This is a genomic window from Streptomyces sp. NPDC002671, assembly GCF_053592475.1.
Genome location: NZ_JBSFVU010000001.1, coordinates 525,318 through 582,988 on the forward strand (window position 1 = coordinate 525,318; position 57,671 = coordinate 582,988).

Genomic DNA, 57,671 nt, shown 5'->3' on the forward strand with positions numbered 1-57,671 from the left:
CTCGGCCGCGTCGACGACCTCCACGAGGCCGCCGTAGACGATCCCCGGATGCTCGCTGGCCAGCACCATCCGGACCAGCTCCTGGGGCTCGGCGAGCCCGCTGGCCTCGATGACGATGACGTCGATGCCGGCGACGGGCGCGGCGAGCCGCTCCAGGTAGACGTCGAGTTCGCTTGCGTCGACGGCGCAGCACAGGCAGCCGTTGCCGAGGGAGACGGTCGAGTCGCCGAGGGCGCCCGCGACCGCCATGGCGTCGATCTCGATGGCCCCGAAGTCGTTGACGATCGCCCCGATGCGGCTGCCTCCGCTGCGGTGCAGGAGGTGGTTGAGGAGCGTCGTCTTCCCGGAGCCGAGGAACCCGGCGATGACGACGACCGGGATCTGCTGTGGGGTGCGGCTGTTGCCCAACGGGCGCCCTCTCTTACGTGGACCTACGGCCGGACCAGGATAAGAGCGGCGCCCCGGGGCCGGCTCACGGCTGAGCCGGTACCGCCACCGGCGGCTCCGGTCCGACATAGCGGGCGACCGGGCGGATGATCTTCGAGTCCGCCGCCTGTTCCAGGATGTTGGCGCTCCAGCCGACCACCCGTGCCGCCGCGAAGGTCGGGGTGAACATCTCGCGGGGCAGCCCGCACAGTTCCATGACCACGCCGGCGTAGAACTCGACGTTCGTGTGCAGTTCGCGGCCGGGCTTCAGCTCGGCGAGGATCGCCTCGACCCGGCGTTCGACCTCGACCGCGAAGCCGACGCGCGGCCCGCCGAAGCCGAGGGCGATCTCGCGCAGCATGCGCGAACGGGGGTCCTCCGTGCGGTAGATGGCGTGTCCGAAGCCCATGATGCGGTCACCGGCGAGCACCCGCTGCCGTATCCAGGGGTCGATCCGGTCGGGCGTGCCGATCGCGTCCAGCGTGTCCAGCGCCCGGCTCGGCGCCCCTCCGTGCAGCGGCCCGGAGAGCGCGCCGACGGCACCGGTCAGGCAGGCCGCGACGTCGGCGCCGGTGGACGCGATGACGCGTGCGGTGAAGGTTGACGCATTGAATCCGTGATCAATGGTTGAGATCAGGTATTGCTCGACCGCACGGGCCCGCCGCGGGTCGGGTTCCTCGCCGGTGAGCATGTAGAGGTAGTTGGCCGCGTACGAGAGGTCCTCGCGCGGCTCGACGGGTTCGAGCCCCTGTCCGAGCCGGTACAGCGCGGTCAGCAGCGTGGGGACGGCCGCGCAGGCGGCGACGGTGTCGGCGCGGCGCCGATCGGCGTCGATGTCGTAGACCGGACGGAATCCCTGTGCGGCGCCGAGCAGGGAGAGGGCGGTGCGCAGCCCGGCCAGCGGTCCGGAGGTGCGGCTGGCGGCGGCGATCGCGGGCAGGGCGGCGCGGACGTCCGCGGGCAGCCGGCGCAGCGCCGCGGTCTCGGCTGTGAACGCGGCGCGGCGTTCCGCGTCGGGGAGCGCGCCGTGCACCAGGAGGTGCCAGACGTCCTCGAAGCCTCGGCTCCGCGCGAGTTCTACGGCGGAGTACTGACGGTAGTGGTAGAAGCCTTCGCGCCCCCGGACGTCACCGATCTCGGTGTCGGTGACGACGACGCCCGCGAGGCCGCGCGGGACGTCGACGAGCGGGTTCGCGGTCCTGTTGATGGACATGTTGTTCCTCCCTGGACTTGATCCGACTGTCCATGTTTGACTCATTGCGTGTCAATATTGATCCGATCAATATCAGTACATGCAGCCATCCAGGTGTGCAGAGACCGCTACGGTGACCCCCATGCGCGATCACGAACCCGCTTCCGGCCGTCCCGGGCGAAGGCTGACCACCAAGGAGACCGCTGAACTCCTCGGTGTGAAGCCCGAGACGGTGTACGCCTACGTCAGCCGTGGCCTGCTCGGCAGCAGGCGCGAACCCGGCGGCCGGGCCAGCACCTTCGACGTGCAGGAGGTGGAGGCCCTCGCCCGGCGCAACCGGCGTGAGGCCGCGGGGACTTCGGGCTCCGGCGGCGAGCTGTCCGTACGGACCCGCATCACGCTGATCGAGAAGGACCGCTACTACTACCGGGGCGTCGACGCCACCGAGCTGGCCGCCCGACACCCCTACGAAGAGGTCGCGGAGTGGCTGTGGACGGGCCGGCCGGCCCCCGGCGCGGCCTTCACAGCGCCCGCGGCCACCGTCAAGGCGGCCCGCCGCGCGGTGAACGCCCTGCCCGAGCACACCACGCCCACGGACCGGCTGCGGGTTGCGGCGATCGCCGCGGCGGCCGAGGACCCGTTGCGCTTCGACCTGTCCGAAGAGGCTGTGCTGGGCACGGCACGCACCCTGATCCCGACACTCGTGGCCGCGCTGCCGCCCGTCCGCCACGACCACAAGGACGAGGGCCCGCTCGCTCACCGCCTGTGGGGCCGGCTGACCGGCCGCCCCGCCGACGAGGCCTCCCTGCGCGTCCTGGACACCGCGCTCGCCCTGCTCGCCGACCACGACCTGGCCGTCTCCACGCTCGCGGTACGGGTCGCCGCCTCGGCCCGCGCGCACGCGTACGCGGCCGTCTCGGCCGGACTCGGGGTCCTGGAGGGCCCGCTGCACGGCGCGGCCAGCGGCCTGGCCCACCGGATGCTGCTGGACGTGCTCGACCAGGGCACCGCTGTCCCGGTGATCGCGGACGAGCTGCGCGCCGGCCGCCGGATCCCCGGGCTCGGCCACCGGCTCTACCCGGGCGAGGACCCGCGCGCACGGGTGCTGTTCGGCCTCCTGGAGCAGGTCCCGCACGCGGAGTCCGCCCTGCTCGCGGCCCGCGACATCGTCGCCACGACCGCCCGGCACACCCCGCTGCACGCCAACGTCGACCTGGCCCTGGCCGTGTTCACGGTCTCCTCCGGCATGCCCGCCACGGCCGGCGAGACGATCTTCGCCGTGGCGCGCACGGCGGGCTGGATCGCGCACGCCCTGGAGGAGTACGGCGAGCGCCCCCTGCGCATGCGCCCCAGCGGCCACTACGTCGGCCCGCGCCCCCCGCAGCCGCTCCCCGAGTAGGAAGCCGCCATTCCCGGACCGGGACACATGCTCCCGGACCAGGACACAGCACCGGCCGGAAGTCGCCCTGGGGAAAGTCAGGTTAGGCTCGCCTCTGTGAGTAGGTGCGCGACGGTCTCCCGGGGCTTCGACGAGCCCGTTTCCGGTACGGCGGCCACGGCGACGACGTGGCTGCTGTTGGAACAGCCCGGCCCCTGGGGTGCCAAGGCGCTCACTTCGAGCCACCTGGACCCGGCGCTGGGCCGCGCGCTGGAGGCCGCCGCGGAGGGCACCGGCGTGCGCATCGCACTCATCCGGCGCCCCGGACGCCACGCCGACCCGGGCACGCCCTCGGAACGCCACGTGTACGCGGCCCACACGGTCCCCGGGAACGTCTGGCTGCACGCCGCCACCACCCGGGATCCGGAGCGGCTGCTGGACCTCGACTTCGCCGCCCTCGGAGCGGGCGACCACCGTTCCTTCGGTGCGGCCCTCGACGGACGGCCGCACCGGGGCGACCCGCTGGCGCTGGTGTGCACCAACGGCAAGCGCGACCGCTGTTGCGCCCTCCTGGGCCGCCCCCTCGCCGCCGAGCTGTGCGCGTCCGGCGTGCGCGGCGTCTGGGAGGTCACCCATCTGGGTGGTCATCGGTTCGCGCCGACGGTGCTCGTCCTGCCGTACGGCTACGCCTACGGCCGCGCGGAGGCCCACACCATCAAGGAGGCCCTGCACGGCGTCCAGGAGGGGCGCGTGGTCGTCGAGGACTGCCGTGGGTGCTCCGCCTGGGACCGGCCCGGCCAGGCGGCCGAGCTGGCCGTCCGCTCGGCCGCGGGCGAGTACCGGGCGGGCGTGCTGAGCGTCGTCCGCACCGAGGGCGATGCCTCGCACCGGCAGGTCACCGTCGCCCACACCGACGGCCGCCGGTGGCGGGTCACCGTGGCGCAGGTCATGTCGCTGCCGCCACGCCCGGAGAGCTGCGGCGCGACGGTGCTCGGCGCTCCGGCGCACATGGACGTGGTGGCCGTACGCGAACTGCCGACGCGGACGACGGCACTGGCGAGCTGACACCGGGCGCGGCCGGGTTTCCCAAGAACTGGTCAAGAGATCCACGCCACACAGCCCTGGGGCATGTCCGCCCGCCCACGTACCGTCGTCGGCATGAGCCCCACTCCCCCCGCGCGCCGGCTGCGCCTCGGTCTGCCCCGGCGGGTGTTCTCCCAGGTACTGCTGATGCAGGTGGCGATCGCCGCGGGAGTCGCGGTGCTCGCCACCGGGCTGTTCCTGGCGCCGCTGAGCAGGCAGCTGGACCAGGAGGCGATGCGCCGCGCGCTGGCCATCGCGCAGACCACGGCCCAGGACCCGCAGATCGCCGAGGGCATCCAGCACACCCCGCCGACGAAGGACGGCCCGGTGCAGCGGGAGGCCGAGCGGATCCGGCACGCCACCCACGCGGAGTACATCGTGGTGCTGGACCCGGGATGGATCCGCTGGTCGCACCCCACCCCGAGCGAGATCGGCCACGAGGTCTCCACCGACCCCCACGACGCCCTGGAGGGCAAGGAGGTCATGGAGATCGACAACGGCACCCTGGGCCGCTCGGCGCGCGGCAAGGTGCCGCTGTACGACGCCGAGCACCGGATCATCGGGGCGGTCTCCGTCGGCATCGCCTACGACAGCGTGCGGGCGCGGCTGATCAGCGCCATCCCGGGGCTGTTCGCGTACGCCGGAGCCGCTCTCGCGGTGGGCGCGCTGGCGGCCTGGCTGATCTCCCGCAGGGTGCAGCGGCAGACCCGGGACCTGGCCTTCTCCGACATCTCGGCGCTGCTCGCGGAGCGCGAGGCGATGCTGCACGGCATCCGGGAGGGCGTGGTCGCGTTCGACCGCGCGGGCCGGATCCGCCTGCTCAACGACGAGGCCCGACGGCTGCTGGGCATCGGCGACGAGGCCGTGGGGCTGACCCCGGACGAGGGGCTGGGCCCGGGGCGTACGACGGACGTGCTGGCCGGGCGGGTCACCGGCACCGATCTGCTGACCGTGCGCGGGCAGCGGGTCCTGGTCGCCAACCGCATGCCCACGGACGACGGCGGCGCCGTGGCCACGCTGCGCGACCGCACCGAGCTGGAGCAGCTGGGCCGCGAACTCGACTCCACGCGCGGCCTGATCGACGCCCTGCGCGCCCAGGACCACGAGCACGCCAACCGCATGCACACCCTGCTCGGGCTGCTGGAGCTGGAGATGTACGACGACGCCGTCGAGTTCGTCGGCGAGGTGGTCGGCGACCACCGGGTCACCGCCGAGCAGGTCACGGAGAAGATCCAGGACCCGCTGCTGGCCGCCCTGCTGGTCGGCAAGGCGACCGTGGCGGCCGAGCGGGTCGTGGCGCTGTGGGTGTCGGAGCGCACCCGGCTGCCGGACCGGCTGATCGACCCGCGGGGGCTGGTCACGGTCGTCGGCAACCTCGTGGACAACGCGCTCGACGCGGTCGCCGGAACTCCGCACGCGCGCGTGGAGGTCGAATTGCGTACGGAGGGCCGCACGGTCGTCCTCAGGGTGCGCGACACCGGACCCGGGATCCCCGAGGACCAGCGGGAGCTGGTCTTCACGGAGGGGTGGTCCACCAAGAAGCCGCCCGCGCACGGCAAGCGGGGCATCGGGCTCTCGTTGGTGCGCCGGCTCGCCGAACGGCAGGGCGGGAGCGCGTCCGTGGGCGCCGCGGACGGCGGGGGCGCGGAGTTCACCGTCGTCCTGCCCGAGGCGCTGACCGACGCACTGACCGAGCCCGGACCGCAACCGGCGTCGGCCGGTGCCGCGCCTGCGGCCGTCGGCGAGGGGGAGGCGCGATGATCGAGGTCCTGGTCGTGGACGACGACACGCGGGTCGCCCGGGTCAACGCCGCCTACGTCGAGAAGGTGCCCGGCTTCCACGTGGCGGGCGAGGCGCACAACGCGGCCGAGGCACTGCGGCAGTTGGAGACGCTGCCGCGTCTCGACCTGGTCCTCATGGACCACTACCTGCCCGACGACACCGGTCTCGCCGTCGTCCGGGAGATGCGCCGGCGCGGCCACCAGACCGACGTGATCATGGTGACGGCGGCACGGGACGTGTCGACCGTCCAGGCCGCCATGCGGCACGGGGCCCTGCAGTACCTGGTGAAACCGTTCGCCTTCGCCGGGCTGCGTGCCAAGCTGGAGGCGTACGCGCAGCTGCGCCGCACCCTGGACGGCGGCGGTGAGGCCGAACAGGCCGAGGTGGACCGCATCTTCGGCGCCCTGTCCGCACCGTCGGAGCCGGGGCTGCCCAAGGGGCACTCCCCCACGACGGCCGGGCTGGTGCGCCAGGCGCTGATGACCGCGGAAGGGCCGCTGTCCGCCCAGGAGATCGCCGAGCGGACCGGGGTGAGCCGGCAGACCGCCCAGCGCTATCTGAAGCTCCTGGAGCGCACCGGAAGGGCCCGGCTGACCCTGAAATACGGCGACGCGGGCCGCCCGGAACACCGTTACGTGTGGGCGACCCGTGTCTGAGCGCGCTTCAGCGAGCGGTCACTTGGTGGCCTTGTCGACGAACTCGGTCGTGTACGTCTTGCTCAGGTCCACGTCGGCGTTCTTGATGTTGGGGTTGAACGCCTTGAGGACCTTCTCGACGGTCTCGGGGCCGCCCGCGGGCATCACGCCGTCCTTGGTGAACATCGGCAGCGTGCTCTTGATCGCCTCGGCGTAGAGCGCCTTGTCGCCCTGGGAGTAGTCGGCGGGCATCTTGGCCGCGATCTCGTCCGCGCTGTGGGTGGACATCCACGTGAGCGTCTTGACGAATGCATTGACCAGCTTCTGGACGGTCTCCTTGTGTCCGTTCACCCAGTCCGTCTGCATGTAAAGACTGGACGACGGGTACGGCCCGCCCAGCGCCGCCTGCGAACCCTCGGGGGTGCGCATGTCGAGGAGGACCTTGCCCGCCTTCTTGCTCAGGATCGTGGCGACGGTCGGGTCGGTCGTCATGCCGGCGTCAATCGCGCCCTTCTGGAGCGCCGAGATGAAGGTCGGTCCAGCCCCGACGGCGACCGGCGTGAACTCGCTGACGTTCACACCGTTCTTGACGGCGAGGTACTTGGTCAGGAAGTCGGTCGAGGCGCCCAGGCCCGTCACGCCCAGCTTCTTGCCCTTGAAGTCCTTGGGCGAGGTGATGTCGCCCGCCGCCTTGGTGGAGACGACCTCGACCTCTCCGGGGGCGTGCGAGAACTGCACGACGGACTCGACGGCTTTGCCCTTCGTCTGCAGGTCCAGCGTGTGGTCGTAGAAGCCGACGGCCCCCTGGACCTGCCCGGAGACGAGCGCGGTCTCGGCCTGGACGCCGGCCGGCTCGCTCAGCAGCTCCACGTCGAGACCCTCGGTGTCGAAGTAGCCGAGCCGCTGGGTGAGCATCGCGGGCAGGTAGATGACCTTGTCCAGGCCGCCGACCATGATCTTGACCTTCGTCCCCTTGCCGTCGCCCTTGCTGCCGGAGCCGGCGGAGGCGGTGCTCGCCGCGTCATTGGCACAGGCGGTGAGGGAAGAGAGGGCGAGCAGGCCGGCGGCGGCCAGGGTGGTGTATCTGACGGACTTGCGCATGGCGGTTCACGTCCTTGTGAGGGGGCGGTGCGGGAAAGGGGAGTGCAACGCGGGTGGATCGGGGGTGGATCGGGGGGCAGCTGTGGCTCAGCTGCCGGAACCCGACTGCTTCCAGCGGAAGATGCGGCGCTCGGCGAAGGTGAGCAGCCCTTCGGCGACGAGCGCGACGACGGCGAGGATGACCATCGCGGCGTACACACCGGCCGCGTTGAAGGTGCCCTGCGACTGCGCGACGAGCAGGCCGATGCCCTTGGTCGCGCCGATGTACTCGCCGACGATGGCGCCGATGAGGGCGAAGCCGAAGCTGACATGGAGGCTGGTGAAGATCCACGAGGTGGCCGACGGGATGACGACCTGGAGCGTCACCCTGCGGTCGCTCGCACCGAGGATCCGGGCGTTGGAGACCAGGTTGCGGTCGACTTCGCGGGCGCCCTGGAAGGCGTTGAAGAACACCGGGAAGAACACCAGCACGACGGCCGACGCGACCTTGGAGGCGGGGCCGAGTCCGAACCAGATCACGAAGATCGGGGCAAGGACGATCCTGGGTATTGAGTTGAGCACCTTGATGTATGGACCAAGGACGTCGGCGAGGAAGCTGATCCGCCCCAGGGCGATGCCGAACACGACACCGGCGACCACGCCGAGCACCCAGCCGAGGAGCGCCTCGTGGAGCGTGGCCCAGATCTGGTCGCCGAGGGAACCGAGCGCGGTGCCGTGCATCACCCAGGTCCAGATCTGGTCCCAGATCTTCGAGGGCATCGAGAAGTTGAACGGATCGATGACCTTGGCCCGGGACAGCCCCTCCCACAGGCCGAGGAAGGCGACCAGGAGCACGGCACGGGCGGCCGAGACGACGATCCTGCGTCTACGGGCGGCACGCGCGCGCGAGTACGTACGGTTCGTCTTGTTGCCGGGCTCGGTCATGGTCAGTGCGACCTGGGCCTCGGGCATGACCTCAGGCGACATGCGCGGCACCCCTCTCACGGGTGATGCGGACCTCTTCGCCGAGGGACTCCCAGATCTCGCGGTAGATCTCGATGAACCGCGGCTCCAGGCGCACCGACTCGACCTTGCGCGGGCGGGGCAGGTCGATGTCGAAGACCTGCTTGACGGTCGCGGGCCCGGCGGTCATCACGACGACCTTGTCGGCCAGCGCGATGGACTCCTCCAGGTCGTGGGTGACGAAGACGACGGAGGCGCCCGTCCCCTCCCACAGCTCCAGCAGCTCGTCCGACATCAGCGCCCGGGTCTGCACGTCGAGCGCCGAGAACGGCTCGTCCATCAGCAGGATCTCGGGGTCGTTGACGAACGTGGCGGCGAGGGCGACGCGCTTGCGCTGGCCGCCGGAGAGCTGGTGCGGGTAGCGGTCCTCGAAGGCGGCGAGGCCGACCCGGGCCAGCCACTCGCGGGCCTTCTGCTTGGCCTCCGCCTTGGGCACGCCCCGGAACCGCGGGCCGGCCATGACGTTGGACAGGACCGTCCGCCAAGGGAAGGTGGCGTCCTGCTGGAAGACGAAGCCGACCTTGTCGCCGACGCCGTCGACCGGCTCGCCGGCCACCAGCACCTCGCCCTCGGTGGGCTCCTCCAGGCCGCTGACCAGGGTCAGCGTGGTGGACTTCCCGCAGCCGGTCGGCCCCACGACGGCCACGAACTCGCCGCGCCGGACGGTGAGGTTCAGGCCACGCACGGCGGTGTGCAGAGCCCCGGACGGGGTCCTGAAGGTTTTGCTGGCGCCCCGTAGCTCGATGGCGGGGCTGGTGTCTGCGCTCATGGCCCGGGACGGTAGATGTGGCCCCCGCCACAGCAGCAGTCTTGTGAGCACTAGCCGTTCTTTTGCTCGCAAGCATCTGTTGTGCTCATTTTGCTCGCGCTACAACTGCGGAGCACGTAACACGGGCTTAACGCTCGTCGGCCTTGAAGGAGAGGCCCGATGATTGACGTCCTGGTGGTCGACGACGACTTCCGCGTCGCTGAGATAAACGCCAAGTACGTGGGAAAGGTTCCCGGCTTCCGGGTGACCGCCCGCGCGCACAGCGCTGGCCAGGCCCTGGCCGCCGTCGAACGCGGTGGCATCGACCTGGTGCTGCTCGACCACTACCTGCCGGACCAGACCGGTCTCGAACTCGTCCACCGCATGCGGGAGCAGGGCCACGGCACCGACGTCATCATGATCACGGCCGCGGGCGATGTGGCCACGGTGCAGCGGGCGATGCGCCTGGGCGCCCTGCATTACCTGGTCAAACCCTTCACCTTCGCCGCCCTGCGCAGTCGGCTGGACTCCTACGCGGCCCTGTGCCGGACGGTCGACCGGGTGGCCGGGCGCGGCCTGACCGGCCAGGAGCAGGTCGACCGGATCTTCGGCGCCCTGCGCACGGCCCCGGCGCCGCCCGCGCCGGGGCCGCCCAGCGGTCACTCGGAGCCCACGACGGACCTGATCTGCGGCGTCCTGCACCGCGCCGGCCAGCCGCTGTCCGCCCACGAGGTGGCCGTCCGGACGGGCCTGAGTCGCTCCACGGCCCAGCGCTACCTGCGCCACCTGGAACAGGCGGGCCGCCTCCGCCTCTCCCTGAAGTACGGCGACACCGGCCGCCCGGAGCACCGGTACGCCTGGGTGGCGCCCTAGGCGGTGCCTGCGCGGCGCTACGGCCGTGCGGGTGCCGTCGGCTACACGGCTCCCGCCCCGGTGAGTGACCGCACCTCGGTTTCCGCGTACTTGGCCTCGTCGGCGACCTCGTCCGAGGTGACCGTGCCCAGCCAGCCGGCGAGGAAGCCTAGCGGGATGGAGACGATGCCGGGGTTCTGCAAGGGGAAGTACTGGAAGTCGACGTCCGGGAACAGCGAGCCGGGGCTGCCGGACACCACCGGGGAGAGCAGCACCAGTCCCAGCGCCGGGATCAGCCCGCCGTACACGGCCCACACCGCGCCGCGCGTGGTGAAGCCGCGCCAGAAGAGCGAGTACAGCAGGACGGGCAGGTTCGCGGACGCGGCGACGGCGAAGGCGAGCCCGACCAGGAAGGCGACGTTGAGATCGCGGGCCAGCAGGCCGAGCGCGATCGCGACGACGCCGATACCGGCCGCCGCGATGCGGGCCACCGCCACCTCGCTGCGCGCCTTGGCGTGGCGGCGCCGCAGCGAGGCGTACAGGTCGTGGGCCACGGAGGCGGAGGAGGCGAGCGTGATCCCGGCGACGACCGCGAGGATGGTCGCGAAGGCCACGGCGGCGACGACGGCGAACAGAACCGTTCCACCGGTGGATCCGGCGCCGCCTCCCAGGTCGAGGGCGAGCAGCGGGACAGCGGTGTTCCCGGCCGCGTTCGAGCCGCGTACGGCCTCCGGTCCCACGAGCGCCGCCGCACCGAACCCGAGGACGATCGTCATCAGGTAGAAGCCGCCGATCAGCCCGATGGACCACACGGCCGAGCGCCGGGCCGCCTTCGCGGTCGGCACGGTGTAGAAGCGCGACAGGATGTGCGGCAGTCCCGCCGTGCCCAGCACGAGCGCGAGCCCCAGGCTGATGAAGTCGAAGCGTGCGGTCCAGCTCCCGCCGTACTTCAGCCCGGGCGCCAGGAACGCGTCCCCGTGCCCGCTGCGCCCCGCGGCCGTGACCAGCAGCCGGTCAACGTCCCCGTGGAACCGGACGAGGACGAGCACGGTCAGCACGATGGTCCCGCTGAGCAGCAGCACCGCCTTCACGATCTGGATCCACGTCGTGGCCCGCATCCCTCCCAACGTCACATAGATCACCATGAGTGCGCCGACCCCGACGACCGCCCAGGCCTGGGCCGCCCCGCCCGTCCGCCCCAGCAGCAGCGCCACCAGGCTGCCCGCGCCCACCATTTGCGCCACCAGATACAGAACGGACACGGTGACCGAGGAAGTTCCCGCCGCGATCCGCACCGGCCGCTCGCTCATCCGTGCCGCCACCACGTCGGCGAGGGTGAACCGCCCGCAGTTGCGTACCAGTTCGGCCACCAGGAACAGCACGACCAGCCAGGCCACGAGGAAGCCCACGACATACAGCATCCCGTCGTAGCCGTACAGCGCGATGAGCCCCGTGACACCGAGGAAGGAGGCGGCCGACATGTAGTCACCCGCGATGGCAAAACCATTCTCCATCGGGGAGAACAGCCGTCCGCCGGCGTAGAACTCCTCCGCCGAACCGTGCCGCCTGCGGCTGACCCAGGTCGTGATCCCCAGGGTGAGGGCCACGAACCCGCTGAACAGCACCAGGGCGAGTGTCTGATGGTGGCCGGTCACGAGGCGCCTCCCTGGACTCCGCGGGTCAGTTCCTGGGTGTCCCAGCGCAGCTCCAGGGCGGCCCGGTCCCGGCGCAGCCGCGCGTGCCGGGCGTAGGCCCACGTGAGCAGGAAGGTGGTGAGGAACTGCCCGAGCCCCGCGAGCATCCCCACATTCACCGCCCCGGCCACGGGCCTGGCCATGAGTCCGGGCGCGGCCGTCGCGGTGACCACGTAGCCCACGTACCAGACGAGGAAGGCGGCGACGCCCGGCACCACGAACCTCCGGTAGCGGCTGCGCACTTCCTGGAAGGCCGCGCTGCGCTGCACCTCGACGTACACGTCGCGGGCGCGTACGGCCGCTGCGTCCCGTTCCCCGCGCGCGGGCGGCACAACTGGGGCAGGAGCGCCGGTGCCGTCCAGCTCGCCCCAGCCTGAGGCCAGCGCGTCGTACCACGGGTCCTCGTACCTCGCCTCGTGAGGGCTCGCAGTGTGGTCTTCCTGGCGCTCGGCCGAACTCTCGGGACCGTCCCCGGCTCCGCGGGCACGGCCGTTGCTTGACTGCATGCCCAAGGATGGACAGACCGGGAAGATCCCCGACTCTTCTTCCCGCAGCTCTTCACCCCATCAGGTGACTCACCCCGCGGGTGGCCGCACCAGCCCCTTTCCGTAGGCGTAACGCACCGCCTGCGCCCGGTCCTTGAGGCCCGTCTTGGCGAACAGGTTGTTGATGTGTGTCTTCACGGTCGCGGTGGAGACGTGCAGCTTGCGGGCGATCTCCTGGTTGCTGAGACCCTCGGCGATCAGCACCAGGACCTCGGTCTCCCGCGCGGTCAGCCCGTCGGGCGACTCGGTGGCGGGCGGCCGGGGCTCGGGCTCCGACAGCCGTTCCAGCAGCCTGCGCTGGACACTCGGGGACAGTCCGGCCTCTCCCGACAGGACGCTCTCCACGGCGCGCACGATCTCCTCCCCGCTGGCGTCCTTCGTGAGGTATCCACGGGCTCCCGCGTGCAGCGCCGGGAACAGGGACTCGTCGTCCGCGAAGGTGGTGAGCACCACGACCTGGGTTCCGGGGTACCGCGCCCGGATCCGCCGGGTGGCCTCCACACCGTCGCAGCGGGGCATGCGCAGGTCCATCAGGACCACGTCCGGGGCGAGTTCCCCGACCAGCCGCACCGCCTCCTCGCCGTCTCCCGCAGCTCCCACGACCTCGACGCCGGGCAGCAGTCCGAGCAGCATGACGATGCCTTCCCGGACCACGGTCTGGTCGTCGGCGACCACCACGCGTGCGGGTTTCTTCTCCCCCTCCGGCTCCGTCATACGGGCACCTTCAACGTCACCATGAACCCTTCCTCGTCCGGTCCCGCGTCCAGCGAACCGCCCAGCAGTTCGGCCCGCTCCCGCATCCCCAGCAGACCGTACCCGCCGCCGGACCCGGCGAGTTCACCCGGCTGACCTCCGGAGTCCCTTACGTTCAGGGTCACTTCGTGCTCGCTGTAGTCGAGCCGCAGCCTGACCTTGGCGCCGTGGGCGTGCTTGCGGACGTTCGTCAGCGCCTCCTGTGCGACCCGGCGCACGGTCTGGGAGGCCTCGGCCGGCAGGGGTCTGCGCTCACCCGTGACGGTGACCTCGGCACCGTCGGCTCCGCTGACGAGTTCGGTCAGGAAGTCCTCCAGCGGCGTCAGTTCGCCGCGTAGCGCGGACAGTGCCTGCCTGGTCTCGGCGAGACCGTCGCGGGCCATGCCCCGGGCGGCCACGACCCGCTCCAGGATCTGCTCCCGGTCGGCGCCGCGCTCAATGAGCAGCCGGGCCGCCTCCAGGTGCACGAGCTGCGCCGAGAGGCTGTGGGCCAGCACGTCGTGGATCTCGCGGGCGATCCGCGCGCGTTCGGCCAGGGCCGCCGACTCCGCCTCGGCCACCCGCGCGGCCCGCTCCTGGGCGAGCAGCCGCTGCGCGTTGCCCCGGGCCTCCGCGTCCAGCCGCAGGACGTACCCGGCGAGGGCCATGCCCGCCACGGTGGCGGCGGTGGTCAGCCAGACGTCGTTGTTGGAGGCGGAGTACGAGGCCAGCGCCACCGACGTCACGGGCAGGGCAGCCGCGAGCGGCAGCCGCTCCAGGGCGGAGACTCCGCAGCCGCACCAGATCACCAGGGCCGGTCCCTTGAACCCCGTCGCCTGGGCCGCGACCGCGATGGCCAGCAGGACGGAGATGAGTATCAGGGAGGGCACCAGCCGGTGTTCATAGGTGGTGCGGAAGAAGGCCCAGGAGACGAGGGCGGCCAGCAGGACGCCCGCCGCGGCGGCGATCGCGCCCCAGGTGTCGACGTGGTTCTGGGTGAAGGCGCCCCAGAGCAGCAGCCCGAGCACGAGGAGCCGGACCGCCCAGGCGAGCATGCGCCGGGGCCGGGCCGTTCCCGCGCGGCCGAGCGCCTCTCTCGACGGCCAGCAGGTCCAGCGGTTCTCGGTCACACGTGCTCCTTCCGCGCCGACCGCGTGCCGTCACCGTACGCCGCTGCCGAACCGCTCACGGAGCCGGACGACCGGACCCGCCAGGCCAGGATCGCCGCACGGACCAGCAGGGTGCCGGCGAATCCGAGCGTCAGGGCGGAGGTGCCCTGGTGCACACCGAACGCGGTGCCGAGGACGAAGACACCGATGCGCAGGGCCATGCCGACGGCCCAGACGGTGAGGCTGGCCTTGGTGCCCTTGGTCCAGACGACGCCGTCCGCTTCCGTCCAGATGCGGGTGGTCCAGGCCCAGCCCGCGCCGGTCGCCAGACTGACCAGCAGCTCCACGGTGAGCAGCACGGCCGAGGCAGCACGGTGGTGGGCGTCGAGTATGCCGGGCTGACGCAAGGCGACGACCGCGAGAATCCCGGGCAGCAGCCACCAGCGCCGGCCGCTGGTGATCGCGCGGGCGCGGAACTGGCGGACGACCACCACGGCGACGACGGCCACCGTCGTCAACACGCTGACCAGCCCGTACATCAGAGCCTCCGTGAGCGGAAGGGAACGCCGGAAGCAAGTGCTCCCGACACCTTCGAAGCTACGGAAACGCGCAGGTCAGGGGATCGGATCCAGGGTGGACCACGGGTGGAACCATACGGCCCGTCGGCCTCCACCCACGGGTGGAGGGCCTGCCGACGCGTACGCCGGCAAGCCCTCCCGTCGGCCGAAGCCCGGCGCAGCGGCTACGCGTCGATCCGCGAGCGGTCCAGTGTCGCCGCCGAGCTGGAGATGAACTCCTTGCGGGGTGCCACGTCGTTGCCCATGAGCAGGTCGAAGACCTGTTCCGCGGCCTCCAGGTCGGAGAGGTTGATGCGGCGCAGGGTGCGGTGGCGCGGGTCCATCGTGGTCTCGGCCAGCTGGTCGGCGTCCATCTCGCCCAGACCCTTGTAGCGCTGGATGGAGTCCTTGTACCGGATGCCCTTGCTCTGGAACTCCATGAGCTTGTCACGCAGTTCGCGGTCCGAGTACGTGTAGACGTACTTGTCCTGGCCCTTCTTCGGCTGGACGATCTCGAGGCGGTGCAGCGGCGGCACCGCGGCGAAGACCCGGCCGGCCTCGACCATGGGCCGCATGTAGCGCTGGAACAACGTCAGGAGCAGGCAGCGGATGTGGGAGCCGTCCACATCGGCGTCGGTCATCATGATGATCTTGCCGTAGCGGGCCTGGTCGATGTCGAAGGTGCGGCCCGAGCCCGCTCCTATGACCTGGATGATCGCGCCGCACTCGGCGTTCTTGAGCATGTCGGTCACGGACGACCGCTGCACGTTGAGGATCTTGCCCCGGATCGGCAGCAGGGCCTGGAACTCGGAGTTCCGGGCCAGCTTGGCCGTACCGAGCGCGGAGTCGCCCTCGACGATGAACAGCTCGCTGCGGTCGACGTCGTCGCTGCGGCAGTCGGCAAGCTTGGCCGGCAGGGACGAGGACTCCAGGGCGGTCTTCCGCCGCTGGGCGTCCTTGTGCTGGCGGGCCGCGACACGCGTGCGGGCGGCGGCGACCACCTTCTCCATGATGACCCGGGCCTGGGCGGCGGCGTCCCGCTTGGTGGAGGTCAGGAACGCCTTCAGCTCCTTGGTGACCACGGTGTTCACGATGCGGCGGGCCGCCGAGGTGCCGAGAACCTCCTTGGTCTGGCCCTCGAACTGCGGCTCGGCCAGGCGCACGGTGACGACGGCCGTCAGGCCCTCCAGGGCGTCGTCCTTGACGATGTTGTCCTCGGCTACGCGCAGCAGCTTCTTGGCGCGCAGCACGTCGTTGAACACCCCCGTCACGGACTGCTCGAAGCCGGAGACGTGGGTGCCGCCCTTGGGGGTGGCGATGATGTTGACGAAGGACCGGAGGGTCGTGTCGTAGCCCGTGCCCCAGCGCAGCGCGATGTCCACGCCCAGCTCGCGGGTGACCTCGGTCGGGGTCATCTGGCCGTGCTCGTCCAGGACCGGGACGGTCTCCTTGAAGGTGCCCTTGCCCGCGAAGCGGAGGACGTCGCAGACCGGCTTGTCGTTCGCCAGGTACTCGCAGAACTCGCTGATGCCGCCGTCGAACCGGAAGGACTCCTCGCCCTTGCTGCCGCCCTCGCCGAGGCCGAACTCGTCGCGGACGACGATGGTCAGGCCCGGCACCAGGAACGCGGTCTGGCGAGCCCGCTGGTGCAGCGTCTCCAGGGTGAGCTTGGCGTCCTTCAGGAAGATCTGCCGGTCGGCCCAGTACCGCACGCGCGTGCCGGTGCGGGTCTTGGGGATCTTCTTGGTCTTGCGCATCCCGCTCTTGGCCTCGAACTTCGCGTCGGCGCCGTCCGCCGCGAAGGCGCCCGGCACGCCGCGCCGGAAGCTGATCGCATGCGTGTGTCCGCCGCGGTCCACCTCGACGTCGAGGCGCGCGGAGAGGGCGTTGACCACGGAGGCACCGACGCCGTGCAGGCCGCCGGAGGCGGCGTACGAGCCGCCACCGAACTTGCCGCCGGCGTGGAGCTTGGTCATGACGACCTCGACGCCGGACAGGCCGGTCTTGGGCTCCACGTCCACGGGGATGCCACGGCCGTTGTCCCGCACTTCCACGGAGCCGTCGTCGTGGAGGATCACGTCGATGTGGTCGCAGTAGCCGCCGAGGGCCTCGTCCACGGCGTTGTCGATGATCTCCCACAGGCAGTGCATGAGACCGCGGCTGTCGGTCGAGCCGATGTACATGCCCGGGCGCTTGCGCACGGCCTCAAGGCCCTCAAGGACGAGCAGGTGCCGCGCGGTGTAGTTGGAACCGTCCCGGTCTGCTCCTGCCAGCAGCGCTGTGGACGGCACGGACGTATCGGCGGTCACGCGGTTCGCTCCTCGCTGAATTTCAGGTGGCCCCCTTCTGGGTAAGGGGGGCGGCTTCGGTCGCCGCTCAGAGGGTACCGAGGCCTGGTAGAGCCGTTGTAACGCCACCCTCGTCGGGAAACTCAGACTAGTCCAGACTCGCATGCACGTTCGATCCCTCGATGGAGTGAAGTACACATCACGTTCCATTGGAGGCATGAACCATTTAGGCTCCGGGCACGTCCTCATGCACAACCGGCAACCCGGCCGGGAGGACCGAGACTGAAGACAGCGCGAAACCGTAAGCACACAAGAGACGCACTACGGCACATTCGCCGCCAACCGGCAGCAGACAGCCGCCTCGGAAGAAATTTTTCGAGGAAAGCCACGAGCGGGAACATTTTCTGGCTGGTTGGATGTTGACCCTGGTACGACAGCTCGTCGAGCTAGAGAAGAGGCGACGTGACTACTGTTCTGACCCCCGCGAGCCCGCTGACGGCCGCCGACCGCTGCGACCGCTGCGGCGCCCAGGCATACCTGCGCGTCGTCCTGGTGAGCGGCGGAGAACTGCTCTTCTGTGCCCACCACGGGCGCAAGTTCGAGCCGGAACTCAAGAAGATCGCCGCTGAGATACAGGACGAGACGGAGCGGCTGACCTCCGTTCCGAACTCCGTTTCCGAAGAAGAGCGCTGAATCTCGCACACCCGACGAGCCAGCCCCGGCACAGGCCGGAGCACGGGCGGTCGCTCCCTTGCAGGAGCGACCGCCCGTGCTCGTGTGCCCCCTGCGTAGCCCCTGTGTACCCCTGCGCCCCTCAGGAGCGCCTGAGGAGCCGCTGCGGCCCGCTCGCGGCCGGTTCCAGGGCACGTACGACCTCGGAGACCCGTGTGTAGACACCGGGGCTCCCGGGCCGCCCGCAGCCGCTCCCCCAGGACACCAGTCCGATCAGCCGTCCCCCGGCCACCAGAGGGCCGCCGCTGTCGCCCTGACAGGCGTCTGGTCCTCCGGCGGCCTCGCCGGCGCAGAGCATGGTGTCGGCGCGGTACGCGCCCTCCGGGCCGCCCGGGTAGGCACGGGCGCAGAGCTCGTCGCCCAGCACGTTCATGCGTGCCGCATGGAGCCGAAGCGCGTAGGCACCCCAGCCGGTCGTGTCACCCCACCCGGAGACCAGAGCCTCCGTCCCGGGCGCGTACGCCGCGTCCCCCGGCGCGGCCATGGTCACGACGGCGCTCTGCGGCAGCGGCTTGGCGAGCGTGAGGACGGCGAAGTCACCGGAGTTGGCCGTGGCGTCGTAGCGCGGGTTGACCCGGGCGTCCTGGACGGCGATCTCCTCGCCGTCGGCCGACAGCAGGTCCGTGCGGCCCGCGATGACCTTGAGGTCCCGCAGGCCGCTAGGCGGCGCTCCCAGGACGTCCTCGGCCAGACAGTGGGCCGCGGTGAGCACCGTGGTCCGCGCGATGGCCACGCCGCCGCAGAACTGCCCCGCCCGCGTACCCCCGAACCGGTCACGGCTGGCCAGCGCCACCGTCCACGGGGCCTGGGTGATGTCTATCGGAAACCCCCCGACCACCACACTGTCGGCGGCCACCGGAGCGGCGCCGGCCAGGGGTATGGCGGTCACTGCGGCCACCAGGGCCAGCGGCCGGATCAGCGTGCGGACTGCGGAACCACGCATACAGGACCTCACTCTCGGGCGGTGCTGGAACACCCAGAGTCATCCACGGCGCCGCCGCGCGCAGCACGAAGGCCCGGCCCCCGCGAGGGGAACCGGGCCTTCGGTGGCGTGGAGCCGCGACCTAGTCGAGGTAGTCGCGCAGCACCTGCGAACGCGACGGGTGGCGCAGCTTCGACATGGTCTTGGACTCGATCTGGCGGATGCGCTCACGCGTCACGCCGTACACCTTGCCGATCTCGTCCAGGGTCTTCGGCTGACCGTCGGTGAGGCCGAAGCGCATGGAGACGACGCCGGCCTCGCGCTCGGACAGGGTGTCCAGAACCGAGTGCAGCTGCTCCTGCAGAAGCGTGAAGCTGACGGCGTCGGCGGGAACGACGGCCTCGGAGTCCTCGATGAGGTCACCGAACTCGCTGTCGCCGTCCTCACCCAGCGGGGTGTGCAGCGAGATGGGCTCGCGGCCGTACTTCTGGACCTCGATGACCTTCTCCGGGGTCATGTCGAGCTCCTTGGCCAGCTCCTCCGGGGTGGGCTCGCGGCCCAGGTCCTGGAGCATCTGGCGCTGCACGCGCGCGAGCTTGTTGATGACCTCGACCATGTGCACCGGGATACGGATGGTGCGGGCCTGGTCGGCCATGGCGCGGGTGATCGCCTGACGGATCCACCAGGTGGCGTACGTGGAGAACTTGTAGCCCTTGGTGTAGTCGAACTTCTCGACCGCGCGGATCAGACCGAGGTTGCCCTCCTGGATGAGGTCCAGGAAGAGCATGCCGCGGCCGGTGTAGCGCTTGGCCAGCGAGACCACCAGACGGAGGTTGGCCTCCAGGAGGTGGTTCTTGGCGCGGCGGCCGTCCTCGGCGATGATCTCCAGCTCACGCTTCAGCTTCGGCGCGAGCTTGTCGGCGTTGGCCAGCTTGTCCTCGGCAAACAGACCCGCCTCGATGCGCTTGGCCAGCTCGACCTCCTGCTCGGCGTTGAGCAGGGGGACCTTGCCGATCTGCTTCAGGTAGTCCTTGACCGGGTCGGCGGTGGCACCCGCGGCGGCGACCTGCTGGGCGGGCGCGTCGTCCTCGTCCTCGTCGGACAGGACGAAGCCGGCGCTCTCGGCGCCCTCCGGCTCGTCGGCGGCCTTGGTGTCCTCGAGGACTTCTTCCTCGATGAGCTCGACGTCGTCCTTCTTGGCCGTGGTCTTCTTGGCGGCCGTCTTCTTCGCGACGGTCTTCTTCGCGACCGCCTTCTTGGCGGTCGTCTTCTTGGCCGCGGCCTTCCTGGCCGGTGCGGCTTCCTCGGCGGAATCGGCGGGGACGGAGGCGGCGGGCGCAGCCGGGGCGGACGTGGCGGCGGTGGCCTTACGGGTGGTCACCGTCTTCGCCGCGACCGTCTTGGTGGCGGTGCGCTTCGCCGGGCTCTTCGCTGCGACGCTCTTTCGGGTGCGCTTGGGCTCTGCGGCACTGACCATCAGCGTCACACCCTCTTCCTCAAGAATCTGGTTGAGGCTGCGCAGTACGTTCTTCCACTGAGTGGCCGGAATCTGGTCAGCTTCGAAGGCCCGACGCACATCGTCGCCGGCGATCTGCCCCTCAGCCTTTCCCCGCTCAATGAGCGCCATGACAGAGACGGACTCGGCGATCTCCGGCGGGAGCGTACGGGATGTGCTGGCCGACACGAACAACCTCTCGGAACGTTGGAAAACGGCTTCCGGCACCGTCCACTGCGGACAGGCGCCGACCACCGGCCTGGGGATTGGGCCGACGGCGCGGGCGGGGCCGGGGAGATCCACAGCGCCGTACATGGCGTCCGTATTCCCTCCGCGGCTGTCACCTCTTAGGTCATCGCGCTGTTTCCGCGAGCGTTACGCCCAATCTGCGTGGCCCGGGTCACACCCCGTAAGCGGCCAAAAACGGTCAGACACGGACGGAAGGCGACATCGAAGTGTCAACCCGGGCCGCTACGGCGACTTCGGCGACCTCGGCGGGCCGTTGCGGCGCCGGGCCCTGCCGGACCCTGTGTGATCCGGCAGGGCCCGGCGCCGCCACGGTAAGCCAGGAGGACACCGTGCGCCGACGACCGCCCCGCCGGCGGTGCGGGCCGGTGCTCGCCTCAATGTTCGCGCGGGGCGGGAACCACGCGCTCCACCTCGGGGTGGACGGTGAGCAGTTGCCGCATGGCGGACTCCGCCGCCGTACCGTCGCCGGTGCCGAGCGCGTCGACGATCCGCGCGTGCTGCGCGAGGGACGCTTCGTTCGGCCGGTCACAGCCCGTGACCGGGCCACCGGAGACCTGGAGGGCGGCCGACACGATGCCGGAGAGGTGCTCCAGCATGCGGTTGCCGGCGATCTGGATGAGCAGCGCGTGGAACTCGATGTCGGCGCGCGAGCAGGTCAGCGCGTCGCCCTGCGCCATGGCGTGGCTCATGATCTCGACCATGTCGCTGAGGCGCTGCTGCACCTCCTCGCGCCCGTGCCCGGCGGCGAGGCGGGCGGCGAGCGGCTCGATCGTCCAGCGCAGCTCGCTCAGCTCACGGCGCTGGTCGTCGCGCTGCGGCCCGAAGGCCCGCCACTCGATGATGTCCGGGTCGAGGAGGTTCCAGTCGCTGACGGGACGCACGCGCGTGCCGACGTTGGGGCGGGCGCTGACGAGGCCCTTGGCCTCCAGGACACGGAGGGACTCGCGGACGACGGTGCGCGAGACCTCGAAGCGCTGGCCGATCTCCTCGGGCACCAGCGGGCGGTCCGCGCCCAGGTCGCCGGAGACGATCATCTGCCCCAGCTGCTGGACGAGTTGGCCGTGCAGTCCGCGTCCGCGGCTGCCTGCGGCGCGCCGGCCGACGCGGCCCAGTTCGGGGTCCGCCCCTTCCCAGGCGGGCGGTCCGACGCGGTCGGCCACCGGGGCGTCCGCGTAGGGGTAACGGTCGAGTTCGCCCGGGCCGACCAGACCTGAGTCTGTGGAGCGGGCGGCGGTCATCATGGTGTGCGCAAGGGTACTCACGGATCCTTTGTCGGCGCCGCCTTCAACTCCCTTGAGGTCTTTGGTGAAAAGCACACGAAAGGGTGATCGCTCACCCCGTCGCAATTGACGCCTTATCGGAAAGAAATGGGCTTTAACCGGGGAGTTGTGCGCACGGCAGGACCGGAACCGTGCGGACGGTCGTCATCGGAACCTGGTTCGGAGCGCCGTGAGCAGATACGCGCACAGCAGTGCCGTGAGCGACAACGCCAGTGCACCGCCCACGGGTTGAGCGACGACCCGGGCTACGCCGAGCAGGTAGCGCTCGCCTCCGAAGGGCCACTGCAGCAGGAACACCTCCCTCATCCGCGCCGGGAATCCGGCCACCGTCCGCGCGGCAGGACCCTGCAGCGCCTTGTACAGGAGGGGTACGACGAGGACGGGTGCGGCCAGCACGGCGGCGAGCCCTGCCGTGGTGGACCGGAAGACACCGGCCGCGAGGACCCCGGACCATGCGCAGCCGACCATCAGCCCGAACCAACTCGCGCTCAGCGAAAGCCAGTCCGCGGGAACTAGTGTCAGCTCCCGTCCGTAGACGAGATAGAGCATTTCGGCGTCGCAGCCCACGGTGAGGAAGGCCAGCATCACGGCGGTGGCACCGGCGACGAGGAGTTTCGCGGTCAGCAGCCCCAGCCGGCGGGGCACGGTGCCGCGGTCCGCCGCCAGGGCGGGGTGGCGGAACTCGTCCCCGAAGGCCAGCGCACCGAGCAGTCCCGCCGCGAGCGCCGAGGGCGGCAGCGGCATCTGTCGCGGCCACGCCGCGAACAGCCGCGCCTGCGGGGTGTGGCCGATCCGGGCCAGGAGTACGGCGGTGAGCGCGGACACCACCAGCACGGCCCCGCAGGTGAGGAAGCCGACGCCGATGCCGGTGGCGCGCCGGAGTTCGTAGCGCAGAGGGCGCAGGGGGCTGCGGGCGGGGCGGACGGAGATGGGGGGCGGGAGAGCGGACAGGGTGTCGAGGGAACGGACCTCGTCGGGGGGCGCGGAGCGGTCGGGCCGCGGCCGGCGGCTGCCTGGGTCCCGGGCACCGGGAATGCCCGCTGTGGGAGTTCTCGTGGTGTCGGCGTGCGCCTCCGGGGCGAGGGAGACCTTGGTGCGTCCGGCGTCCAGGGTGGCCGCGGCGTCGGCGGACCCGACGCCGTCGGCATGCGCGAGCGCCTCGGCGGGGACAGGGTCGCCACCGTCGTCCGAGCCGTCCATGGCAGCGGAGTCGGCAACCTCGGAGGCCACGCCGTCGACTCCCTCGGTCGCGACGGCCGGCGTCTGGCCGCCCTCCGCCGGAGTGGCATCAGCGGCCTTGGCCGGATCCGGCCCGCGCTGGTGTCCGACGGCTTCCCCGGGCGATGCCGGTTCATCGTCGGAGACATGGGAACTCTGCGGCGACGCGCGACCGGGCGCGGCCGACATCTGGCCCGTCTCGGAGGGGCTCGGTGCGGCCTCTGGATCGGGCTCGGGTGACGAAGAGTCAGGCGACGCCGCCGGGGTCTGCGGAGCACCCCACTGCGCCGACGGCGAACCCGGCACCGCTGATGCGTGATCCGACGGCGCGGAGCCCGGCACGGGCTGGGTCTGGCTGGTCCCGAAGGGGCTCGCTGCGGACTGCTCGGGCCCGGCCGGCAGCGGCTCGCCCTCGGGACACCCGTCGCCGCCGGGGTCCGGTTCGGCGTCCGGCCCCATGTCGCCCACTTCGTCTGCCAGTTGATGGATGAGGATGCCGTGGCGGTACGCCGTCTCGCCGACGTCGGCGGTCGTCGTGCCGTACACGGAGAGGCGGTTGCCGTCCTCCCGTACGACTTCGACGGAGCGTTGGGCGGTGCGGGCCTCCTTGGTGAGCAGGGCCGCGAGGCGCGTGGCATGGGGGCTGCGGACGGCCACGCGCGGGCGCAGCCGGGTGCGGGCGAACCGCCGTGCCTCCTGGTCGGCGACGGTCCGGCCGTCGTCAAGGGTGACGACGTGGTCGGCGGCGCGCGCGGCCTCCTTGGAATCGGCGGTCGTGAAGAGCACCGTGCCGCCCTGGGCGGCGTGGGCCCGCAGCATGCCGTGCAGCCAAGCCGCCTCGCGGGCGGAGAGGCCGTGGGCGGGCTCGTCGAGGACGAGGGTGTGCGGGTCGGGCAGCAACGCGCAGGCCAGGCCCAGCCGGCGGTCCATGCCACGGGACAGTGTGCCGAGGCGCTCCTCGCGCAGGCTGACGAGGCCGACCACTTCGAGAACCTCGTCGGCCCGCCGGGCCGGAACCCCCGCCGCCGCGCTCAGCATGCGCAGGTGGCCGCGGACGGAGCGGGCTGGATGCCCGGGAACATCGCCGAGGAGCACGCCGACCTCCCGCGACGGGTGGGCGATCCGGTGCAGGGGCCGCCCCCTGAAGTACGTGATGCCGCGGCCCTGTTGGAGTTCGAGCATCAGTCTGAGCACCGTCGTCTTGCCCGCGCCCTGGCTTCCGAGGAGCACGGTGATTTGGCCGGCGCGCGCTTCGAAGGAGACGTCGTCCACGGCAGGCGGATGCGCCTTGCGGGGGTTGCTGGTCAGTCCGAAGGCCTGGATCACCTGCAGAAAGATAGCGCGTAATGTCCGGTTTTTTATGTATCACACCCTTTATCACAAAGATGTGCCTCAGACCTCCGGGCGCAGCATCGGCGGGTTGAGCAGGGTGGCACCGCCCGCCCGGAAGAGCTGCGCCGGCCGGCCGCCCTGACGGGTGGTCGTACCGCCCGTGGGGACGAGGAATCCGGGTGTCCCGGTGACCTTGCGGTGGAAGTTGCGCGGGTCGAGAGCCACGCCCCACACCGCCTCGTAGACCCGGCGCAGCTCACCCACGGTGAACTCGGGCGGGCAGAAGGCGGTGGCCAGCGAGGAGTACTCGATCTTGGACCGGGCCCGTTCGACGCCGTCCGCGAGGATCTGGGCGTGATCGAAGGCGAGGGGCGCGACGGGCTCGCCGTCACGGCCGTAGCCGCCCTGCTGGAGCAGTTCCTCGACCGGAGCCCAGCGGGCGTTGCTCGCGTCACCGCCCGCGCGGGGTGCGGGCAGGTCGGGGGCGAGGACGAGGTGAGCCACGCTGACCACGCGCATCCGCGGGTCCCGCTTGGGGTCGCCGTAGGTGGCCAGCTGTTCGAGATGGGCGCCGTTGTCCTGGGCCGGGGTCGCGGGATCGTGGACGCACAGCCCGGTCTCCTCCACCAGTTCCCGTGCCGCCGCCTGGGACAGGTCCTCGTCGGCCCGCACGAAGCCGCCGGGCAGTGCCCAGCGCCCCTGGAAGGGGGGCTCGCCCCTGCGCACCGCCAGCGCACACAGGGCATGGCGGCGTACGGTCAGCACGACCAGGTCCACGGTGACGGCGAAGGGCGGAAAGGCTGACGGGTCGTAGGGCATGCCGCGATCATAGTCGTCTGCCTGACGATAAACACCTCCTTCCTCGGTCACGCTCCCAATCGCAGATCGTCCGCCGCTTCCTCGACCATGGCCAGTCCCAGGCGGCTGATCCGCACCGTGAAGGGGACGCCCGAGATCCTCAGTCCGGTCAGGCCGAGCTCGCCGAGGGGCACGCTCCACGCCGGGCGCAGGGTGACCGTGCGGGCGGGGACGTCGGATGCCGGCGAGCGCGGTGAGCAGCAGGACGCGGAGGCCGCCGCGGTGGCGGCCGGCCGGCAGGCAGCCGGGTGCGGAAGGGGAACGGTCCCGGCGGAGCGCTGCTCTCCGGCGAACATCTCGGCAGCCGGTACCCGGAGTATTCCGCCGCCTCCAGCAGGCCCCGCAGCAGGCCGCCCGCCTCTCTCGCGGCCCGCGGCGCACAGTCCGGCGACGGCGACCGCGGTCGTGGACCCGTACGGCCCCGGTCCGGTGACCGAAGAGGCTGTGTCCCGCCTCCTTGGCCCCAGGCAGTCGCAGGGGGCGCAGGGCCGCGTTGCGGAAGGCGATGTGTTCGGTGCCGTCGGCATGGCGGGTGCGCTCGACGAGACGTCGGGGTCGGGGCCCGTCCCGGGGGAGGCGCTCAGCGTCCCCACGAAGCGGGCCCGGTCGGCCCCGGTCATCCCAGCCCGCACCGCCAGCGGTTCGCGTCCGGCCACGCAGACCTGACACCGTGACGACAGGGCCTAGGGAGCGACGCGCGCGGGCGGGTGCCCGGGGGGGCGGAGAAGGCGGAGTCGGCTGCTGATGCATGGGGTCGCTTGCGACCGACGGGACAAGGTCGTACGGCGGCACGGCCCATGCAGGCGTTCCGGCGCTCAGGTGAAAGGAAGGGGGCTCGTCGGGGTCACGCCTCGCTTCGGGGAAGCCGACCGAATCGCGGTCGGTCGGAGTGCGTCCGCCTCGGGTGCCTACTGGCCGCCCCCGGGCACGGTGTTGCCGGCCGTACCGTCGTCCGCGCCTGCCGCACGCCTGCGCGCGCCGCCTTTCCTCGCAGTGCCGCCTGTCCCCTCACCGCCGGGCCGCGAGTGGCCCGCCGCCGACGGCCGGGGGTGGGAGCCGCCCGACCGTCGCCGTCCGCCCTCGGTGGACCGCACGCGGCGACGGCGCCGGGAGCCGTCGTCCGGTCCCGGGGGTTCGACCCGCGCCGGTCCCCCGCGTTCCGCCCGCAGGCAGCGGCGGATCGCCTCGGGATCGAGCCCTTCGTTGCAAGCCTGATGGAGCAGTCGGGCGAAGAGGTAGTCGGGGTCCGCGCCCAGCGCCATCGCCAGGGCCTCCCGGGCCTCCAGTTCGTCCCCGGTCGACCAGGCGACCCAGCCCGCCAGGGTCAGCGGGGCGGCGGCGTGTTCCCCGTACGGCCCCACGCAGCGGCGAGCCAGGGCGCGCCAGAGCCGCAGGGCCGGGCCCGCCTCGTCGCCCTCCATCCACGCCGCCGCGCGGTCACGGGTCGTACGGTCCTGGAGCCCGAGGATCAGCGTGGCCGCCTCGTCGTGTCCGAGCAGGCCGTCGTCGCGCAGGTCCGCCGGGTGCGTACCGCACACCGGGGCTGCCGCGGCGAACCGGTGGATGATCCGCCCGGCGAGGTCGAGGGTCCGCTCCGCCACCTCCGCGCGGGTCGCGTCGTCCAGGATGCGCGGCACCAGGGCCAGGCCGGCCGCGTCGAGGGCGACCTCCTGCTCCAGGGCGGCCCGGGTCTCCCAGGGCAGCAGTCTGGCCCGCAACTCCCGCAGGGTGCCCCGTACTTGGATACCGGCGTAGGTGGCCGCCGCTGCCAGTACCGAGGTGCCGGGCAAGCCCATCGGTGAGCCGGCCTCGGGGCAGCAGTCCGCGGTCGGGCAGCAGTACGACCAGAAGCGGCCGTCCGAGATGCAGAGTGCCTCGATCACCGGCACATCGAGTTCGCCGCACTCGGTGCGCAGCAGGTGGGCGAGCGGCTGGAGCCGGCGCATGACGTCCGTGCCCGACTCCCCCGGTCCCGGTTCCCGGCAGACGTAGGCCACGATCTGCTCGGGCCGGGCACCTCGGCGCTCGCTGCCAGTGATCAGGCCGCGGACCAGCTGGCTCGCCGCGGCCTTCCAGTCCTCCTCGCCGGCGGGGATCCCGAGCCGGGCCCGGCCGCCGAACCTGCCCCGCCCTCCCCGGTCGTGGAGGGCGACCAGCACCATGCTGTCCTCGGGGCGGTAGCCGAGCAGATAGGGCAGGGCGTCGGCCAGCTCGGCCGGGGTGCGCAGGGTGACCGGGGTGGAGTGTCCCGCGATGTCGCCGTTTTCGGAGGGTCCTGTCGTTTCGCTGTGATTCGTCATGCACGGACGATCTCGCGGATCACGAGATTCCGCTTTGGCCTGTGGATAACTCGGACCAGGGACACGCCAAGAACGGGCCCCGCATACCGGGACGTGCCGCCGCCGTTCAGCGCGCGACCGGGACGCGGCTCAGCTTTTCGGGGTCGCGGATGGCGCGTACCGCGGTGATGCGGGGGCGGTCGCCGCGCAGATCGATGTCCGTGGTGACCACGGCGAAGACGCCTGCGCGGCGGAGCCGCGCAGCGGGACGCGCGGGGTCTTCGCGTGCCCGTTGCCGTCCGCCCACATCGTCACGTCGGAGGCCAGTACCGCCATGAGCGCCTCCACGTCGCCGTCGAGACAGGCGGCGATGAGGTTCAGCCCGCGGCGGCGAGCACCAGCGGGAGAACCTGCCCGCTGCCTGCCCGGCGAAGCAGACGGGCAGCGACCGCGAGCGTCCATCCGGAGTCGGTGTAGTCGTCCACGAGCAGGACGGGGCCGGGCGTACGCTCCAGCGCACCGGCCAGCTCCTCGCCGACGGCGAAGGCCCCGGACAACGTCCGCAGGCGTTGGGCGGAGTTGCTGCGGCGCGCCGCGTGCGCACCGTCCGGCCCGGTGTACGTCAGGGTGCCCAGGAAGGGGAGGCGGCCGACGGCCGCGATGCCCCGGGCGAGGGAGCCGACCAGTTCCGGACGGGCCAGGGACGGTACGGCGACGACTCCCGCCGGCCGGGCGGAGGCGTCCGGGACGTTCGCTGCCCAGCCGCCCGGTGAGCGCGCCCAGTCGGCGAGGACGGCGACCGCGGCCTCGAGCACCGCGTCGGGGACCGGCCCGTCGGCCGCGTTCTCGGCCAGCAGCGGGCGCAGGCGGTTTCCCCAGCCGATGTCCGACAGCCGGCCCAGGGCGCGCCCGGTGGCACACTGCTCGCCGGCCGGGATGCGGCCCTTGAGGTCGATGCCGAGCGCGGGCATCCCCGTGGGCCACATGCGGCGCGGCTCGACCTCGACGCCCGGGCGGTCCAGTTCCTTCGCCGCCCCCGTCAGCGCCTCGGCCGACACGGACGAACCGATCCACGGGCCCGCGCAGTTGTCGCACCGGCCGCACGGGACCGCGCCGTCGTCGTCCAGCTGCTGCCGCAGGAACTCCATCCGGCACCGGGACGTGCTCATGTAGTCGCGCATGGCCTCCTGCTCGGCGGCCCGCTGCCGCGCCACCCAGGCGTACCGCTCGGTGTCGTACCGCCAGGGCTGCCCAGTACTCTCCCAGCCGCCCTTGACCCGCCGCACGGCGCCGTCCACGTCGAGCACCTTGAGCATGGCCTCCAGCCGCGTGCGCCGCAGGTCCACCGCCGCCTCCAGGGCCGGCACGGACAGCGGGCGTCCCGCCCCGGCGAGGGCCGAGAGGGTCTGGCGCACCTGTTCCTCGGGCGGGAAGGCCGTGTCGGCGAAGTAGCGCCAGATGGCCTCGTCCTCCTTGCCCGGCAGCATCAGGACGTCGGCGTGCTCCACCCCGCGGCCCGCGCGGCCCACCTGCTGGTAGTAGGCGATCGGCGAGGACGGCGAGCCGAGATGGACCACGAAGCCCAGGTCCGGCTTGTCGAAGCCCATGCCGAGCGCGGACGTCGCGACCAGCGCCTTGACCCGGTTGGCCAGCAGATCCTCCTCGGCCTGCAGCCGGTCGGCGTTCTCCGTGCGGCCCGTGTAGGAGGCCACCGGGAAGCCGCGCTGGCGCAGGAAGGCGGTGGCCTCCTCGGCCGCGGCCACCGTCAGCGTGTAGATGATCCCGGACCCCGGCAGCTCGTCCAGGTGCTCGGCCAGCCAGGCCAGCCGGTGCGCGGCGTCCGGCAGCTGGACCACCCCCAGCCGCAGGCTCTCCCGCTCCAGCGTGCCGCGCAGCACCAGGGCCTCGCCGGCGCCGGTCCCCAGTTGCTCGGCCACGTCCGCGGTCACCCGCGCGTTGGCGGTCGCCGTGGTGGCCAGCACCGGAACGCCGGGGGCCAGTTCGGCGAGCATCGAGCGCAGCCGGCGGTAGTCGGGGCGGAAGTCGTGGCCCCAGTCGGAGATGCAGTGTGCCTCGTCGACCACGAGCAGACCGGTCGTGGCCGCGAGCCTGGGCAGCATGTTCTCGCGGAAGTCGACGGAATTGAGACGCTCCGGGCTGACGAGGAGGACGTCGGTCTCGCCGCGGTCGACCTCCTCGTGGATCGCGTCCCACTCCTCCGGGTTGGCCGAGTTGATGGTCCGCGCCCGGATGCCGGCCCGGGCAGCCGACTCGACCTGGTTGCGCATCAACGCCAGCAGCGGCGAGACGATCACCGTCGGGCCCGCGCCGCGCCGCCGCAGCAGAGCGGTGGCGACGAAGTACACCGCCGACTTGCCCCAGCCCGTGCGCTGCACCACCAGCGCGCGCCGCCGCTCCTCCACCAGTGCGGCCACCGCCCGCCACTGGTCCTCCCGCAGCCGCGCGGAACCCTCCGGAACGCCGACCAGCTCGGCGAGGACGGCATCGGCTTCGGCGCGCAGTTCCGGGGTGTCCATGCCCCCATGCAACCCGATTCCGAGGGCCGACGGCCAGTTCACTCAGCGTGACGACCGAGCCCGCGTCGCCGACGGCTCAGGGGTCAACCGCCGACTCTCAGGGTAGGGATATAAGCCACGCACCATCAGATAGCTGCCGGTGGCCCCAATTGCTCGTTGCCGCATTCCAGTTCGACAGGAAGAATTGAGGTCCGCTCCCCGCACGGCTCGTCCGCGGTCCGGCTGGGCTCTGCTGCGGTGCGCGGCCCCCCGAATCCGACCCCGCCCGCGATGTGGGCGCGTAGCCGAAGGGAGAACCGTGACCTTCGGATTCGCCTCGTCCTCGGCGGCCTCGTTGTCGACGTCCGCGTCCGCTGCTTCCGCCAGCCGCCTGCTCGAGCCCGCGGAGTGGGCCGCCGCCGGAATCCCGCTGCTGCGCAACCCCCGTGAGGTCGTCAGCGGGCTGCACGCCCGCCATCGCCCCGGGCCGTCCACCGTGATCGTGGCCGTCCTCGATCCGGAGGAACGGCTGTGCGCGAGTGCCTCGTTCACCCGCCGTTCCGCCCCGGCCGACGGCTGGATGTTCCGCAACGCGCTGCTGGCTCAACTGCGCCGGGTCATCCCGCACGACCTGCGCCGCCGCACTCCGGTGCGTACCGCCGTACTGCTGTACTGCCGGGAGGGCGACGGGCGTTGGACGGAGGAGGACGGCGCCTGGATGTGGGGGCTGCGCGACGCCTGCACGCTGCACGGGCTGCGCTGCGGGGCGTACATCACGCTGACCCATGAGGGGTGGCAGGTGCTCGGCGAGGGGCGTGGCGGACGGCGGCCGAACGCCCACTCGGAGCCGGAGCCTTTCGCCATGACGGAGGCCCCGCCGCTGCCGCCGCGCACCGGTGGCCCGGTCTCGGAGGTCCTGCGCCGCGCGGCGGCTCGCTGAAGAGCGCACTCCGGGGGCCGACGGCAGGTGCGCCCGGGAGCCTGCCGGAAGGCCGCCCCGTGCTGGGAACGGCCACCGTCAGTCAACCGGGCATGCCACGCCGGACATGCCAAAAGCCGCACCGAACCGATGCCGTCGGCGCGGCTCCTTCACCCCGGTGCCCCGGAGTGCCGGACGCGGCTCAGACGCCGGCGCCCAGCACCGAGTTGATCTGCTGCGGGTCGCCGCAGACGATCAGGAGGGCACCGGCCCGCTCGTGGGCCAGCGGAAGGGCACCGGCGGCAGCGGAGGCGGGACCGCCGTTGACGGCCACGACGACCACGGGCCGGGTCGCGGCGCGGGAGGCGATGGTGACGTCCGTGTAGAAGACGTCGTCGCCGGCGTCGTGCTGCGACCAGTAGGCGGCCTCGCCGAAGGACAGCTCGTGTTCGGCCCACGGATGCTGGGCACCCGTGGTGATCACGAGGACGTCGCCGGGGGCGCGGCCCGACTCCAGCAGGAGGTCCACGGCCTCCTCGGCGGCGTCGAGGGCGCCCTCGGCCGAGGCCGGGATCAGCTGGATCTGCGGGGTCGCCGCGGCCGGAGCGGACGGACCTGGAGTGACCGGAGCGGTATCACGCGGGGTGCGCTGCACCGGCGGCGTGGGCCGCGGGGGGCCCGGACGACCGGGGCGGGACGGAGCCGCGGGACGGGGGCCGGGTACGGGGCGGGGGGTCGGCGCGGTACGGCCACTGGCCGGAGCGACGCGGGGACCCTGGGCACTCTCGTGAATCTGAGGCTCCTCGGGAATGAGAGGCATGAGCTGATTTTTATCAAACATTGGAGCGGTGCGGATCACCGGGTGGCACATCAGTGCGAGCGGAAACGTCAGAAATCGAAGCCGAGCTGGCCCTCGATTACCGGAACGCTTCCGTCCGCCCCGCTGCGGACCTTCTTGAGGTGCCGCCACTGGGGCAGCGCATCAAGATACGCCCACGACAGTCGGTGGTACGGGGTGGGGCCCCGTTCCTCCAGTGCGGCCTTGTGCACGGGCGACGGATACCCGGCGTTGTCCGCAAACCCGAAGTCTGCATGGTCGACGCCTAGTTCGGCCATCATTTTGTCGCGCTGGACCTTGGCGATCACCGACGCCGCCGCGACGGCGATGCACGAGCGGTCGCCCTTGATCACCGTACGCACCTTCCAGGGGGCACCGAGGTAGTCGTGCTTCCCGTCGAGGATGACGGCGTCGGGGCGGACCGGCAGAGCGTCCAGAGCACGGACCGCGGCGAGCCGCAGGGCGGCCGTCATCCCCAGGTCGTCGATCTCCTCCGGGGAGGCGTGCCCCAGCGCGTAGGCCGTCACCCACGCCCGCAGGACCTCGGCCAGTTCCGTACGGCGCTTGACGGTCAGCAGCTTGGAATCGGTCAGCCCCTCGGGCGGGCGGCGGAGTCCGGTGACCGCGGCACAGACGGTGACGGGGCCGGCCCAGGCGCCGCGCCCCACCTCGTCGACACCGGCAATGACCTTCGCTCCGGTCGTGGCCCGCAGGGAGCGCTCGACGGTATGGGTAGGCGGTTCGTACGGCATGGCGCCCTTAGCGTACGCCGCCGGGATCCTCGTCCGACACTCCGGTTGCCGCCGATCGATCATCGCCTCGGGATCCCGATCGGGGCCTGTGCAAGATCACATTTGTGAACCCCTGCATGCACCACTGTCAGACGCCCGCGGGCACCCAGTCGGGCAGTCCCTCGGTCCGTTCCGCCCACTCGGTGGGCGGCACCCCGGCCTTGCCGGCAGCGAGGACGCCGCCGACGATCGCACACGTCGTGTCCACGTCGCCGCCCACCTGGGCGGTCGTCCAGAACGCCGTCTCGTAGTCACCGAGGGCGCGCGCGGCGGACCACAGGGCGAAGGGGACGGTGTCATGGGCGGTCGTACGGCGGCCACAGCCCAGGACGGCCGCCACGGTGCCCGCGTCGCCGTAGTCGAGCATGTCCCGGGCCCGGCGCAGCCCCTGGCCCACGGCGCTCTTCGGCACGAGGGCGACGACGCCGTCGAGGAGGGCCTCCGGGCTGGGCGGGCCGTCCGGCGAGCCGACCAGGGCCGCGGCGGCGGCGACGGCCATGGCTCCGACCACGGCCTCGCGGTGCTGGTGCGTGGGGTAGGCGGAGATCTCCGCCTGGTGGGTCGCCTGTTCCGGATCGTCCGCGTACCAGGCGCCCAGGGGCGCGATGCGCATCGCCGCGCCGTTGCCCCAGGAGCCCTGCCCGTTGAAGAGCCCGGCGGCCAGCTCGCGCCAGTCGCCGCCCTCCCGGACCAGGCGCAGCAGCCGGTTGACGGCGGGGCCGTAGCCCCGGTCGAAGTCGTGGTGCTCGGCGAAGGAGCGGGCCAGCGCGTCCTGGTCGATGCGGTGGTGGGCGGCGAGGACGGCCACGACGGAGCAGGCCATCTCGGTGTCGTCGGTCCACTGCCAGGGGCCGTCAGGCAGCCCGCGTCGCTTCAGCAGGGGGTAGTTCACCGGAACGAAGAACTGCGAGCCCAGCGCGTCCCCCACCGCTAGTCCGCGCAGGCTGGCCAGGGCGCGGTTCAGGCGCCCGAGAGAAGAGGAATCAGCGGTCATCGCCCTCCCACTCTATCCGGTGACCTAGTACGCCAGCGGTTCCCGCCAGCGATCGAAAGGCTTGTCCAGTGCATACTTCCCGTCCTCTCCGAGAACGAGCATCCGCAGCTCCGCGTTCCCGGGGTTCGACAGGGACTCGAATTCCGCGACCGACCAGTGGAACCAGCGCATGCAGAACAGCCGCATCGCGAGCCCGTGCGTCACCAGGAGCACGTTCGGCGGATGGTCGGGAGCCTCGAAGCTGCGGTACAGGCTCTCCAGGAAGCCGCCGACCCGGTCGTACACGTCGGCCCCGGACTCCCCCTGCGGGAAGCGGAAGAAGAAGTGCCCGTAGGCGTCCCGGTAGGCCTTCTGCAGGCGGACGTCGTCGCGCTCCTGCCAGTTCCCCCAGTCCTGCTCGCGCAGCCTCGGCTCCTCCCGCACCCGTATGAGGTCGGGGTCGAGCTGGAAGGCGCGCAGGGTCTCGTGCGTGCGACGGTACGGGGAGACGTACACGCTCACGCTCTCGCGACCGAAGAGCTCCCGGAGCTCCTTGCCGGTCTCCTCCGCCTGCTGCCAGCCGCGCTCGGTCAGGGCGAGTGCGTGGTCGGGTTCGCGTTCGTACACGGAGTCGTCGATGTTCCCGGTCGACTCGCCGTGCCGGACAAGGACGATGCGCCGTGGTCGTGCCATGCCGCAACCCTAGGTCGAGCGAGCGGCGGGAGAGCACTCGAAAGGGCCCTGTACGGCACAGGTCACACGTGGCGCGCGCCTCAGACCGTCCAGGACGGCTCCAGCTCCACGATGTCGCCCGAGAGGGCGGCCACGTCCGCCTCGGTCTGGGCGCGCAGGGCCAGGCGCTCCACGCGCTCGGTGCGGTACTTGCCGTGTTCAGCGGCCGACCGCCACATGGACAGAACCAGGAACTCCTGCTCGGGCGCCTCGGCGAACATGCCGCGGATCATGCCGGGCGAACCGGCCATCGCCGGGTTCCAGACCTTCTCCTGCATGAGCGTGAAGTGCTCGACGCGCTCCTCGTGGATCCGGCACAGGGCCACGCGGATCAGGTCGGTGTCGGTGAAGCGGGGCTCGAAGCCGGTCTTCACGTCGAAGCGGTACTCGAACAGCTTGGCCTGGAGGTCCTTGAACGTGCCGGACTGGGCCGCCGCGAGCCGGTCGTGGGAGCGGGCCATGAAGGAGTCGTAGAAGGCGCGGCTCTCCCAGAAGGCGAAGATGTGCGCCACTCCGGGCCGCTGACGGCTCCAGCCGCCGCCCTGTCCCCGAAACCCCGGCTCCCCCAGAAGCCCCGCCCATTTCCGCTGCCCCCGCTCGAAACCGCGGCGGTCCACCACGGTGCAGCGAATCCACTTGACCAGCACCGCGCCATCGTAAGGCCACCGGGCGTGGCACCGGTCACGCTCCGGCGGAGATCACCCGCGCATGCGCCCCCGCGCGCATGGCACGATGGGCAAGGAGCCCTGACTTCTGGGGAGTTGGGGAGCAGGCAATCTCAAAGGGGGAAGGGGAGGCGCGGTGAGCGACTTCAGCAAGGGGTTCGGCAAGATCGAGGTCGGGCTCCAGTGGGATCCCAGTCCGGCCGGCGAGCCACCCACCGATCTCGACATCGTCGCGGCGACGTTCACGGTGGACGACCCCTACGGCACGCCCGCCTACGTGGTGCACTTCGACAGCCGTTCGCCGGACGGCACGATCTTCCTGAACCGCGACAGCACGGACGGCAAGGGCTTCGGCTGGGACGAGGTCATGATGCTCGAACTCGACCGTCTGGACACCCGGTACGCGCGCGTGGTGGTGGGAGTCGCCATCCAGCAGCGTCCCGACCACAAGACGTTCTCCGAGGTACTGAATCCGGCCATGCGTGTCCGCAAGGACCGCTACACCGTGCTCGCCGAGGACGACTTCGCGTCGGTCCCCGAGGCGACGGCGGCGACGATCGCCACGTTCGCGCGGGACGAGTCCGGAGCGTGGAACTTCCAGGCCGGGGTCCACGGCTTCGACGAGGACCCGGTGGCCTTCACCCGGATCATGGGCCGGGCCCACCAGCCCTGACCCGGACGAGCCATGAGTAAGGGGCGCCGGCTCTTGCCGGCGCCCCTTACTTCAGGAACGGCGTGTCATCAGCTGCAGCCGCTGGTCGAGCCGCAGCCCTCGCAGATGTAGCAGGAACCGGCCCGCTGCATCTTCGTGCCGCAGGAGAAGCACAGCGGGGCGTCGGCCTGGATGCCCAGCTGCATCTCCACCAGCTCGGCGCTGGTGTGCGCCTGCTTCGGGTCGGGCTTGACCGTCTCGGCCTCGGCCTTCGGCGCGGCGACCGCCCTCAGCTCCTGGGCGCGCGGCGCCGACTGGGCCAGGCCCTCGACGTCGACCTCGTCGTCCTCGATGGACTGCTCGTACGAGCCGGTCTCCAGGTGGCGCTGGCGCTCCTCGGCGGAGTGGATGCCGAGCGCCGAGCGCGTCTCGAAGGGCAGGAAGTCCAGCGCCAGGCGGCGGAAGATGTAGTCGACGATCGACTGCGCCATCCGCACGTCCGGGTCGTCCGTCATGCCGGCCGGCTCGAAGCGCATGTTGGTGAACTTCGAGACGTACGTCTCCAGGGGCACGCCGTACTGGAGGCCGACGGAGACCGCGATGGAGAAGGCGTCCATCATGCCCGCGAGGGTCGATCCCTGCTTGGACATCTTCAGGAAGACCTCGCCGAGACCGTCGTCCGGGTAGGAGTTGGCGGTCATGTAGCCCTCGGCACCGCCGACCGTGAAGGACGTGGTGATCCCCGGGCGGCCCTTGGGCAGGCGCTTGCGGACCGGGCGGTACTCGATGACCTTCTCGACCGCCTCACGGATGGTCGCCTCGGTCTTCTCCGTGACCTCGGCCTTCTCCTTCTCCTTGGACTTGGCGGAGAGCGGCTGGCCGACCTTGCAGTTGTCGCGGTAGATCGCGAGCGCCTTGACGCCCAGCTTCCACGCCTCGTAGTAGATCTCCTCGACCTCCTCGACGGTCGCCGTCTCCGGCATGTTGACCGTCTTGGAGATGGCGCCGGAGATCCACGGCTGGATCGCGGCCATCATGCGGACGTGGCCCATCGGGGAGATGGCGCGCTCGCCCATGGCGCAGTCGAACACCTCGTAGTGCTCGTGCTTGAGGCCGGGGGCGTCGATCACATTGCCGTGCTCGGAGATGTGGGCGACGATCGCCTCGATCTGCTCCTCCTGGTAGCCCAGGCGGCGCAGGGCCTGCGGGACGGTGCCGTTGACGATCTGCATCGAGCCGCCGCCGACGAGCTTCTTGAACTTCACCAGCGCGAGGTCGGGCTCGACACCGGTGGTGTCGCAGGACATCGCCAGACCGATGGTGCCGGTCGGGGCGAGGACGGACGCCTGGGAGTTACGGAAACCGTTCTGCTCGCCGACGCGCAGCACGTCCTGCCAGGCCTCCGTGGCGGCGGCCCACACCGGGGTGTCCAGGTCGTCCATGCGGACGGCCGTGCCGTTGGCGTCGGCGTGCTGCTTCATGACGCGCTTGTGGGCGTCGGCGTTGCGGGCGTAACCGTCGTACGGGCCGACGACCGCGGCCAGTTCGGCGGAGCGGCGGTAGGCCGTACCCGTCATCAGGGAGGTGATGGCGCCGGCCAGGGCACGGCCGCCGTCGGAGTCGTAGGCGTGGCCGGTGGCCATCAGCAGGGCGCCGAGGTTGGCGTAGCCGATGCCCAGCTGGCGGAACGCGCGTGTGTTCTCGCCGATCTTCTGGGTCGGGAAGTCCGCGAAGCAGATCGAGATGTCCATCGCGGTGATGACCAGCTCGACGACCTTGGCGAAGCGCTCGACGTCGAAGGACTGCTTGCCCTTGCCGTCGTCCTTGAGGAACTTCATCAGGTTCAGCGAGGCCAGGTTGCAGGACGTGTTGTCCAGGTGCATGTACTCGCTGCACGGGTTCGACGCGGTGATCCGGCCGGACTCGGGGCAGGTGTGCCAGGTGTTGATGGTGTCGTCGTACTGGATGCCGGGGTCGGCGCAGGCCCAGGCGGCCTCGGCGATCTTGCGGAAGAGCGCCTTGGCGTCGACCTCCTCGATGACCTCACCGGTCATGCGGGCGCGCAGGCCGAACTGGCCGCCCTTCTCGACCGCCTTCATGAACTCGTCGTTCACGCGGACGGAGTTGTTGGCGTTCTGGTACTGGACGGAGGTGATGTCGTCGCCGCCCAGGTCCATGTCGAAGCCCGCGTCACGCAGGACGCGGATCTTCTCCTCTTCCTTGACCTTGGTCTCGATGAAGTCCTCGATGTCGGGGTGGTCGACGTCGAGAACGACCATCTTGGCCGCGCGGCGGGTGGCACCACCGGACTTGATGGTGCCGGCGGAGGCGTCGGCGCCGCGCATGAAGGAGACCGGGCCGGAGGCGTTGCCACCGGAGGAGAGCAGCTCCTTGGAGGAGCGGATGCGGGAGAGGTTCAGGCCGGCGCCGGAGCCGCCCTTGAAGATCATGCCCTCTTCCTTGTACCAGTCGAGGATCGACTCCATGGAGTCGTCGACGGACAGGATGAAGCAGGCGGAGACCTGCTGCGGCTGCGGGGTGCCGACGTTGAACCAGACGGGGCTGTTGAAGCTGAAGATCTGGTGCAGGAGGGCGTACGCCAGCTCGTGCTCGAAGATCTCGGCGTCGGCGGGCGAGGCGAAGTACTTGTAGTCCTCGCCGGCCTTCCGGTACGTCTTCACGATGCGGTCGATCAGCTGCTTGAGGCTGACCTCACGCTGCGGGGTGCCGACGGCACCTCGGAAGTACTTGCTGGTGACGATGTTGACCGCGTTCACCGACCAGAAGTCGGGGAACTCGACGCCACGCTGCTCGAAATTGACCGAGCCGTCGCGCCAGTTGGTCATGACGACGTCACGATGCGCCCACTCGACCTCGTCGTACGGGTGTACGCCGGGGGTGGTGTGGACGCGCTCGATACGCAGCCCCTTGCTGCCCTTGGCACCCTTGGCTCGGGAACCTCGTGCCGGACCGCTCGCCGTCTCTGTCATGCCGCCTCCCTCTACGGGCGAAAACGCCCTGAAGTGCCCCGTTTGTTCCCGTGGCACGGTGTTCTGTCTTGTGTTGCGGGCACCCTCAGCCACGCCCGCAACAGGTCTTCTTGCGCCGCCTGCCGGCCGGAACCCGGGTCTCCGACCCCGTTCCGGCCTGCCGGTCAGTCGGCGGCGTGAGTGGGCACGGGGACCTGAGTGGTCCCTCCGGGCCCGCGTTCGTCTTCCCGGCTCCCCGCTCCCGCGTCTTCCTCGTCCGCGGCGGGGCGCCGCGTCGTCTCCCTCAGCTCCGCGATCGCGGCCTCGAAGTCCTCGAGCGTGTCGAACGCCCGGTAGACGGAGGCGAATCGCAGAAAGGCGACGAGGTCCAGTTCCTGCAAGGGGCCGAGTATGGCCAGCCCCACGTCGTGGGTGGTCAGCTCGGCGCTTCCGGTGGCCCGCACCGCCTCCTCGACCCGCTGGCCGAGCTGGGCGAGCGCGTCCTCGGTGACAGGCCGTCCCTGGCATGCCTTGCGCACGCCGTTGATGACCTTGGTACGACTGAACGGCTCGGTGACCCCGGACCGCTTCACCACCATGAGCGAGCACGTCTCCACGGTCGTGAAACGACGGGAGCAGTCAGGGCACTGGCGGCGCCTGCGGATCGATGTGCCGTCGTCGGTCGTACGGCTGTCGACGACGCGGCTGTCGGGGTGCCTGCAGAAGGGGCAGTGCATGATCTCCAACCCTCCTCACAGCAGACTCAACAGCCTCGCTGGGCCTCACAGGCCCCTCGAAGCAGCCCCAAGCATAGGCGATCGCGGAGGGTCCGAAGACCGGGGGGCACCGTGAAAACACAACTTCTGGGCTGCCGTAGCCATCCAACCACTAGATGTAGGGATTGGCTCATACACCGAGGCGAGCTCGCGTGTCGCTGCACAGAAGGGGCGGCCGGACACGCGTGTGCACAGCGATGCCGCCGGGGCGGTTGCGGAGATACGGTGGGCGCCACACGGAGGACGCGTGCGACTCCGGAACAGAAGGAGGTCCGGAGCCCGGTCGAACCGGCTCCGGATGGCAGACTGGGGAAGCCACCCACGAGGTCGGCAGCCCCGGCGGTGAAGAGTACAACAATGGGCACTTTTGTCCGCTAGGTGCCGCGTTAGCCATACACCCAGACACATGATCGCGTCACGTGAAACGCACTTTTTCACTCGAACGTGTGTTTGGCGCAACCTTTCGAAAGCAACTACCGTTGTCCAGCAGGGAGACCATCGAGAGGGGCCGCCGTGACCACCACCGCAGACAGTGCCACCATCACCGCCCAGGACCGCTCCCAGGGCCGAGTCGAGCCGGTACATGCGATGAACGAAGCCATGAATCCCGAGGGACACAAGCGCTCCCTGCCGGGCCGACCTCCAGGCATCCGGGCGGACAGCTCCGGACTCACCGACCGGCAACGCAGGGTGATCGAGGTCATCAGGGACTCGGTGCAGCGGCGCGGCTATCCGCCGTCCATGCGGGAGATCGGCCAGGCGGTCGGCCTCTCCAGCACCTCCTCGGTCGCGCACCAGCTGATGGCCCTGGAGCGCAAGGGCTTCCTGCGCCGCGACCCGCACCGCCCGCGCGCGTACGAGGTACGCGGCTCCGACCAGGCCGTGAGCGTGCAGCCCACGGACACCGCCGGCAAGCCCGCCGCGTCGTACGTCCCGCTGGTCGGCCGCATCGCCGCCGGTGGCCCGATCCTCGCGGAGGAGTCCGTCGAGGACGTCTTCCCTCTCCCCCGCCAGCTCGTCGGTGACGGCGAACTGTTCGTCCTCAAGGTCGTCGGCGACTCCATGATCGAGGCCGCGATCTGCGACGGCGACTGGGTCACCGTCCGCCGCCAGCCCGTCGCCGAGAACGGCGACATCGTGGCGGCCATGCTCGACGGCGAAGCCACGGTCAAGCGCTTCAAGCGCGAGGACGGCCACGTCTGGCTCCTCCCGCACAACGCGGCCTACGAGCCGATCCCGGGCGACGACGCGACCATTCTGGGCAAGGTCGTCGCCGTGCTGCGCCGCGTGTGACGGCCGCGGCGGGCGAGCCGGACGGCTCACCCCCCTGAGCGGGCCCCGGAACCCCTGCGCCGGTTCCGGGGTCTTGTGCGTTCCGGGGTGTTACCCGGCCTCCGCCTGCTTCGCCACCACGTCGATCGCCGCGAGCGACCGGCGCACCTGGTTGCGGTCCGTCGTGAACCAGAAGTCGGGCAGCGACGCCTTGAGATACCCGCCGTACCGCGCGGTGGCCAGCCGCTGATCCAGTACGGCGACCACGCCGCGGTCCCCTGACGCCCGCACCAGACGACCGGCACCCTGGGCCATGAGCAGGGCCGCGTGGGTCGCCGCCACCGCCATGAAGCCGTTGCCGCCCGCGTCCTCCACCGCCTTCTGGCGGGCGCTCATCAGCGGGTCGTCGGGGCGCGGGAACGGGATCTTGTCCATGACGACCAGCTGGCAGCTGGGACCCGGGACGTCGACGCCCTGCCACAGCGACAGCGTGCCGAAGAGGCACGTCCTGGGATCGGCCGAGAAGTTCTTGATCAGTTCGCCGAGCGTCTCCTCGCCCTGGAGCAGGATCGGGAACTCGGGGATCCGGGAGCGCAGTTCCTCCGCGGCGAGCTGGGCGGCCCGCATGGACGAGAACAGGCCGAGCGTCCGGCCGCCGGCCGCCTGGATCAGCTCGGTCAGCTCGTCCAGCATGTCGGCGCGATCGCCGTCCCGCGCGGGGCGCGCCAGATGCTTGGCGACGTACAGGATGCCCTGCTTGCGGTAGTCGAAGGGCGAGCCGACGTCGACGCCCTTCCATTGCGGCAGGTCCTCGCCCTCCACGCCCTCGGGGCCGAGCCCCAGAGACGCGCCGACGCCGTTGAAATCGCCGCCCAGCTTGAGGGTCGCGGAGGCGAGGACGACGGACCGGTCCGCGAAGAGCTTCTCCCTGAGCAGCCCGGACACCGACATCGGGGCAATGCGCAGCGAGGCGCCGAACCGGTCGTGGCGCTCGTACCAGACGACGTCCCACTCCGAGCCGTTCAGGACCCGCTCCGCCACGTCGTGCACCGTCTCCACCGAGGCCAGCGCCTGCTTGCGGACCGCGTCCTCGTCCTGCACGGACTTGTCACGGGTCGTACCGAGCGCGGAGATCACCGTGCGGGCGGCGTCCCGCAGCGCCATCAGGGCATAGCCGAGGTCCTCCGGGATCTCCTCCAGGCGGCCCGGCAGGGCCAGCTCCATCAGCCGTTCGAAGCCCTCGGCGGCGGTCTGGAGCTGGTCGGCGGCCTTCTCGTTCACGAGCTTCGCGGCGCGGCGCACCGCGCGGTTGACCTGGCCCGGAGTGAGTTCGCCGGTGGCGACACCGGTGACCCTGGAGACGAGTTCGTGCGCCTCGTCCACGATCAGCACCTCGTGCTGCGGCAGCACCGGGGCGCCCTCGATGGCGTCGATGGCCAGCAGCGCGTGGTTCGTGACGACGACCTCGGCGAGCTTGGCCCGCTCGCGGGCCATCTCCGCGAAGCACTCGGCGCCGTACGCACACTTCGACGCGCCCAGGCACTCCCTCGACGACACCGACACCTGCGCCCAGGCCCGGTCCGAGACACCCGGGGTCAGGTCGTCACGGTCACCGGTCTCGGTCTCGTCCGACCAGTCGCGCAGGCGCAGCAGATCCTGGCCCAGCTTGCTCGTGGGCGCGGCAGCCTCGAACTGGTCGAAGAGTCCGTCCTCCTCGTCCTGCGGCATGCCCTCGTGCAGGCGGTGCAGGCACAGATAGTTCGACCTGCCCTTGAGCATCGCGAACTCCGGGCGGCGGCGCAGCAGCGGGTGCAGGGCATCGACCGTGCGCGGCAGGTCGCGCTCCACGAGCTGGCGCTGCAGGGCGAGCGTGGCCGTCGCGACAACCACCCGCTCTCCGTGCGCGAGCGCGGGCACGAGATAGCCCAGCGACTTTCCGGTGCCGGTGCCGGCCTGGACCAGCAGGTGGGATCCGTCGTCGATCGCTTCGGCGACCGATTCGGCCATGGTCACCTGGCCGGGGCGCTCCGTGCCGCCGACGGCTGCGACGGCGGCATGCAGGAGTTCGGGGAGGGAGGGCTTCGTCATAGCCCGACCACCCTACGGCCCGGCACTGACAAACGGGCGATGGATGCGATCAAGGCGGGGGCAGGGGGTGGGGTCACGGCCGGAACTCCTGAGGCGGGACCGGGTGGAGAAACCCGATCGGATTCGTTCGCGGCGAGCGGGAACACCGCCGGCCCGCCGTTCGTACTCACTGTGAACGGAAAATCACGCGGCGCTACGACACGTGGCTCGGGACCCGGTCCCGGATCATGAGGGCGGCCCGCTTGCCGGGCAGGTCGACCTCGGCCGCGAACCGAAAACCGGCACTGAGGAACGCGGCCACGGAGGGGGTGTTGCGAAGATCGGGCTCCGCGACGACGCGCGCACAGGCGGGGCGCCGGTCGAGGACGAGGCCGACGACGGCTCTGAGCAGGGTGGAACCCAGCCCCCGCCCCCGGTCCGCGGCACCGCCGATGAGGAGGTGGATCCCGGTGTCGTGCGGACGGGCCGGATAGTGGCGGGCCAAAGGGTCCAGGTCCGCCCTGTAGATCTCCCAGTAGCTCATCGGGGCGCCGGCGAGGACGCCCAGGCACGGCACGCTGCGCCCGTCTCCGTCTCGCTGAGCCCGCAGGTGGCTTGCCGTCCGGTCCCGGGGTCCGGCCAGCTCCCAGTACGCGGCGACGGCGGGGTCGTTCATCCACCGGTGGACGAGCGGCAGGTCGCGCTCGACGGACACGGGCACCAGCTCGAAGGGGCCGACGGGCGTGGCGATGGGCCCCCAGGTGTCGAGCCGGTCGAGCAGCTCGGCCCTCTCCCCGGCGAACAGTGCCGCCAACTCGGCGGGCAGGCGCAGGTCCAGCGTGTCCTCGCTGCCGTCGGCCGTGCGGGGGCCGGTGCAGCTCGGGCGGGCGGGGACGGCGACGGCGCTCGCGTCGGTGGGAGGCACGGTTCGCTCCTCTCGGGGATGTGCTTCCGGGTTGCGTGTCAAGGGTGCACTTCAGGAATTCGCTCAGGAATGAAGGGGGTTGGCGATGGTGACGTAGACGGACTGTGTGCCGACGGGGCCGACGAGTTCGTCGAGGCCGTGCAGCCGGGTCAGCAGGTTGGCCTTGCAGCGCAGGTCGGGTGAGTCGAGCAGACGGCCGGGCAGCGAGGTGCGCAGGGGATCGGGTCCCGAGACGACGTCGGCGAGGAAGCGGCGGAAGGCGGCAAGAAGCAGCCGCTCGTCGGCGAGGCGCTGGGAGCCGAAGGCGCCGATCAGGCCGAGGACGTTGTTGATGGCGAGGTAGTAGGCGAAGCGTTCGTCGGTGACCTCGTCGGAGACGAAGGTGTCGCTGCGCTCTCCGATTCCGGGCAGCCGGGCGTCGAGTTCGGCCCGCCGGGACTCGCGGAAGTAGTAACCCTGGTTGTCGCGGTAGCGGCCGGCGACGGGCCAGCCGTCACCGTCCAGGAGGACCAGCGTGTTCTGCTGGTGCGCCTCCAGAGCGACACCGGCCTCACTGTCCAGCCACAGCACGGGGCGGACCACCTGCTGGAGGTAGCGCAGGAACCACTCGGCGGCGACGGCCCCGACGGGACGGCCGGTGCGTGCGGCGAGGCGTTCGACGAGCTGGGCGAGACGGGACTTGGCCGGCCAGGCGTCCTCGGGCGCCCGTGGGCCCGGGATGGGGCGGGGCGACACGAGTCCGGCGACGCAGTTCACATCGTCGGCCGGGGCGAACGGGTTGTGCCGGATCACCACGTCGAGTCCGGGCACAGGCCGGCCGTCCGGGTCGTCGACGGCGAGCCAGGCCGGGTCGCGGACGATGTCGAAGCCGGGGTGTACGGCCTGCCACTGCTTGAACAGGCCCGCGCGCAGCAGCCGGTGGACCTCGACTCCGCGGTGGAGCTCCTTGCGCAGATTCTCCCGGCGGGAGTTGGTGATGCGCAGCCCCAGCGACAGCTTCAGCGTCGCGGGGGTGCCGGATCGGTGGACGGTGCGTACGGAGGAGGTGGGGTGCCAGGGGGCGCCGAAAGGGCCGAGGTCACGCAGGAGTCCGGAGCCGAGCAGGGCGGCGACGGCTTCCCGGTGCCGGACCTCGCGCGCCTGCCAGGGGTGCAGGGGCAGGGCGGCGTACCCGTCGGGCAGCGGCAGTTCGACTCCGGCGAGTTGCCGGGCGAGGTCGGCCGCGGGGACCGGACGGCCGCGCTCGGTCCAGGCCGAGTCGGTCGCGAGCAGGGAGGGGGCGACAGCCATCCAGTGCAGCGGGAAGGAGCCGCGCAACTCCGGTGAGTACAGCCGGGCTTCGGCCTCGGTCAGGCCCTCGCGGCTCTTCGGGGTCGGGTGCAGCGGGTGGCCGAGCAGGAGGGCCTGCTCGGCGCCGAGGAAGAGATCGGGGCCGTCGGCGGGGTGCTCACGCCGGTCGCGGAGAAAGGCAGCGGTGCGCCGGAGGGAGTCGGCCACCCGGGCCACGAGGTCGCCGCCGTCGCCCGCGGAGGTCGCCTGCGGGGCGCCGGCGGTGCCGGCCGGGCTGCCGGCCGGGCTGCCGGCCGTCTCCCTGGCCAGCAGGGCCGCGAGGGTGACGGCGTCGACGGGAGGGGCGGCTTCGGGGGCATCGGCGAGGCGCACCGGCCCGAAGCGGTGCCAGCCGGTCGGGGACCAGTAGCGGATCGGTGCGATCAGACAGGTGCCGCTGGCGGGCAGCGGGATACGGAGGGCACCGGAGGCGGGCGTAGGGAGGTTCCTCTCACGCACCCAGCAGCGGAGGAGATTCTCCGCGGCGGCGGCCTGGGCCGCGGTGTCGGCGTCGGGGTGCTCCAACAGGTCGGTCGGGTCGGCGCCGAGGTCTGCCGGGTACGCGGCATCTGGATGGCGCCGCTTCTGCTGCGGCACCGACTCGGCGAGCGGCACGGGAAAGGCGGGGCCCGCGGGGTCTCCCTGTTCGTCGGGCGAGCCGGAAGGGCCGTCGGGTGTGGGGGTGGCGGTCAAGACGGCTCCTCGGGTGGTGGTGCGGGCGGATGGGTGTGGACACGGGCCGGTGTCGGTCGAGAGGCAAGGAGGTGTGGTGGAGAGGGGACGCGGCTCCGGTCGTGGCGTGCGCCTCGGCCTCGGTGGCGTGGCGGCCTGTGCACGACTGCTAGCCGGTGCCTTCGGCAGGTCCGTCGTGCCGGCGGCGCTGTGGGCCATGGCCCTGCTGGGGGCCGTGGTCCTTGCGGTCGCGGGCCACCGCCGCGATGGCGTCGGTCAGGCGGTCCAGTACCGCCGCCGCCTGCTCGTCGCTGATGGTCAGCGGAGGCAGCAGCCGGACGACACCGGCGTGACGGCCACCGAGTTCCACGATCAGGCCGCGCTCCAGGCACTCCCGCTGCACGGCGGCGGCGAGTTCGGGCGCGGCGGGGCGCGGGATGCGGGCGGGCACCGGCCCGGCCGGGGCAAGAGCGGGGTCACCGGCAGCGAGGCCCTCGCTCCGAGCCTGGGCCCCCTCCGGCTCCACGAGTTCGACCCCGATCATCAGTCCGCGCCCCCGCACCTCCCCCACGCAGGCGAAATCGGCGGTGAATTTGCCGAGTTGGGCCAGCATGCGGGCGCCGAGGTCGGCGGCTCGCGCGGCGAGGCCGTGCTCACGGACATAGGCGAGGGTGGCGGTGCCGGCGGCCATGGCGAGCTGATTGCCGCGGAAGGTGCCCGCGTGGGCGCCGGGCTGCCAGACGTCGAGGTCGTCGCGGTAGACGACCACGGCGAGCGGCAGGCTGCCGCCGATGGCCTTGGACAGGACCATGACGTCGGGGGTGATGCCGCTGTGGTCGACGGCCCAGAAGGCGCCGGTCCGACCGACGCCGGTCTGGACCTCGTCGACGATCAGCGGGATCGACCGGTCGGCCGTGAGCCGCCGCATGCGGCGCAGCCAGTCGTCCGGCGCGGGAATCACTCCGCCCTCGCCCTGGACGGGTTCGAGGATCATCCCGGCGGGCTGGGGCACGCCGGACTTGGGGTCGTCCAGGAGGGACTCGGCCCAGCGGGCGGCGAGTTCGGCGCCGGCCGGGCCGCCCACGCCGAAGGGGCAGCGGTAGTCCTGCGGGTACGGCAGCCGGGTGACCTGTACGTCGCCGGCGCCGCCGGAGGCGGCCAGCGCACCGGCGGTCATGCCGTGGTAGGCGCCGGTGAAGGCAAGGAGGCCGGTGCGCCCGGTGGCGGTGCGGACGAGCTTGAGCGCGGCCTCGACGGCGTCGGTGCCGGCCGGTCCGCAGAACTGGACGCGGGCGCGCTCGGCGAGCCCGGGCGGGAGCGTGCGGAACAGCTCGGTGATGAACGCGTCCTTGACCGGGGTGGCCAGGTCGAGGACGGAGAGCGGGGCGCCGGAGTCGAGGACCTTGCGGATGGCCTCCAGCACGACCGGGTGGTTGTGGCCGAGGGCGAGCGTGCCGGCGCCCGAGAGACAGTCCAGATAACGGCGGCCGTCGGCGCCCTCGATGGTCAGTCCTCTCGCGCGCACGGGCACGATGGGCAGGGCCCGGGCGTAGGTGCGCGCGGCCGATTCGCGCGCCGACTGGCGCCTCAGGATCCCCTCGTGCACACCACGCGCTCGTCGGTTCGCGCCTTCAGCCACCGATTCGGTCACGGCCACCGCTCGCTGTCCTCCCCGCATTCCAGAGGCGAGTTGATCCGCGGGGACCGGGACATGGGCAGCAGGCCCCCTGCGCTACCAACAGCGGACGGCTCGCCGGGTTACGGGTTTTTTCAAGATCCTTTGAAGTTTTGCCGGATCGGGTGATCTTCCCGTGGTGATCGCGTGAAGGACGGAACCTGCTACGGGCCCGGTGCCACGTTCCAGTACCTCCGGCGCGTGCGGCCTGGGCCGGCACCGGGTCGTCCTCGGCGGTGAGGACGATGTCCTCCTTGGTGGCGGTCCGCACGGGCTGTAGCCGAACCGTTGCCGTTCCATCGGAAGTCCCCCACAGCGACCGCATAGTGTGTGATGCCGTTCCCGAAACGGGAGTGAGACCGGCGTGAACTCTCCATGAGTTCGCCTCCGGTGGCACATCCGCAGCGCCAAGTTGCCTTAGCGCCAAGTTTCCTTCACAGCAGGGGGAGTCAACAGCATGCGATCCATACGGCCGTCGTTCACCGTTCGCCGAGGGAGGGGCGCGTCGCGCAGGACCTCCCCCGCGCTGGCGGCGGTCGCCATCGCCTCGGCGCTGGCGCTGACCGCCACCGCCTGCAACGGCGACGACAGCGCCGACGGCAAGCCGTCGAACGCCGCGACGGCGGGCGGCTCCAGCGACGGCAAGCTCAAGATCCCGGACGACCTCCGGCAGCGGCTCAAGGAGCACGGGATCGACGTCGACAAATGGAAGAACGGCGCCTGGAAGAACTGGAACAAGCAAGACTGGCTGCGCGAGGCCAACGACTTCATCAACCCGATCATCAAGGGTCTGTGGGACCCGGACCGGATGCGGCACGCCAACGACCCGGACAAGGGCGTCGACGACAACGACATCTCCGGTGACCAGGGCGTGACGGACCCGACTCCGCAGCCGGTGCAGGCGAAGACGGTGACGCCGCCGTACCACACCAACGCGGCCACGTCGGGCAAGGTCTTCTTCGACTCCCCCGAGGGCACGATGGTCTGCTCGGCGACGGTCGTCGAGGACCCGGCGCACCCGGGCAAGTCCAACCTCATCTGGACGGCGGGCCACTGCGTGCACGCGGGCAAGAAGGGCGGCTGGTACCGCAACCTCGCCTTCGTGCCGTCGTACAACAACGCGGGGAAGTCGGCCGCCGAGCTGCAGCACGCCACCCGGTCCGAGATCGCCCCGTACGGGGTCTGGTGGGCCGACGGGGCGCAGACGTCCCAGCAGTGGATCGACCAGGGCGGGGAGACCGGCGGGAACGGGGCCTCGTACGACTACGCCGTGATTCACGTGACGCCGGAGCAGGGCTATGCCGGCAAGTCGCTGGAGGAGACCGTCGGCGGCGCGCTGCCGGTCAACTTCGACGCCCCGGCCGTGCCGAAGGTGCAGAGCATCACGGCGACCGGGTACCCGGCGGCGCCGCCGTACGACGGCCAGCTGATGTACCAGTGCAAGGACAAGCCGGGCCGGCTGTCGATCAACAAGCCGGACCCGACGATGTACCGCATCGGCTGCACGATGACCGGCGGTTCCTCCGGCGGCGGCTGGGTGGAGACGGGCTCGGACGGCAAGCCGGCCCTGGTGTCCAACACCTCCATCGGCCCGGTGACTTCGGGCTGGCTGGCCGGTCCCCGGTTCGGTCCGGTGGCCAAGGGCGTGTACCAGTCGGTGAGCAAGAAGTTCGCCGGGCAGTGACACCGCCGGCACGGGCATGACGAAGGCCCGCCCCTCGCGAGAGGGGCGGGCCTTCGGGCTGTTCTACGAGGTCAGGCGAGCTGCGCCGGAACGTACGGCGCCAGGTCCGCCGCCAGCTCCTCGTGCACCCGGACCTTGAGCAGGGTGCCCTCCGCGGTGTGCTCCTCGGAGATCACCTCGCCCTCGGTGTGGGCGCGGGCGACGAGCTTGCCGTGCGTGTACGGCACGAGCGCCTCGATCTCGACCGACGGCCGGGGCAGGTCGTTGTCGATGAGCGCGAGCAGCTCGTCGATGCCCAGGCCGGTGCGGGCCGAGACCGCGATGGAGCGCTTCTCGACGCGCAGCAGCCGCTGGAGGACGAGCGGGTCGGCCGCGTCCGCCTTGTTGATCACGACGATCTCGGGCACGGCGGTGGCGCCGACGTCCCGGATCACCTCGCGCACGGCGGCCAGCTGCTCCTCCGGCACCGGGTGCGAGCCGTCCACCACGTGCAGGATCAGGTCGGAGTCGCCGACCTCCTCCATGGTGGAGCGGAACGCCTCGACCAGGTGGTGCGGCAGGTGCCGGACGAACCCGACGGTGTCGGCCAGTGTGTACAGCCGGCCGCTCGGGGTCTCCGCGCGCCGGACGGTCGGGTCCAGGGTCGCGAACAGGGCGTTCTCGACCAGGACGCCCGCGCCCGTGAGGCGGTTGAGCAGGGAGGACTTGCCGGCGTTGGTGTAGCCCGCGATGGCCACGGACGGCACCTTGTTGCGCTTGCGCTCCTGGCGCTTGATCTCGCGGCCGGTCTTCATCTCCGCGATCTCCCGGCGCATCTTCGCCATCTTCTCGCGGATCCGGCGCCGGTCCGTCTCGATCTTGGTCTCACCGGGACCGCGGGTGGCGAGGCCGCCGCCCTTGCCGCCGCCCATCTGGCGGGACAGCGACTGACCCCAGCCGCGCAGCCGCGGCAGCATGTACTGCATCTGCGCGAGCGCGACCTGCGCCTTGCCCTCTCGGGACTTGGCGTGCTGGGCGAAGATGTCGAGGATCAGGGCCGTACGGTCGATGACCTTGACCTTGACGACGTCCTCCAGCTGGATCAGCTGGCCGGGGCTCAGCTCACCGTCGCAGATGACGGTGTCCGCGCCCGTCTCGACCACGATGTCGCGCAGCTCCTGGGCCTTGCCGGAGCCGATGTAGGTGGCCGCGTCGGGCTTGTCGCGGCGCTGGGTGACACCGTCGAGCACGAGCGCGCCCGCGGTCTCCGCGAGGGCCGCCAGCTCCGCGAGGGAGTTGTCGGCGTCCTGCAAGGTGCCGGAGGTCCACACCCCGACGAGCACGACCCGCTCCAGGCGGAGCTGTCGGTACTCGACCTCGGTGACGTCCTCCAGCTCGGTGGAGAGGCCGGCGACACGGCGCAGGGCCGCGCGCTCGGAGCGGTCGAACTGGTCGCCGTCCCGCTCGCCGTCGATCTCGTAGCTCCAGGCGACGTCCTCTTCCATCAGGGCATCGGCCCGAAGACCCTCGGGGTAGGCGTGCGCGAGGCGCTTGGTGTCCTGGGAAGGGGAAGAAGAGGAGGTCATTGGATCCTTACGTCGATGAATGAGCCGTTACGGCGACGATACGGCGCTCATGGGGAACAACGCACGAGTACCCCGGGAGATTCCCGTGTCCCGTGCCGCGCCGACCTGAAAATGGTCGCACGGCACGGCCCGTCTCGTCATCGCCTTATTCCGGGTCCGTCACTTGGCGTGTCCGGGCGTTTCCATCGTCTTCCAGTCCGGGTGGCCGGGCATCGGCGGGGTCTTCTCGCCGTACAGCCAGTCCTTGAGGAAGCCGGTCAGGTCGCGGCCCGCGACGGCCGAGGCGAGGCGGACGAAGTCGGCGGTGCCGGCCGTGGAGTCCCGGTGTTCCTGGACCCAGATCCGCTCCAGGCGCTCGAACCTCTCCCGGCCGATCTCCTGGCGCAGGGCGTACAGCACGAGCGCGGCGCCGTCGTAGACGTTGGGGCGGAAGATGCTGATCTTCTGGCCGGGTGCGGGCGGCTTGGGCAGGGCGGGCGGGCCGCCGGTCTCGCGCCAGTGGTCGGAGACGCCGTAGGCCGCCTTCATGCGGTCCTCCATGGGCCGGTGCGCCTTCTCCTCCGCGTACAGCTCCTCGTACCAGGTGGCGTGCCCCTCGTTCAGCCACACGTCGGACCAGCTGCGCGGGCTGACGCTGTCGCCGAACCACTGGTGGGACAGCTCGTGCACCATGATCGACTCGACGTACCACTTGGGGTAGGCGGGCTCGGCGAACAGGTCCTTCTCGAAGAGCGAGAGGGTCTGTGTCTCCAGTTCGAACCCGGTGGCGGCCTGGGCCATGAGCAGGCCGTACGTCTCGAACGGGTAAGGACCGACCTTGCTCTCCAGCCACGCGATCTGGTCGGGCGTCTTCGCGAGCCAGGGTTCGAGAGCCTTGCGGTCGCCGCTGGGCACGACGTCGCGGACGGGCAGTCCGTGCGGTCCGTCGCGGTGCAGGACGGCGGAGCGGCCGATGGACACCTGGGCGAGTTCGGTGGCCATGGGGTGCTGGGTGCGGTACGTCCAGGTGGTGGTGGGGCCGACTCGTTCCGCACCCGTGGGCAGACCGTTCGCGACGACCGTGTAGTCGTTCGGGGCGGTGATCCGGAAGGTGAACCTCGCCTTGTCGGACGGGTGGTCGTTGCACGGGAAGACCAGGTGGGCGGCGTCGGCCTGGTTGGCCATGGCGAGCCCGTCGGAGGTGCGCACCCAGCCGCCGTCCTGGCCTTTGGCGGTGACGGGGTCGCTGGTGTGCCGCACGGTAATCCGGGTCCAGCTGCCGAGCGGCAGGGGGTGGGCCGGCGTGACGACGAGATCCTCACCGGCAGTGGCGAAGTCCGCTGGGTGCCCGTCGACCTCGACGGACTCGACGGTGCCGTGCCCGAAGTCGAGGTTGACGCGGTCCAGCTGGGTGGTGGTCCGGGCGTCGATGGTGGTGACGGCCTGGAGCGGCTTGTCGTTCGTGCCGGGATAGGTGAGGGACAGGTCGTACGACGCCACGTCGTATCCCGGGTTGCCCAGGTTCGGGAACAGCCGGTCGCCGATGCCCAGCGGCTCGGCCGGGGCACCGGCGGCGAGGAGGCAGACGGAGACGGCGGAGGCGAGCAGGGCCGCCTTCCGGCGCCGGAGGAGCCTGGGCCTGGGCCGAGGGCGGGAGTTGAGCAGCATGCACCACCGCTACCAGCGCGCACGCGCCCCCCGGCGGCGACGCGCTTCCGGCCCACCCGAACGGGTTGGCCCGGGGGGCCTTCTGGCCATGGCGGACCTGCCGCGCAGGGCCTCGGGGGGAACGTCAGGGGGCAGGTGCCTGGTGCTGAGCGCGGCTCACGTCGTACACGCCGGGGACGTCGCGCATGGCGCGCATGAGCGCCGGGAGGTGGGCGGCGTCGGGGAGTTGGAGGGTGTAGGTGTGGCGGACCCGCTGCTGGCTGGGCGGTTCGACGGTGGCCGAGACGATGTCGACGCCTGCCGATGAGATCGCCTCGGTGAGGTCGGCGAGCAGATGCGGGCGGCCGAACGATTCAGCGACCAGCGTGACCCGGCACTCGGTGGTGTCCCCCCAGCGCACGCCGATCTCCGCGCGCCCCCGCTCCGTCATGTGCGCCACCGCCGCGCACTCCACGCGGTGCACGGTCACCGCTCCCCCGCGTACGGCGAAGCCGGTGATCTCGTCGGGCGGCACCGGCGTACAGCACCGGGCGAGCCGCACGGTGGCCCCGGGCCGGTCCACGAGGACGTCGGCACCCCGGGGCCGGGAGACGGGGGCGCTCTCCGCGGGCCGGGCGGCGATGCTCCGAGCGGAGGCGGCGCGGGGACCGCTCGCCGCCTCCGCACCGACGGAGGTCTCCTCGCTCCCCTCCTCCGCGCCGGCGGCGGGGTGTGTGGCCAGCCAGCGCTGGATGGCGATGCGGGCGGCCGGGGTGTGGGCGTGCTCCAGCCACTCGCGGGAAGGCTCGGAGGCCGGGTCCTGACCCATGATCAGCTGGACGGTGTCGCCGTCCCGCAGGACGGTGCTGAGGGTGGCCAGGCGGCCGTTGACGCTGGCGCCGATGCAGGCGTGCGCGTCCTCGCCGTACTGCGCGTAGGCGGCGTCGACGCAGGTGGCGCCCTCGGGCAGGCCCAGGGTGCCGCCGTCGGGACGGAAGACGGTGATCTCGCGGTCCTGGGCGAGGTCCGCGCGCAGGGTGGACCAGAAGGTGTCCGGGTCGGGGGCCGCCCGCTGCCATTCCAGCAGCCGGGAGAGCCAGCCGGGGCGGGTCGGGTCGGCGCGCTCGCCGTCGGCGGGGTCGTCGGATCCGGGAGCGTACGGATTGCCGAGCGCGACGACGCCGGCCTCGGCGGCCTTGTGCATCTGGTGGGTGCGGATGAGGACTTCGGCCACCTGTCCGTCGGCGCGGGCGACGGCGGTGTGCAGGGACTGGTAGAGGTTGAACTTCGGAACGGCGATGAAGTCCTTGAACTCCGAGACGACCGGTGTCATACAGGTGTGCAGCTCGCCGAGCACGCCGTAACAGTCGGCGTCCTCGTTGACGAGCACCAGCAGCCGGCCGAAGTCGGCGCCGCGCAGTCGTCCGCGCTTGCGGGCCACGCGGTGGACGGACACGAAGTGCCGGGGCCGGATGAGGACTTCGGCCTGGATGTCGGCCTCGCGCAGCACACCGCGAACCTCGTCGGCGATCCCGGCGAGGGGGTCCTCGGGGCGGCCGGCGTTCTCGGCGATGAGGGCTCTGGTGTGCTCGTACTCCTCGGGGTGGAGGATCGCGAAGACGAGATCCTCCAGCTCGGTCTTCAGGGCCTGCACGCCGAGGCGTTCGGCGAGCGGGATGAGGACGTCGCGGGTGACCTTGGCGATCCGGGCCTGTTTCTCGGGGCGCATCACGCCCAGGGTGCGCATGTTGTGCAGCCGGTCGGCGAGTTTGATCGACATCACGCGCACGTCGCTGCCGGTGGCGACGAGCATCTTGCGGAAGGTCTCCGGTTCGGCGGCGGCTCCGTAGTCGACCTTCTCCAGCTTCGTGACGCCGTCGACCAGATAACGAACCTCCTCACCGAACTGTTCCCGCACCTGATCGAGCGTCACGTCGGTGTCCTCGACGGTGTCGTGGAGCAGCGAGGCCGTCAAGGTGGTGGTCTCGGCGCCGAGTTCGGCGAGGATGAGGGTCACCGCGAGCGGATGGGTGATGTACGGCTCGCCGCTCTTGCGCATCTGGCCGCGGTGCGAGGACTCCGCGAGGACGTAGGCGCGGCGCAGGGGTTCGAGGTCCGCGTCGGGGTGGTGGGCGCGGTGCGCTTCCACGACATGGCTGATCGCGTCCGGCAGCTTGCCGCGGGCGGCGGGGCCCAGCAGCGCGGCCCGGCCCAGTCGGCGCAGGTCGATCCGCGGCCGGGACTTCCTGCGGACCGCCGTCGGCGCCGCGGATGCCGTCGGCGCTGTGGGCGCCGTGGACGCTGTCGGCACCGTGGCAGCTGCTGCCGTCGTGGCCGCTACCGGGCCAGGACTCGCAGGGTTCGTGGCCTCCGCACTCATGGGCACCTCCGGCTCGTGGTCCGGCGGACGGGGCCCCCAGGGCATACGCGTCTCAGGGATGGCGACGTTCCCCCGTCCGTGCCGGTGCTTGATGCTATCGAGCCCACCACGTGCGGTTGACCGCCTCTCGCCGAGCGTGAAACGGATCACCCATTCGAGCGACGCTGACGAGGTTTAGGATTTGCGCCACGTGGCCTGAACTCGGCCGAGGTTTCGAACGATCCCGGCGGCCGGGAGCCACCGGGTGAGCGAAGGCCCGGTCAACGAAGCGCGTTTTCCAGCCAGTCGGCGTCGAGCTCGCCCTCGGCGACGATGACGGCGGGTCCGGTCATCTCGATCTCGCCGTCGGGCCGTTCGGTGATGACGAGGCGTCCACCGGGCACGTCCACGGTGTACGTGGCCGGAGTGCCGGTGACGGCCGGGTCGGCACCGTCTCGGCGGGCGGTGGCCACGGCGACGGCACAGGCGCCCGTGCCGCAGGAGCGGGTCTCGCCGGAGCCGCGCTCGTGCACGCGCATGGCGACGTGGCGGGGGCCGCGGTCCACGACGAACTCGACGTTGACGCCCTCGGGGTAGGCCGTCGCCGGGCTGACGGGCGGCGGGCCGTACAGGTCACCGGCGTGGGCGAGGTCGTCCACGAAGGCGACGGCGTGCGGGTTGCCCATGTTCACGTTGCGCGCGGGCCAGTTGCGCTCGCCGACGCTCACCGTGACGTCCCCTTCGGGGAGGCGGGCGCTGCCCATGCCGACGGTGATGTCACCGTCCTTGGCGATGTGGACGGTCTTCACGCCCCCGCGCGTGGCGATCGCGAGGTCCCCTTCGCCCACATGTCCGGCGTGCTGGAGGTAGCGCGCGAACACACGAACGCCGTTGCCGCACATCTCGGCGACCGAACCGTCGCCGTTGCGGTAGTCCATGAACCACTCCGCCTCGGCGGCCAGCTCCCGGGCCTCCGGGTGCGCGGCGGACCGCACCACGTGCAGCACGCCGTCGCCACCGATACCGGCCCGGCGGTCGCACAGGGCGGCGACGGCGGCCGGGGTCAGGTCGAGGGCGTTCTCGGGGTCGGGGACGATCACGAAGTCGTTCTCGGTGCCGTGACCCTTGAGGAAGGCGATCCGCGTGCTCATTCCTCGATCGTACGGGTTCGCCAGGACATTCCCCGCGCCCGGACCCGTGCCGCTAGCCTCGCGACCGCCCCGCACCGCTAGCGCAGGCGGGCCACCCGCCACACGGCGAGGACGACCGCGACGGCCACCAGCAGCACATAGCCGAGGACGACCCGCCAGTCGGCCCGGCGGCCGGAGCCGCGCGGGGGCAGTCCCGGCCAGGTGTAGCCCACCCGGCGGGCGGCCATCATGCCCCAGCCCGCGGCGCACGAGCAGATCAGCAGGCCCAGCATGGCGATGACCGCGCCGCTGTCGCCGAAGTCGAAGGCGAGCGGGAAGGCGAACATCAGGGAGCCGCCGGCGGCCAGTCCCACGATCGGCGCGAGCTGCCAGATGCGCAGCCGCCGCTGCGGACGCAGCTCGACCTCGACCTCCGGTCCGCCCGCGTACATCTCCTCGGGCTCGGGCCCGTCGTCGGTCACACCGTCCGGCGTCTCGTCCGGCCCGTCGTCGGCCAGCCGGTCCTCCAGGCGGTCCTCGACCCGGCTGCCCAGTTCGTCGCTGTCCGTGGCGTACGTACTGTCAGTGGTGACGGGACCGTCGGTGGTCACAGGACCGTCGGTGGTCACAGGCTCGGTGCTCTGTGCGGTGTCGCGAGGGCCGGCCTCCATCGCCACGCGCCCTCCCAACTAGGACTCCACTTGGTCGATCGACGCTCGATGATGGCACGGCGCCGAAGGCCTCGATGACCGGCAGCGCATCCCGATGCCATCACGTGATCAGGCTGTAACCGGTCGTTCGACCAACGCCAGAGCCAGCTGCGGAAGTTCCGCGCGGTCCGCCTCCGCCCCACTCAACCAGTGCACCCGGGGATCGCGCCTGAACCATGAATCCTGGCGGCGCGCGAAGCGCTTGGTGGCGCGTACGGTCTCGTCCCGCGCTTCCGCTTCGGTGCAATCCCCGGCGAGCGCCGCGAGCACCTGCTGGTAGCCCAGCGCGCGCGAGGCCGTGCGCCCCTCGCGCAGGCCCTGCGCCTCCAGTGCGCGCACCTCGTCCACGAGTCCGGCCTCCCACATCCGGTCGACGCGCCGCGCGATGCGCTCGTCCAGCTCCGGACGAGCCACGTCGACGCCGATCTGGACGGTGTCGTAGACGGAGTCGTGGCCGGGCAGATTGGCGGTGAAGGGCTGGCCGGTGATCTCGATCACCTCCAGGGCCCGGACGATACGGCGGCCGTTGCTGGGCAGGATCGCGCGGGCGGCCTCGGGGTCGGCGGCGGCCAGCCGGGCGTGCAGGGCGCCCGGGCCGCGGAGCACCAGCTCGTCCTCCAGGCGGGCCCTGACCTCGGGGTCGGTGCCCGGGAACTCCAGGTTGTCGACCGCGCCGCGGACATACAGGCCGGAACCGCCGACCAGGATCGGCCAGCGGCCCTCGGCGAGCAGCGCGTCGATCCGCTCGCGGGCCAGCTTCTGGTACTCGGCAACCGAGGCGGCGACCGTCACGTCCCAGATGTCCAGCAGGTGGTGCGGGATGCCGCCGCGCTCTTCGGGCGTCAACTTGGCGGTGCCGATGTCCATCCCACGGTAGAGCTGCATGGAGTCGGCATTGACGATCTCGCCGCCGAGCCGCTGGGCCAGGAAGACGCCGAGATCGGACTTTCCGGCCGCGGTGGGTCCGACGACGGCGATGACGCGGGGGGCGAGGGATGCACTGCTCACCGCACCAGTTTCGCAAACCTCCGGACGGGGCCTCGAACGAGTTACGTGACGGCGCGGACCCCGGGTCGTTGCCCGAGGCGAGGTGCGGCCTGCCGGGCCGCCGGAGGCGGTGACCCGGGCGGCGCAACCCAACGCACCGGGTGACGCGGGATTTCGCCCGCACGAGTACCGTATGGAGTGGATATGGGCGTTTTTGCACGACTCCTCGGCAGGCCGAAGGCGGCTCAGGCGACGACTCAGGAGACGACTCAGGAGGCATCGGCCACCGAGGCGCAGGCCGACCCGGAACCGGGAACGGCCGAGGCGGCGGAAGCGGAGGCGAAATCGGA

The 57,671-nt window shown here is 71.4% G+C and carries 46 protein-coding genes and 1 pseudogene (2 of these 47 cut by a window edge); 11 read left to right on the plus strand and 36 right to left on the minus strand.

Translation table 11 applies throughout. From position 1 onward, the window contains the following. Together ACWD35_RS02225 and ACWD35_RS02230 are read right to left on the minus strand one after the other, a co-directional pair. Positions 1–408: the start of a CobW family GTP-binding protein gene (locus ACWD35_RS02225; protein WP_451349212.1), read on the minus strand. 684 nt of this gene lie to the left of the window's left edge; only the first 408 of its 1,092 coding nucleotides appear in the window; its start codon is at positions 406–408; its stop codon lies off the left edge, out of view. Positions 409–472: 64 nt separating this feature from the next. Then, a complete protein-coding gene (locus ACWD35_RS02230) occupies positions 473–1,639 on the minus strand; it encodes a citrate synthase (RefSeq protein ID WP_451349213.1) in 1,167 nt (388 codons plus the stop codon). A 121-nt stretch (positions 1,640–1,760) separates the two neighbouring features. Between ACWD35_RS02230 and ACWD35_RS02235 the strand changes: the two genes are divergently transcribed. The 4 genes from ACWD35_RS02235 (at position 1,761) to ACWD35_RS02250 (ending at position 6,517) form a co-directional block, all read left to right on the plus strand. Further along, entirely contained in the window at positions 1,761–3,017 is a 1,257-nt protein-coding gene (locus ACWD35_RS02235; protein WP_451349214.1) for a citrate synthase, read from the plus strand. Between the two features lie 96 nt (positions 3,018–3,113). Further along, complete coding sequence (locus tag ACWD35_RS02240; RefSeq protein WP_451349215.1) at positions 3,114–4,061, plus strand: sucrase ferredoxin; 948 nt, start codon at positions 3,114–3,116, stop codon at positions 4,059–4,061. 93 nt (positions 4,062–4,154) lie between these two features. Then, positions 4,155–5,840 (plus strand): ATP-binding protein, encoded by a 1,686-nt coding sequence (locus tag ACWD35_RS02245; protein ID WP_451349216.1) that lies wholly within the window; start codon positions 4,155–4,157, stop codon positions 5,838–5,840. Next, positions 5,837–6,517, plus strand: coding sequence for a response regulator (locus ACWD35_RS02250; protein WP_451349217.1), 681 nt, complete (start codon positions 5,837–5,839; stop codon positions 6,515–6,517). Before ACWD35_RS02245 ends, ACWD35_RS02250 begins: the two co-directional genes overlap by 4 nt. 18 nt (positions 6,518–6,535) lie before the next feature. Here ACWD35_RS02250 and ACWD35_RS02255 read toward each other — a convergent pair whose 3' ends face one another. The 3 genes from ACWD35_RS02255 to ACWD35_RS02265 form a co-directional block, all read right to left on the minus strand. Beyond that, on the minus strand, positions 6,536–7,597 hold the full coding sequence (locus ACWD35_RS02255) for an ABC transporter substrate-binding protein (protein ID WP_451349218.1): 1,062 nt from the start codon (positions 7,595–7,597) through the stop codon (positions 6,536–6,538). An 87-nt stretch (positions 7,598–7,684) separates the two neighbouring features. Then, complete coding sequence (locus tag ACWD35_RS02260) at positions 7,685–8,563, minus strand: ABC transporter permease (RefSeq protein WP_451349219.1); 879 nt, start codon at positions 8,561–8,563, stop codon at positions 7,685–7,687. Next, positions 8,553–9,368, minus strand: coding sequence for an ABC transporter ATP-binding protein (locus ACWD35_RS02265; protein ID WP_451349220.1), 816 nt, complete (start codon positions 9,366–9,368; stop codon positions 8,553–8,555). Before ACWD35_RS02265 ends, ACWD35_RS02260 begins: the two co-directional genes overlap by 11 nt. 159 nt (positions 9,369–9,527) lie before the next feature. Here ACWD35_RS02265 and ACWD35_RS02270 point away from each other — a divergent pair, with 159 nt between their 5' ends. Further along, positions 9,528–10,220 carry a response regulator gene (locus ACWD35_RS02270; RefSeq protein ID WP_451349221.1) on the plus strand — a complete coding sequence of 231 codons (693 nt, stop codon included), beginning with the start codon at positions 9,528–9,530 and terminating at the stop codon, positions 10,218–10,220. A 41-nt stretch (positions 10,221–10,261) separates the two neighbouring features. Here the strand turns inward: ACWD35_RS02270 and ACWD35_RS02275 are convergent, their stop codons facing one another. The 6 genes from ACWD35_RS02275 to ACWD35_RS02300 form a co-directional block, all read right to left on the minus strand. Further along, positions 10,262–11,854: a solute symporter family protein gene (locus ACWD35_RS02275; protein ID WP_451349222.1), complete on the minus strand. Its 1,593-nt coding sequence runs from the start codon at positions 11,852–11,854 to the stop codon at positions 10,262–10,264. After that, a complete protein-coding gene (locus ACWD35_RS02280; protein WP_451349223.1) occupies positions 11,851–12,399 on the minus strand; it encodes a DUF485 domain-containing protein in 549 nt (182 codons plus the stop codon). The genes ACWD35_RS02275 and ACWD35_RS02280 overlap by 4 nt, the downstream gene beginning before the upstream one ends. A gap of 69 nt (positions 12,400–12,468) precedes the next feature. Further along, positions 12,469–13,152 carry a response regulator transcription factor gene (locus tag ACWD35_RS02285; RefSeq protein WP_451349224.1) on the minus strand — a complete coding sequence of 228 codons (684 nt, stop codon included), beginning with the start codon at positions 13,150–13,152 and terminating at the stop codon, positions 12,469–12,471. Beyond that, complete coding sequence (locus tag ACWD35_RS02290) at positions 13,149–14,300, minus strand: sensor histidine kinase (RefSeq protein ID WP_451349225.1); 1,152 nt, start codon at positions 14,298–14,300, stop codon at positions 13,149–13,151. Before ACWD35_RS02290 ends, ACWD35_RS02285 begins: the two co-directional genes overlap by 4 nt. Next, positions 14,297–14,818, minus strand: coding sequence for a DUF1453 domain-containing protein (locus ACWD35_RS02295; RefSeq protein ID WP_451349226.1), 522 nt, complete (start codon positions 14,816–14,818; stop codon positions 14,297–14,299). Before ACWD35_RS02295 ends, ACWD35_RS02290 begins: the two co-directional genes overlap by 4 nt. Before the next feature lie 203 nt (positions 14,819–15,021). Continuing rightward, positions 15,022–17,145 carry a DNA gyrase/topoisomerase IV subunit B gene (locus tag ACWD35_RS02300; RefSeq protein ID WP_451349227.1) on the minus strand — a complete coding sequence of 708 codons (2,124 nt, stop codon included), beginning with the start codon at positions 17,143–17,145 and terminating at the stop codon, positions 15,022–15,024. A 441-nt stretch (positions 17,146–17,586) separates the two neighbouring features. On the opposite strand from ACWD35_RS02300, the gene ACWD35_RS02305 reads away from it, so the two are divergent. After that, the gene (locus ACWD35_RS02305; RefSeq protein WP_451349228.1) at positions 17,587–17,817 is read left to right on the plus strand and encodes a DUF7455 domain-containing protein; all 231 of its coding nucleotides are present in this window, start codon (positions 17,587–17,589) and stop codon (positions 17,815–17,817) included. A gap of 121 nt (positions 17,818–17,938) precedes the next feature. Here the strand turns inward: ACWD35_RS02305 and ACWD35_RS02310 are convergent, their stop codons facing one another. From ACWD35_RS02310 to ACWD35_RS02345, 8 genes and pseudogenes are all read right to left on the minus strand, one after another. Next, on the minus strand, positions 17,939–18,799 hold the full coding sequence (locus tag ACWD35_RS02310) for a serine protease (RefSeq protein WP_451349229.1): 861 nt from the start codon (positions 18,797–18,799) through the stop codon (positions 17,939–17,941). A 121-nt stretch (positions 18,800–18,920) separates the two neighbouring features. Then, the gene (locus tag ACWD35_RS02315; protein WP_451349230.1) at positions 18,921–20,462 is read right to left on the minus strand and encodes an RNA polymerase sigma factor; all 1,542 of its coding nucleotides are present in this window, start codon (positions 20,460–20,462) and stop codon (positions 18,921–18,923) included. A 434-nt stretch (positions 20,463–20,896) separates the two neighbouring features. Next, a complete protein-coding gene (locus tag ACWD35_RS02320) occupies positions 20,897–21,784 on the minus strand; it encodes a FadR/GntR family transcriptional regulator (protein WP_451349231.1) in 888 nt (295 codons plus the stop codon). 162 nt (positions 21,785–21,946) lie between these two features. Beyond that, positions 21,947–24,346, minus strand: coding sequence for an ATP-binding cassette domain-containing protein (locus tag ACWD35_RS02325; protein WP_451349232.1), 2,400 nt, complete (start codon positions 24,344–24,346; stop codon positions 21,947–21,949). Positions 24,347–24,412: 66 nt separating this feature from the next. Then, positions 24,413–25,171, minus strand: a complete 759-nt coding sequence (locus tag ACWD35_RS02330) for an NUDIX hydrolase (RefSeq protein ID WP_451349233.1) — start codon at positions 25,169–25,171, stop codon at positions 24,413–24,415. 47 nt (positions 25,172–25,218) lie between these two features. Then, positions 25,219–25,687, minus strand: a pseudogene (locus ACWD35_RS02335) (glycogen debranching N-terminal domain-containing protein); the annotation flags it as partial. 431 nt (positions 25,688–26,118) lie between these two features. After that, a complete protein-coding gene (locus tag ACWD35_RS02340) occupies positions 26,119–27,510 on the minus strand; it encodes a DUF4192 domain-containing protein (RefSeq protein WP_451349234.1) in 1,392 nt (463 codons plus the stop codon). Between the two features lie 356 nt (positions 27,511–27,866). Continuing rightward, on the minus strand, positions 27,867–30,026 hold the full coding sequence (locus tag ACWD35_RS02345) for a RecQ family ATP-dependent DNA helicase (protein ID WP_451349235.1): 2,160 nt from the start codon (positions 30,024–30,026) through the stop codon (positions 27,867–27,869). 298 nt (positions 30,027–30,324) lie between these two features. On the opposite strand from ACWD35_RS02345, the gene ACWD35_RS02350 reads away from it, so the two are divergent. Then, complete coding sequence (locus ACWD35_RS02350; protein WP_451349236.1) at positions 30,325–30,945, plus strand: hypothetical protein; 621 nt, start codon at positions 30,325–30,327, stop codon at positions 30,943–30,945. Between the two features lie 181 nt (positions 30,946–31,126). Here ACWD35_RS02350 and ACWD35_RS02355 read toward each other — a convergent pair whose 3' ends face one another. From ACWD35_RS02355 to ACWD35_RS02375, 5 genes are all read right to left on the minus strand, one after another. Continuing rightward, the gene (locus tag ACWD35_RS02355; RefSeq protein ID WP_451349237.1) at positions 31,127–31,744 is read right to left on the minus strand and encodes a hypothetical protein; all 618 of its coding nucleotides are present in this window, start codon (positions 31,742–31,744) and stop codon (positions 31,127–31,129) included. Positions 31,745–31,812: 68 nt separating this feature from the next. After that, a complete protein-coding gene (locus ACWD35_RS02360; protein ID WP_451349238.1) occupies positions 31,813–32,514 on the minus strand; it encodes a ribonuclease HII in 702 nt (233 codons plus the stop codon). A 127-nt stretch (positions 32,515–32,641) separates the two neighbouring features. After that, complete coding sequence (locus ACWD35_RS02365; RefSeq protein WP_451349239.1) at positions 32,642–33,547, minus strand: ADP-ribosylglycohydrolase family protein; 906 nt, start codon at positions 33,545–33,547, stop codon at positions 32,642–32,644. 24 nt (positions 33,548–33,571) lie between these two features. After that, positions 33,572–34,219, minus strand: a complete 648-nt coding sequence (locus tag ACWD35_RS02370; RefSeq protein ID WP_451349240.1) for a histidine phosphatase family protein — start codon at positions 34,217–34,219, stop codon at positions 33,572–33,574. Between the two features lie 80 nt (positions 34,220–34,299). Further along, positions 34,300–34,905 (minus strand): YdbC family protein, encoded by a 606-nt coding sequence (locus ACWD35_RS02375; protein WP_451349241.1) that lies wholly within the window; start codon positions 34,903–34,905, stop codon positions 34,300–34,302. 106 nt (positions 34,906–35,011) lie between these two features. On the opposite strand from ACWD35_RS02375, the gene ACWD35_RS02380 reads away from it, so the two are divergent. Then, positions 35,012–35,596: a TerD family protein gene (locus tag ACWD35_RS02380; protein WP_451349322.1), complete on the plus strand. Its 585-nt coding sequence runs from the start codon at positions 35,012–35,014 to the stop codon at positions 35,594–35,596. 68 nt (positions 35,597–35,664) lie between these two features. On the opposite strand, the gene ACWD35_RS02385 is transcribed toward ACWD35_RS02380, so the two are convergent. Together ACWD35_RS02385 and nrdR are read right to left on the minus strand one after the other, a co-directional pair. Continuing rightward, positions 35,665–38,565: a vitamin B12-dependent ribonucleotide reductase gene (locus ACWD35_RS02385; protein WP_451349242.1), complete on the minus strand. Its 2,901-nt coding sequence runs from the start codon at positions 38,563–38,565 to the stop codon at positions 35,665–35,667. A 164-nt stretch (positions 38,566–38,729) separates the two neighbouring features. Then, entirely contained in the window at positions 38,730–39,281 is a 552-nt protein-coding gene (nrdR, locus tag ACWD35_RS02390; protein ID WP_451349243.1) for a transcriptional regulator NrdR, read from the minus strand. Positions 39,282–39,833: 552 nt separating this feature from the next. On the opposite strand from nrdR, the gene lexA reads away from it, so the two are divergent. Then, complete coding sequence (gene lexA, locus ACWD35_RS02395) at positions 39,834–40,613, plus strand: transcriptional repressor LexA (protein ID WP_451349244.1); 780 nt, start codon at positions 39,834–39,836, stop codon at positions 40,611–40,613. A gap of 90 nt (positions 40,614–40,703) precedes the next feature. On the opposite strand, the gene ACWD35_RS02400 is transcribed toward lexA, so the two are convergent. The 4 genes from ACWD35_RS02400 to ACWD35_RS02415 form a co-directional block, all read right to left on the minus strand. After that, positions 40,704–42,680, minus strand: coding sequence for an ATP-dependent DNA helicase (locus ACWD35_RS02400; protein WP_451349245.1), 1,977 nt, complete (start codon positions 42,678–42,680; stop codon positions 40,704–40,706). 193 nt (positions 42,681–42,873) lie between these two features. Further along, positions 42,874–43,584: a GNAT family N-acetyltransferase gene (locus ACWD35_RS02405; protein WP_451349246.1), complete on the minus strand. Its 711-nt coding sequence runs from the start codon at positions 43,582–43,584 to the stop codon at positions 42,874–42,876. A 63-nt stretch (positions 43,585–43,647) separates the two neighbouring features. Next, positions 43,648–45,606: an IucA/IucC family protein gene (locus tag ACWD35_RS02410; protein ID WP_451349247.1), complete on the minus strand. Its 1,959-nt coding sequence runs from the start codon at positions 45,604–45,606 to the stop codon at positions 43,648–43,650. A gap of 148 nt (positions 45,607–45,754) precedes the next feature. Then, positions 45,755–47,242 (minus strand): diaminobutyrate--2-oxoglutarate transaminase family protein, encoded by a 1,488-nt coding sequence (locus ACWD35_RS02415; RefSeq protein ID WP_451349248.1) that lies wholly within the window; start codon positions 47,240–47,242, stop codon positions 45,755–45,757. 475 nt (positions 47,243–47,717) lie between these two features. Here ACWD35_RS02415 and ACWD35_RS02420 point away from each other — a divergent pair, with 475 nt between their 5' ends. Further along, positions 47,718–48,944 carry a trypsin-like serine peptidase gene (locus tag ACWD35_RS02420; RefSeq protein WP_451349249.1) on the plus strand — a complete coding sequence of 409 codons (1,227 nt, stop codon included), beginning with the start codon at positions 47,718–47,720 and terminating at the stop codon, positions 48,942–48,944. Positions 48,945–49,015: 71 nt separating this feature from the next. Here the strand turns inward: ACWD35_RS02420 and hflX are convergent, their stop codons facing one another. The 6 genes from hflX to miaA all read right to left on the minus strand — a co-directional run bounded on the left by hflX (position 49,016) and on the right by miaA (position 57,342). Beyond that, positions 49,016–50,509: a GTPase HflX gene (hflX, locus tag ACWD35_RS02425; RefSeq protein WP_451349250.1), complete on the minus strand. Its 1,494-nt coding sequence runs from the start codon at positions 50,507–50,509 to the stop codon at positions 49,016–49,018. A gap of 159 nt (positions 50,510–50,668) precedes the next feature. Beyond that, on the minus strand, positions 50,669–52,156 hold the full coding sequence (locus tag ACWD35_RS02430) for a M1 family metallopeptidase (RefSeq protein WP_451349251.1): 1,488 nt from the start codon (positions 52,154–52,156) through the stop codon (positions 50,669–50,671). A gap of 124 nt (positions 52,157–52,280) precedes the next feature. Beyond that, positions 52,281–54,515: a RelA/SpoT family protein gene (locus tag ACWD35_RS02435; RefSeq protein ID WP_451349252.1), complete on the minus strand. Its 2,235-nt coding sequence runs from the start codon at positions 54,513–54,515 to the stop codon at positions 52,281–52,283. 260 nt (positions 54,516–54,775) lie between these two features. After that, entirely contained in the window at positions 54,776–55,645 is an 870-nt protein-coding gene (dapF, locus tag ACWD35_RS02440; protein WP_451349253.1) for a diaminopimelate epimerase, read from the minus strand. A 77-nt stretch (positions 55,646–55,722) separates the two neighbouring features. Next, positions 55,723–56,295, minus strand: a complete 573-nt coding sequence (locus ACWD35_RS02445) for a hypothetical protein (protein WP_451349323.1) — start codon at positions 56,293–56,295, stop codon at positions 55,723–55,725. A 108-nt stretch (positions 56,296–56,403) separates the two neighbouring features. After that, positions 56,404–57,342, minus strand: a complete 939-nt coding sequence (gene miaA / locus ACWD35_RS02450) for a tRNA (adenosine(37)-N6)-dimethylallyltransferase MiaA (RefSeq protein WP_451349254.1) — start codon at positions 57,340–57,342, stop codon at positions 56,404–56,406. A gap of 183 nt (positions 57,343–57,525) precedes the next feature. Between miaA and ACWD35_RS02455 the strand changes: the two genes are divergently transcribed. Next, on the plus strand, positions 57,526–57,671 hold the beginning of the coding sequence (locus ACWD35_RS02455) for a hypothetical protein (protein ID WP_451349255.1). It continues 163 nt past the right edge of the window; the window shows 146 of its 309 coding nt (coding positions 1–146); the start codon lies at positions 57,526–57,528; its stop codon lies beyond the right edge, outside the window.

What these genes read in the sequence shown, in the direction of transcription:
- nrdR (WP_451349243.1), bottom strand. Translation starts at nt 39,281, where the DNA reads ATGCACTGCCCCTTCTGCAGGCACCCCGACAGCCGCGTCGTCGACAGC.
- ACWD35_RS02295 (WP_451349226.1), bottom strand. Translation starts at nt 14,818, where the DNA reads ATGTACGGGCTGGTCAGCGTGTTGACGACGGTGGCCGTCGTCGCCGTG.
- ACWD35_RS02385 (WP_451349242.1), bottom strand. Translation starts at nt 38,565, where the DNA reads ATGACAGAGACGGCGAGCGGTCCGGCACGAGGTTCCCGAGCCAAGGGT.
- ACWD35_RS02260 (WP_451349219.1), bottom strand. Translation starts at nt 8,563, where the DNA reads ATGTCGCCTGAGGTCATGCCCGAGGCCCAGGTCGCACTGACCATGACC.
- ACWD35_RS02265 (WP_451349220.1), bottom strand. Translation starts at nt 9,368, where the DNA reads ATGAGCGCAGACACCAGCCCCGCCATCGAGCTACGGGGCGCCAGCAAA.
- ACWD35_RS02310 (WP_451349229.1), bottom strand. Translation starts at nt 18,799, where the DNA reads ATGCGTGGTTCCGCAGTCCGCACGCTGATCCGGCCGCTGGCCCTGGTG.
- ACWD35_RS02235 (WP_451349214.1), top strand. Translation starts at nt 1,761, where the DNA reads ATGCGCGATCACGAACCCGCTTCCGGCCGTCCCGGGCGAAGGCTGACC.
- ACWD35_RS02445 (WP_451349323.1), bottom strand. Translation starts at nt 56,295, where the DNA reads ATGGAGGCCGGCCCTCGCGACACCGCACAGAGCACCGAGCCTGTGACC.
- ACWD35_RS02285 (WP_451349224.1), bottom strand. Translation starts at nt 13,152, where the DNA reads ATGACGGAGCCGGAGGGGGAGAAGAAACCCGCACGCGTGGTGGTCGCC.
- ACWD35_RS02255 (WP_451349218.1), bottom strand. Translation starts at nt 7,597, where the DNA reads ATGCGCAAGTCCGTCAGATACACCACCCTGGCCGCCGCCGGCCTGCTC.
- ACWD35_RS02345 (WP_451349235.1), bottom strand. Translation starts at nt 30,026, where the DNA reads ATGGACACCCCGGAACTGCGCGCCGAAGCCGATGCCGTCCTCGCCGAG.
- hflX (WP_451349250.1), bottom strand. Translation starts at nt 50,509, where the DNA reads ATGACCTCCTCTTCTTCCCCTTCCCAGGACACCAAGCGCCTCGCGCAC.
- ACWD35_RS02245 (WP_451349216.1), top strand. Translation starts at nt 4,155, where the DNA reads ATGAGCCCCACTCCCCCCGCGCGCCGGCTGCGCCTCGGTCTGCCCCGG.
- ACWD35_RS02230 (WP_451349213.1), bottom strand. Translation starts at nt 1,639, where the DNA reads ATGTCCATCAACAGGACCGCGAACCCGCTCGTCGACGTCCCGCGCGGC.
- ACWD35_RS02370 (WP_451349240.1), bottom strand. Translation starts at nt 34,219, where the DNA reads ATGGCACGACCACGGCGCATCGTCCTTGTCCGGCACGGCGAGTCGACC.
- ACWD35_RS02360 (WP_451349238.1), bottom strand. Translation starts at nt 32,514, where the DNA reads ATGCCGTACGAACCGCCTACCCATACCGTCGAGCGCTCCCTGCGGGCC.
- ACWD35_RS02435 (WP_451349252.1), bottom strand. Translation starts at nt 54,515, where the DNA reads ATGAGTGCGGAGGCCACGAACCCTGCGAGTCCTGGCCCGGTAGCGGCC.
- ACWD35_RS02400 (WP_451349245.1), bottom strand. Translation starts at nt 42,680, where the DNA reads ATGACGAAGCCCTCCCTCCCCGAACTCCTGCATGCCGCCGTCGCAGCC.
- ACWD35_RS02330 (WP_451349233.1), bottom strand. Translation starts at nt 25,171, where the DNA reads ATGCCCTACGACCCGTCAGCCTTTCCGCCCTTCGCCGTCACCGTGGAC.
- ACWD35_RS02420 (WP_451349249.1), top strand. Translation starts at nt 47,718, where the DNA reads ATGCGATCCATACGGCCGTCGTTCACCGTTCGCCGAGGGAGGGGCGCG.
- ACWD35_RS02280 (WP_451349223.1), bottom strand. Translation starts at nt 12,399, where the DNA reads ATGCAGTCAAGCAACGGCCGTGCCCGCGGAGCCGGGGACGGTCCCGAG.
- ACWD35_RS02355 (WP_451349237.1), bottom strand. Translation starts at nt 31,744, where the DNA reads ATGCCTCTCATTCCCGAGGAGCCTCAGATTCACGAGAGTGCCCAGGGT.
- dapF (WP_451349253.1), bottom strand. Translation starts at nt 55,645, where the DNA reads ATGAGCACGCGGATCGCCTTCCTCAAGGGTCACGGCACCGAGAACGAC.
- ACWD35_RS02340 (WP_451349234.1), bottom strand. Translation starts at nt 27,510, where the DNA reads ATGACGAATCACAGCGAAACGACAGGACCCTCCGAAAACGGCGACATC.
- ACWD35_RS02365 (WP_451349239.1), bottom strand. Translation starts at nt 33,547, where the DNA reads ATGACCGCTGATTCCTCTTCTCTCGGGCGCCTGAACCGCGCCCTGGCC.
- ACWD35_RS02250 (WP_451349217.1), top strand. Translation starts at nt 5,837, where the DNA reads ATGATCGAGGTCCTGGTCGTGGACGACGACACGCGGGTCGCCCGGGTC.
- ACWD35_RS02270 (WP_451349221.1), top strand. Translation starts at nt 9,528, where the DNA reads ATGATTGACGTCCTGGTGGTCGACGACGACTTCCGCGTCGCTGAGATA.
- ACWD35_RS02430 (WP_451349251.1), bottom strand. Translation starts at nt 52,156, where the DNA reads ATGCTGCTCAACTCCCGCCCTCGGCCCAGGCCCAGGCTCCTCCGGCGC.